At 71.3% G+C, this 55,934-nt stretch carries 52 protein-coding genes, 1 tRNA gene and 3 pseudogenes (2 of these 56 running past the window's edge); 24 read left to right on the top strand and 32 right to left on the bottom strand.

Features of this window, described 5'->3' with window-relative positions:
- Positions 1–67 carry the 5' end (the start) of a transporter substrate-binding domain-containing protein gene (locus ACIF9R_RS05585; RefSeq protein ID WP_399974736.1) on the bottom strand. Its footprint begins 782 nt before the window's first position, so only the first 67 of its 849 coding nucleotides appear in the window; its start codon is at positions 65–67; its stop codon lies off the left edge, out of view.
- A gap of 186 nt (positions 68–253) precedes the next feature.
- On the opposite strand from ACIF9R_RS05585, the gene ACIF9R_RS05580 reads away from it, so the two are divergent.
- The 6 genes and pseudogenes from ACIF9R_RS05580 (at position 254) to thpD (ending at position 5,203) form a co-directional block, all read left to right on the top strand.
- The gene (locus tag ACIF9R_RS05580) at positions 254–1,348 is read left to right on the top strand and encodes a pyridoxal-phosphate-dependent aminotransferase family protein (RefSeq protein WP_399974734.1); all 1,095 of its coding nucleotides are present in this window, start codon (positions 254–256) and stop codon (positions 1,346–1,348) included.
- A 36-nt stretch (positions 1,349–1,384) separates the two neighbouring features.
- A pseudogene (locus ACIF9R_RS05575) lies at positions 1,385–1,643 on the top strand (DUF664 domain-containing protein); the annotation flags it as partial.
- A gap of 340 nt (positions 1,644–1,983) precedes the next feature.
- Positions 1,984–2,490 (top strand): diaminobutyrate acetyltransferase, encoded by a 507-nt coding sequence (gene ectA, locus ACIF9R_RS05570; protein ID WP_399974732.1) that lies wholly within the window; start codon positions 1,984–1,986, stop codon positions 2,488–2,490.
- Between the two features lie 71 nt (positions 2,491–2,561).
- Positions 2,562–3,833: a diaminobutyrate--2-oxoglutarate transaminase gene (gene ectB, locus ACIF9R_RS05565; RefSeq protein WP_399974729.1), complete on the top strand. Its 1,272-nt coding sequence runs from the start codon at positions 2,562–2,564 to the stop codon at positions 3,831–3,833.
- Between the two features lie 35 nt (positions 3,834–3,868).
- Positions 3,869–4,297, top strand: coding sequence for an ectoine synthase (locus tag ACIF9R_RS05560; protein WP_399974726.1), 429 nt, complete (start codon positions 3,869–3,871; stop codon positions 4,295–4,297).
- 6 nt (positions 4,298–4,303) lie between these two features.
- Entirely contained in the window at positions 4,304–5,203 is a 900-nt protein-coding gene (thpD, locus tag ACIF9R_RS05555; RefSeq protein WP_399974723.1) for an ectoine hydroxylase, read from the top strand.
- A gap of 164 nt (positions 5,204–5,367) precedes the next feature.
- Here thpD and ACIF9R_RS05550 read toward each other — a convergent pair whose 3' ends face one another.
- The 4 genes from ACIF9R_RS05550 to ACIF9R_RS05535 form a co-directional block, all read right to left on the bottom strand.
- Entirely contained in the window at positions 5,368–6,426 is a 1,059-nt protein-coding gene (locus tag ACIF9R_RS05550) for an aminotransferase class V-fold PLP-dependent enzyme (RefSeq protein ID WP_399974721.1), read from the bottom strand.
- Between the two features lie 96 nt (positions 6,427–6,522).
- Positions 6,523–7,233 carry a DsbA family oxidoreductase gene (locus ACIF9R_RS05545; protein WP_399974718.1) on the bottom strand — a complete coding sequence of 237 codons (711 nt, stop codon included), beginning with the start codon at positions 7,231–7,233 and terminating at the stop codon, positions 6,523–6,525.
- A gap of 133 nt (positions 7,234–7,366) precedes the next feature.
- Positions 7,367–7,975, bottom strand: coding sequence for a DUF1349 domain-containing protein (locus ACIF9R_RS05540; protein ID WP_399974716.1), 609 nt, complete (start codon positions 7,973–7,975; stop codon positions 7,367–7,369).
- Positions 7,976–8,029: 54 nt separating this feature from the next.
- Positions 8,030–8,626 carry a hypothetical protein gene (locus ACIF9R_RS05535; RefSeq protein ID WP_399974713.1) on the bottom strand — a complete coding sequence of 199 codons (597 nt, stop codon included), beginning with the start codon at positions 8,624–8,626 and terminating at the stop codon, positions 8,030–8,032.
- Between the two features lie 222 nt (positions 8,627–8,848).
- Between ACIF9R_RS05535 and ACIF9R_RS05530 the strand changes: the two genes are divergently transcribed.
- On the top strand, positions 8,849–10,573 hold the full coding sequence (locus ACIF9R_RS05530; RefSeq protein WP_399974710.1) for a sensor histidine kinase: 1,725 nt from the start codon (positions 8,849–8,851) through the stop codon (positions 10,571–10,573).
- Between the two features lie 92 nt (positions 10,574–10,665).
- On the top strand, positions 10,666–11,328 hold the full coding sequence (locus tag ACIF9R_RS05525) for a response regulator (protein ID WP_399974708.1): 663 nt from the start codon (positions 10,666–10,668) through the stop codon (positions 11,326–11,328).
- 6 nt (positions 11,329–11,334) lie between these two features.
- Here ACIF9R_RS05525 and ACIF9R_RS05520 read toward each other — a convergent pair whose 3' ends face one another.
- The gene (locus ACIF9R_RS05520) at positions 11,335–12,864 is read right to left on the bottom strand and encodes an aldehyde dehydrogenase (NADP(+)) (protein WP_399974705.1); all 1,530 of its coding nucleotides are present in this window, start codon (positions 12,862–12,864) and stop codon (positions 11,335–11,337) included.
- A gap of 140 nt (positions 12,865–13,004) precedes the next feature.
- Here ACIF9R_RS05520 and ACIF9R_RS05515 point away from each other — a divergent pair, with 140 nt between their 5' ends.
- Entirely contained in the window at positions 13,005–13,778 is a 774-nt protein-coding gene (locus ACIF9R_RS05515; RefSeq protein ID WP_399974703.1) for an IclR family transcriptional regulator, read from the top strand.
- Positions 13,779–13,781: 3 nt separating this feature from the next.
- On the top strand, positions 13,782–14,255 hold the full coding sequence (locus ACIF9R_RS05510) for a GNAT family N-acetyltransferase (RefSeq protein WP_399974701.1): 474 nt from the start codon (positions 13,782–13,784) through the stop codon (positions 14,253–14,255).
- 279 nt (positions 14,256–14,534) lie between these two features.
- On the opposite strand, the gene ACIF9R_RS05505 is transcribed toward ACIF9R_RS05510, so the two are convergent.
- The gene (locus ACIF9R_RS05505; protein ID WP_399974699.1) at positions 14,535–15,992 is read right to left on the bottom strand and encodes an NCS2 family permease; all 1,458 of its coding nucleotides are present in this window, start codon (positions 15,990–15,992) and stop codon (positions 14,535–14,537) included.
- A gap of 195 nt (positions 15,993–16,187) precedes the next feature.
- Here ACIF9R_RS05505 and ACIF9R_RS05500 point away from each other — a divergent pair, with 195 nt between their 5' ends.
- Both ACIF9R_RS05500 and ACIF9R_RS05495 read left to right on the top strand, forming a co-directional pair.
- Positions 16,188–16,751: a SigE family RNA polymerase sigma factor gene (locus tag ACIF9R_RS05500; RefSeq protein WP_399974696.1), complete on the top strand. Its 564-nt coding sequence runs from the start codon at positions 16,188–16,190 to the stop codon at positions 16,749–16,751.
- Positions 16,748–17,509, top strand: coding sequence for a hypothetical protein (locus tag ACIF9R_RS05495; protein WP_399974693.1), 762 nt, complete (start codon positions 16,748–16,750; stop codon positions 17,507–17,509). The genes ACIF9R_RS05500 and ACIF9R_RS05495 overlap by 4 nt, the downstream gene beginning before the upstream one ends.
- A gap of 30 nt (positions 17,510–17,539) precedes the next feature.
- On the opposite strand, the gene ACIF9R_RS05490 is transcribed toward ACIF9R_RS05495, so the two are convergent.
- The 18 genes and pseudogenes from ACIF9R_RS05490 to ACIF9R_RS05405 all read right to left on the bottom strand — a co-directional run.
- Positions 17,540–18,604 (bottom strand): dienelactone hydrolase family protein, encoded by a 1,065-nt coding sequence (locus ACIF9R_RS05490; protein WP_399974691.1) that lies wholly within the window; start codon positions 18,602–18,604, stop codon positions 17,540–17,542.
- Entirely contained in the window at positions 18,601–19,713 is a 1,113-nt protein-coding gene (locus ACIF9R_RS05485) for a pectinesterase family protein (RefSeq protein ID WP_399974689.1), read from the bottom strand. The genes ACIF9R_RS05490 and ACIF9R_RS05485 overlap by 4 nt, the downstream gene beginning before the upstream one ends.
- Before the next feature lie 77 nt (positions 19,714–19,790).
- Complete coding sequence (locus ACIF9R_RS05480) at positions 19,791–21,125, bottom strand: polysaccharide lyase family 1 protein (protein WP_399974687.1); 1,335 nt, start codon at positions 21,123–21,125, stop codon at positions 19,791–19,793.
- A gap of 39 nt (positions 21,126–21,164) precedes the next feature.
- Entirely contained in the window at positions 21,165–21,959 is a 795-nt protein-coding gene (locus ACIF9R_RS05475) for a rhamnogalacturonan acetylesterase (protein ID WP_399974685.1), read from the bottom strand.
- 121 nt (positions 21,960–22,080) lie between these two features.
- Positions 22,081–23,439: an ABC transporter substrate-binding protein gene (locus ACIF9R_RS05470; protein ID WP_399974682.1), complete on the bottom strand. Its 1,359-nt coding sequence runs from the start codon at positions 23,437–23,439 to the stop codon at positions 22,081–22,083.
- Positions 23,436–24,974, bottom strand: coding sequence for a glycoside hydrolase 43 family protein (locus ACIF9R_RS05465; RefSeq protein ID WP_399974679.1), 1,539 nt, complete (start codon positions 24,972–24,974; stop codon positions 23,436–23,438). Before ACIF9R_RS05465 ends, ACIF9R_RS05470 begins: the two co-directional genes overlap by 4 nt.
- On the bottom strand, positions 24,971–25,816 hold the full coding sequence (locus ACIF9R_RS05460; protein WP_399974677.1) for a PmoA family protein: 846 nt from the start codon (positions 25,814–25,816) through the stop codon (positions 24,971–24,973). Before ACIF9R_RS05460 ends, ACIF9R_RS05465 begins: the two co-directional genes overlap by 4 nt.
- The gene (locus tag ACIF9R_RS05455) at positions 25,813–27,066 is read right to left on the bottom strand and encodes a Gfo/Idh/MocA family protein (protein WP_399974674.1); all 1,254 of its coding nucleotides are present in this window, start codon (positions 27,064–27,066) and stop codon (positions 25,813–25,815) included. The genes ACIF9R_RS05460 and ACIF9R_RS05455 overlap by 4 nt, the downstream gene beginning before the upstream one ends.
- Positions 27,063–27,959 carry a carbohydrate ABC transporter permease gene (locus tag ACIF9R_RS05450; protein ID WP_399974672.1) on the bottom strand — a complete coding sequence of 299 codons (897 nt, stop codon included), beginning with the start codon at positions 27,957–27,959 and terminating at the stop codon, positions 27,063–27,065. Before ACIF9R_RS05450 ends, ACIF9R_RS05455 begins: the two co-directional genes overlap by 4 nt.
- A complete protein-coding gene (locus ACIF9R_RS05445; RefSeq protein WP_399974669.1) occupies positions 27,956–28,888 on the bottom strand; it encodes a carbohydrate ABC transporter permease in 933 nt (310 codons plus the stop codon). Before ACIF9R_RS05445 ends, ACIF9R_RS05450 begins: the two co-directional genes overlap by 4 nt.
- Positions 28,889–28,992: 104 nt before the next feature.
- A complete protein-coding gene (araD, locus tag ACIF9R_RS05440) occupies positions 28,993–30,723 on the bottom strand; it encodes an L-arabinonate dehydratase (RefSeq protein WP_399974666.1) in 1,731 nt (576 codons plus the stop codon).
- Complete coding sequence (locus tag ACIF9R_RS05435) at positions 30,720–31,628, bottom strand: dihydrodipicolinate synthase family protein (RefSeq protein ID WP_399974663.1); 909 nt, start codon at positions 31,626–31,628, stop codon at positions 30,720–30,722. The genes araD and ACIF9R_RS05435 overlap by 4 nt, the downstream gene beginning before the upstream one ends.
- Positions 31,625–32,314: a GntR family transcriptional regulator gene (locus ACIF9R_RS05430; RefSeq protein WP_399974660.1), complete on the bottom strand. Its 690-nt coding sequence runs from the start codon at positions 32,312–32,314 to the stop codon at positions 31,625–31,627. The genes ACIF9R_RS05435 and ACIF9R_RS05430 overlap by 4 nt, the downstream gene beginning before the upstream one ends.
- A gap of 539 nt (positions 32,315–32,853) precedes the next feature.
- Entirely contained in the window at positions 32,854–33,447 is a 594-nt protein-coding gene (locus ACIF9R_RS05425) for a TIGR03086 family metal-binding protein (protein WP_399974657.1), read from the bottom strand.
- A 195-nt stretch (positions 33,448–33,642) separates the two neighbouring features.
- Positions 33,643–33,852 (bottom strand): hypothetical protein, encoded by a 210-nt coding sequence (locus ACIF9R_RS05420; protein ID WP_399974655.1) that lies wholly within the window; start codon positions 33,850–33,852, stop codon positions 33,643–33,645.
- Positions 33,849–34,271: an ATP-binding protein gene (locus ACIF9R_RS05415; protein WP_399974952.1), complete on the bottom strand. Its 423-nt coding sequence runs from the start codon at positions 34,269–34,271 to the stop codon at positions 33,849–33,851. Before ACIF9R_RS05415 ends, ACIF9R_RS05420 begins: the two co-directional genes overlap by 4 nt.
- A gap of 125 nt (positions 34,272–34,396) precedes the next feature.
- A complete protein-coding gene (locus ACIF9R_RS05410; RefSeq protein ID WP_399974652.1) occupies positions 34,397–35,611 on the bottom strand; it encodes a helix-turn-helix domain-containing protein in 1,215 nt (404 codons plus the stop codon).
- A gap of 72 nt (positions 35,612–35,683) precedes the next feature.
- Positions 35,684–35,824, bottom strand: a pseudogene (locus ACIF9R_RS05405) (DDE endonuclease); the annotation flags it as partial.
- A 265-nt stretch (positions 35,825–36,089) separates the two neighbouring features.
- Between ACIF9R_RS05405 and ACIF9R_RS05400 the strand changes: the two are divergent.
- A tRNA-Leu gene (locus tag ACIF9R_RS05400) sits at positions 36,090–36,164 on the top strand.
- A 48-nt stretch (positions 36,165–36,212) separates the two neighbouring features.
- Positions 36,213–36,789 (top strand): annotated as a pseudogene (locus tag ACIF9R_RS05395) (MFS transporter); the annotation flags it as partial.
- Here ACIF9R_RS05395 and ACIF9R_RS05390 read toward each other — a convergent pair.
- Entirely contained in the window at positions 36,726–37,892 is a 1,167-nt protein-coding gene (locus ACIF9R_RS05390) for a hypothetical protein (protein WP_399974649.1), read from the bottom strand. The pseudogene ACIF9R_RS05395 and the gene ACIF9R_RS05390 overlap by 64 nt on opposite strands.
- Entirely contained in the window at positions 37,889–38,830 is a 942-nt protein-coding gene (locus ACIF9R_RS05385) for a 5-dehydro-4-deoxyglucarate dehydratase (RefSeq protein ID WP_399974647.1), read from the bottom strand. The genes ACIF9R_RS05390 and ACIF9R_RS05385 overlap by 4 nt, the downstream gene beginning before the upstream one ends.
- A gap of 253 nt (positions 38,831–39,083) precedes the next feature.
- Here ACIF9R_RS05385 and ACIF9R_RS05380 point away from each other — a divergent pair, with 253 nt between their 5' ends.
- The 8 genes from ACIF9R_RS05380 (at position 39,084) to ACIF9R_RS05345 (ending at position 47,385) form a co-directional block, all read left to right on the top strand.
- Entirely contained in the window at positions 39,084–39,893 is an 810-nt protein-coding gene (locus ACIF9R_RS05380; RefSeq protein WP_399974644.1) for an NAD-dependent epimerase/dehydratase family protein, read from the top strand.
- 311 nt (positions 39,894–40,204) lie between these two features.
- Positions 40,205–40,987 (top strand): DeoR/GlpR family DNA-binding transcription regulator, encoded by a 783-nt coding sequence (locus ACIF9R_RS05375; RefSeq protein WP_399974641.1) that lies wholly within the window; start codon positions 40,205–40,207, stop codon positions 40,985–40,987.
- Positions 40,988–41,158: 171 nt separating this feature from the next.
- A complete protein-coding gene (locus ACIF9R_RS05370; protein ID WP_399974639.1) occupies positions 41,159–42,526 on the top strand; it encodes an ABC transporter substrate-binding protein in 1,368 nt (455 codons plus the stop codon).
- Positions 42,523–43,467 (top strand): carbohydrate ABC transporter permease, encoded by a 945-nt coding sequence (locus ACIF9R_RS05365; protein WP_399974636.1) that lies wholly within the window; start codon positions 42,523–42,525, stop codon positions 43,465–43,467. Before ACIF9R_RS05370 ends, ACIF9R_RS05365 begins: the two co-directional genes overlap by 4 nt.
- A complete protein-coding gene (locus tag ACIF9R_RS05360) occupies positions 43,467–44,354 on the top strand; it encodes a carbohydrate ABC transporter permease (protein ID WP_399974633.1) in 888 nt (295 codons plus the stop codon). The genes ACIF9R_RS05365 and ACIF9R_RS05360 overlap by 1 nt, the downstream gene beginning before the upstream one ends.
- The gene (locus ACIF9R_RS05355; RefSeq protein ID WP_399974631.1) at positions 44,351–45,340 is read left to right on the top strand and encodes a zinc-dependent alcohol dehydrogenase family protein; all 990 of its coding nucleotides are present in this window, start codon (positions 44,351–44,353) and stop codon (positions 45,338–45,340) included. Before ACIF9R_RS05360 ends, ACIF9R_RS05355 begins: the two co-directional genes overlap by 4 nt.
- A 520-nt stretch (positions 45,341–45,860) precedes the next feature.
- Entirely contained in the window at positions 45,861–46,085 is a 225-nt protein-coding gene (locus ACIF9R_RS05350) for a hypothetical protein (RefSeq protein ID WP_399974628.1), read from the top strand.
- 85 nt (positions 46,086–46,170) lie between these two features.
- The gene (locus tag ACIF9R_RS05345) at positions 46,171–47,385 is read left to right on the top strand and encodes a TerD family protein (RefSeq protein WP_399974950.1); all 1,215 of its coding nucleotides are present in this window, start codon (positions 46,171–46,173) and stop codon (positions 47,383–47,385) included.
- A gap of 51 nt (positions 47,386–47,436) precedes the next feature.
- Here the strand turns inward: ACIF9R_RS05345 and ACIF9R_RS05340 are convergent, their stop codons facing one another.
- The 3 genes from ACIF9R_RS05340 to ACIF9R_RS05330 all read right to left on the bottom strand — a co-directional run bounded on the left by ACIF9R_RS05340 (position 47,437) and on the right by ACIF9R_RS05330 (position 52,501).
- Positions 47,437–49,020, bottom strand: coding sequence for a TROVE domain-containing protein (locus ACIF9R_RS05340; RefSeq protein ID WP_399974626.1), 1,584 nt, complete (start codon positions 49,018–49,020; stop codon positions 47,437–47,439).
- A 490-nt stretch (positions 49,021–49,510) separates the two neighbouring features.
- Complete coding sequence (locus ACIF9R_RS05335; protein ID WP_399974623.1) at positions 49,511–50,950, bottom strand: alkaline phosphatase PhoX; 1,440 nt, start codon at positions 50,948–50,950, stop codon at positions 49,511–49,513.
- Between the two features lie 114 nt (positions 50,951–51,064).
- Positions 51,065–52,501, bottom strand: coding sequence for a hypothetical protein (locus ACIF9R_RS05330; RefSeq protein ID WP_399974620.1), 1,437 nt, complete (start codon positions 52,499–52,501; stop codon positions 51,065–51,067).
- A 211-nt stretch (positions 52,502–52,712) separates the two neighbouring features.
- Here ACIF9R_RS05330 and ACIF9R_RS05325 point away from each other — a divergent pair, with 211 nt between their 5' ends.
- Positions 52,713–54,521, top strand: coding sequence for an endonuclease/exonuclease/phosphatase family protein (locus tag ACIF9R_RS05325; RefSeq protein ID WP_399974618.1), 1,809 nt, complete (start codon positions 52,713–52,715; stop codon positions 54,519–54,521).
- A gap of 117 nt (positions 54,522–54,638) precedes the next feature.
- Here ACIF9R_RS05325 and ACIF9R_RS05320 read toward each other — a convergent pair whose 3' ends face one another.
- Both ACIF9R_RS05320 and ACIF9R_RS05315 read right to left on the bottom strand, forming a co-directional pair.
- Entirely contained in the window at positions 54,639–55,250 is a 612-nt protein-coding gene (locus ACIF9R_RS05320; RefSeq protein WP_399974615.1) for a DUF3618 domain-containing protein, read from the bottom strand.
- Positions 55,247–55,663 carry a phage holin family protein gene (locus tag ACIF9R_RS05315; protein WP_399974613.1) on the bottom strand — a complete coding sequence of 139 codons (417 nt, stop codon included), beginning with the start codon at positions 55,661–55,663 and terminating at the stop codon, positions 55,247–55,249. Before ACIF9R_RS05315 ends, ACIF9R_RS05320 begins: the two co-directional genes overlap by 4 nt.
- Before the next feature lie 132 nt (positions 55,664–55,795).
- On the opposite strand from ACIF9R_RS05315, the gene dapA reads away from it, so the two are divergent.
- A protein-coding gene (dapA, locus tag ACIF9R_RS05310; protein ID WP_399974610.1) for a 4-hydroxy-tetrahydrodipicolinate synthase crosses the window boundary here: on the top strand, positions 55,796–55,934 show its beginning. 740 nt of this gene lie beyond the right edge of the window; the window shows 139 of its 879 coding nt (coding positions 1–139); it begins with the start codon at positions 55,796–55,798; the stop codon falls past the right edge of the window.

Genomic DNA, 55,934 nt, shown 5'->3' with positions numbered 1-55,934 from the left:
GCACCAGCCCGGCCGTCGCGGTGGTGGCGGCCAGCATGCGGGTCCGGCGGCCGGGGAGCGTTGTCACGGGAGCCTCCTGATCGAGGAAGGGGGATGTTCGATTATAAGGAAAAGTTTGAGGTCCTCAAACCAAACCGATGGCCGAAGGGCCGCCCGGCCTCGGAACCCTGTGGTCGGACCGCCCCCGGGCGAAGGTCTACCCTCGACTTCGTCGAACGTACCCGCGCAGTCGCGAAGCAGAGAGAGCCCCGCCGTGACCCACCTCCTCCTCGATCTGCCCCCGCTGGGCGCCGCGCACTTCGCCTCGATCGAGGACCGGGTGGCACGGCTGCTGGGTACCCGGCAGGACGTCGTGATCATGCAGGGGGAGGCGCTACTCCCGTTGGAGGGCGCGATCCGTGCGACCGCCGGTCCCGGCACCACCGCGCTGAACGTCATCACCGGCCCCTACGGCCGGACCTTCGGCGACTGGCTGCGGGACTGCGGTGCCACCGTGATCGACCTGACGGTGCCGTTCCACACGGCGGTGACGGCCGCGCAGGTCCGGGACGCCTTCACGGAGCACCCGGAGATCGACTTCGTGTCCCTGGTGCACGCGGAGGCGGCCACCGGGAACACCAACCCGGTCGCGGCGATCGGCGAGGTGGCGCGGGCCCATGGGGCGCTTTTCTACCTGGACGCGGTGGCCTCGATCGGTGCGGAGCCGGTCCTGCCGGACGCGTGGGGCGTGGACCTCTGCGTGATCGGGGCACAGAAGGCGATGGGCGGTCCGGCCGGGGTCTCGGCCGTTTCGGTGAGCGAGCGGGCCTGGGCCCGGATGGCGGCGAACCCGCGGGCGCCGCGCCGCTCCTACCTCTCGCTGCTGGACTGGAAGGAGCGCTGGATCGACGGCGGCCGCACGGCGCTGCCGCATGCTCCCGCACAGCTGGAGATGCTGGCGCTGGAGGCGTGCGTGGAGCGCATCGAGGTGGCGGGCCCGGAAACGGTGATGGCCCGGCACGCGTCGGCCGCGGCGGCGACCCGGGCAGGTGCGCTCGCGCTGGGCGGCGGGCTGGAGCCGTACGTGCGGGACCCGGCGGAGGCGGCGCCCGTCGCCACGACCCTGCGGGCGCCGGGCGGCACCGTGGCCTCGGAGCTGGTGGCCCGTGCGCTGGCCGCCGATCCGGCCGCCCCGCTGGCGGCGGGCGGCGGCGCACTCGCCGGGGAGATGATCCGCGTCAACCACTACGGGCCCGCCTCGAACCCGGGCACGGTACGCGCCTGCCTGACGGCCTTGAGCACGGCCATGAGCGACGCGGACCTGACGGTGAACCTTCCGGCGGCGCTGGAGGCGGCGGAGAAGGCCTGACGATAGGCGCCCACGAGCCGGACCACGGAAGGCCGGGCGCCCGCCGGGCCGTCGGCGCCGACCCTGCTGGGGCTGGTGCAGCATCTCGCCGGGGTCGAGCGGAACTGGTTCCAGCGGGTGGTCGCCGGCCTCGACGTGCCGCCGGTGTTCGAGGAGCGGACCGGGTTCGCCCTCGATCCCGCGCGTGGTCTCGACGCTGCGCCGGGTGCTCATCCACCTCGTCGAGGAGTACGCGCGGCACAACGGACACGCGGATCTGCTGCGCGAGCGCATCGACGGAGTGACTGGGACCTGAATTCCATGGGATTATCGCAAGCCTTCGCACCGAATCCCCTGCGGCATTCTTTCGCTTATTTCTCCATTACTTTCCGAAGCAGCTTCCCGTCTTCTTCTGCCCGCTTTCTTCGATCCTAAACGACACGTTTTTGCGAACTCGAAGCGAGGCGGCACGGGAGTTACACACTTGTGATCGGTTCCACAAGGTGCCCGATTCACACCTTATCAACCCCAATAAATGGAGCATATCGCCCTGCTCTCGCGCGAACCCGCCCGCCCGCGCGATAACACGGATCGAGCTCGCGCGTAACCCCGACGGACGATGCAATTTTGAATTTACCTGGGTAAGTTCAATTCACATGACTGCCGCACAAGCAGACCTGCAAATCGACCGCCCCACCGTGGCGGACGGAGCCGTGCTGTGGCGGATAGCCAAGGACTCGAAGGTCCTCGACCTGAACTCGTCGTACAGCTATCTGCTGTGGTGCCGTGACTTCGCCGCCACATCGGCCGTCGCTCGCGACGAGCGCGGAGAGCCGATCGGCTTCGTCAGCGGATACCTGCGGCCGGACAGCCCGCGCACCCTGCTCGTCTGGCAGGTCGCGGTCGACGCGTCGTACCGCGGCCGCGGACTCGCCGCCGCCCTGCTCGACGGTCTGACCGCCCGGACCGCCGCCGAGCACCGGGTGGACACCGTCGAGACCACCATCACACCGGGCAACACCGCCTCCGAGCGCCTGTTCACCGCGTTCGCGGAGCGCCACGGCGCCCTGCTGGAGCGCGAGGTGCTGTTCGAGGCCGGCCAGTTCCCCGACGGGCCGCACGACCCCGAGGTGCTGTACCGCATCGGGCCGCTCGCGCCCTGAGCGGCCGGCCCGGCCCTCCCCCGATCTTCCGACTCCCTCTGACCTCCCACGCCACCGAGGAGCGATTCGTCGTGACCATCACCCAGCCCGACCTCAGCGTCTTCGAGACCCTCGAGTCCGAGGTACGCAGCTACTGCCGCGGCTGGCCCGCCGTCTTCGACCGTGCGCACGGCAGCCGCATGCACGACGAGGACGGCCACGAGTACCTCGACTTCTTCGCCGGAGCCGGCTCACTCAACTACGGGCACAACAACCCCGTCCTGAAACGGGCACTGATCGACTACCTGGAGCGGGACGGCGTCACGCACGGCCTCGACATGTCGACGACGGCCAAGCGGGCCTTCCTGGAGTCCTTCCAGAACTGGATCCTGCGCCCGCGCGACCTGCCGTACAAGGTCATGTTCCCGGGTCCGACGGGCACCAACGCCGTGGAGTCCGCGCTGAAGCTGGCGCGCAAGGTGAAGGGGCGCGAGGCCATCGTGTCCTTCACCAACGCCTTCCACGGCATGTCCCTGGGCTCGCTCGCCGTGACCGGCAACGCCTTCAAGCGGGCCGGCGCCGGCATCCCGCTGGTGCACGGCACGCCGATGCCGTTCGACAACTACTTCGAGGGCAAGGTCGAGGACTTCCTCTGGTTCGAGCGGCTCCTGGAGGACCAGGGGTCCGGCCTCAACAAGCCCGCCGCCGTGATCGTGGAGACCGTGCAGGGCGAGGGCGGCATCAACGTCGCCCGGCCCGAGTGGCTGCGCGCCCTGGCCGAGCTGTGCGAACGCCAGGACATGCTGCTCATCGTCGACGACATCCAGATGGGCTGCGGCCGTACCGGTGCCTTCTTCTCCTTCGAGGAGGCCGGCATCACCCCCGACATCGTCACCGTGTCCAAGTCGATCAGTGGTTACGGACTGCCGATGGCGCTCACCCTGTTCAAGCCGGAGCTGGACATCTGGGAGCCGGGCGAGCACAACGGCACCTTCCGCGGCAACAACCCCGCCTTCGTCACGGCCACCGCCGCCCTGGAGGCGTACTGGGCCGACGGCTCCGCGATGGAGAAGCAGACCCGCTCGCGCGGCGAGCAGGTCGAACAGGCGCTGATCGCCATCACCGAGGAGAACCCCGCCGACGTCAAGGAGTACCGCGGCCGCGGTCTGGTGTGGGGCCTGGAGTTCCACGACAAGGAGCGCGCGGGCCGGATCGCCGGGCGCGCCTTCGAACTCGGCCTGCTGATCGAGACGTCCGGCCCGGAGAGCGAGGTCGTCAAGCTGCTCCCGGCACTGACCATCACCCCGGACGAGCTGGACGAGGGCCTGAGGATCCTCGCCCGCGCCGCCCGCGAAACCGCCTGAACCACGCATACGAGCCGAGGAGGCATCGCAACACCGTGATCGTCCGTTCGTTCAAGGACCTCGAAGGCACCGACCGGCACGTGAAATCGGCGTCCGGCACATGGGAGAGCAAGCGCATCGTCCTCGCCAAGGAGAAGGTCGGCTTCTCCCTGCACGAGACGATCCTGTACGCGGGTACGGAGACGTCGATGTGGTACGCGAACCACATCGAGGCCGTCGTCTGCACCAAGGGCGACGCCGAACTGACCGACCGCGAGACCGGGGAGACGTACCGCATCACCCCCGGCACCATGTACCTCCTCAACGGCCACGAGCGGCACACGCTCAAGGTCAAGGAGGACTTCCACTGCATCTGTGTCTTCAACCCGCCCGTCACCGGACGGGAGGACCACGACGAGAACGGCGTCTACCCTCCCCCAGAGCCTGAAGCCTGGGGGGACCCCCAGCTCACCGAGGAGGTGTGAGTCACCGTGACCACCACGACCACGAACGTCACCGACCTCTATCCCACCCGCGGCGCCACCGAGGTGGCAACCCCCCGGCAGGACCCGGTCGTCTGGGGCTCCCCGGACACCCCCGGTCCCGTCTCGCCCGCTGACCTGCAGGCCCTGGACCGCGACGGCTTCCTCGCCATCGACCAGCTCATCGGACCGGACGAGGTGGGCGAGTACCGGCGCGAGCTGGAGCGGCTCACCACGGACCCGGCGATCCGCGCGGACGAGCGCTCGATCGTGGAACCGCAGTCCCAGGAGATCCGGTCCGTCTTCGAGGTGCACCGGATCAGCGAGGTCTTCGCGAAGCTGGTGCGCGACGAGCGGGTCGTCGGGCGGGCCCGGCAGATCCTCGGCTCGGACGTCTACGTCCACCAGTCCCGGATCAACGTCAAGCCGGGCTTCGGGGCCAGCGGCTTCTACTGGCACTCCGACTTCGAGACCTGGCACGCCGAGGACGGCCTGCCGAACATGCGCACGATCTCGGTCTCGATCGCGCTCACGGAGAACTACGACACCAACGGCGGTCTCATGATCATGCCGGGGTCGCACAAGACGTTCCTCGGGTGCGCGGGAGCCACGCCGAAGGACAACTACAAGAAGTCCCTGCAGATGCAGGACGCGGGGACGCCGTCCGACGAGGCGCTGACGAAGATGGCGTCGGAGTACGGCATCAAGCTGTTCACCGGCAAGGCCGGCTCGGCGACCTGGTTCGACTGCAACGCCATGCACGGCTCCGGGGACAACATCACGCCGTTCCCGCGCAGCAACGTGTTCTTCGTGTTCAACAGTGTCGAGAACGCGGCGCTCGAGCCGTTCGCGGCGCCGATCCGCCGGCCCGAGTTCATCGGGGCGCGGGACTTCACCCCGGTGCCGTGAGCCGGACCCGGCCGGGGGCCCGGGGGTTGTCCCCCGGACGACACAGCATCGGGGCCCGGGACTTCACTCCCGTGAAGTAGGCGCCACGGCGGTGCGGCGGACGCACCGAGAGACCGCGGGCCGGGCCTCCTCGTGTGGGACAGGGAGGCACCGGCCCGCTGCCGTCATGTCCGGCCGGACAGGGCGTCGAGCAACCGGTCCACGTCGTCGGCCGTGTTGTAGAGGTGGAAGGACGCGCGCAGATGGCCCGCGCGGTTCGACACCTGGATGCCCGCCTCGGCCAGCTCCGGCTGGAGGCGGCCGAGTCCGGGCACGGACACGATCGGCGAACCGGGCGCGGGGACGGGCTCGCGACCGAGCGTGGCGAGGCCCGTGCGGAAGCGGTCGGCGAGGGCCAGGTCGTGGGCGCGGACGGCGTCCACCGAGATCTCCTCGAGCAGTTCGAGGGACGCGCGCAGTCCCGCGTAGGTGAACAGGGCGGGACTGGAGTCGAACCGCCGTGCGGAGCGGGCGAGTTCGGTGACCGGTCCGTAGCAGCTGTCCCAGGGGTGCTCCGCCGCGACCCAGCTCGCCTGTACCGACGGCAGATCGCCGAGGTCCTCGGGGACCACCAGGAAGGCCGCACCGTGCGGGCCGAGCAGCCACTTGTAGACGATCGCGACGGAGTAGTCGAACGCGTCGGCCGTCACCGGCAGCCAGCCGGCCGCCTGGGAGAAGTCGACATAGGTGCGGGCCCCGTGGGTGCGGGCCGCCTCGCGCAGCGCGGGCAGGTCGGCGATCCGGCCGTCGGCGGACTGCGCGGCGCTGACCGCGACGAGCGCGGTGCCGGACCTGACGGATTCGGCGAGCCGTTCCAGCGGTGCGGACCGCACCTTGAGGTCGCCGCGGGTGTGGAAGGGGTTCAGTACGGAGGTGAAGTCGTCCTCCGCGGTGAGGACTTCGGCGCCCGGCGGCAGCGAGGCCGCGATCAGCGCGGTGTACAGGGCGACGGTCGCGCCGGCCGCCACGCGCCGGGCGGGGACGCCCGCCAGCCGCGCGTACGCGGCGCGGCATGCCTCGACATCGGCGAACAGCGGATCCAGCGCACCGCCCTCCGCGCGCAGCCGCACGGCGTCCCGGAGCGCGGCCACGGTACGGGCGGGCAGGAGCGCGCTGCTCGCGGTGTTGAGATGGACGTTCTTCGGGGCGAACTCGGCACGGACGAGGTGGTCGAAGGTTGCCATGGAACCACTCTGCGGCCCCGGGATCCCCCCGTCCATTGCCGAGTTCTGCGCGATGACGCAAAGGGCGGCTTATGCATACGCGCTGACCTGCCCGTTCTACTGCTGTGGCACCGCACATCCGTCCGGGCCACACGCCTGAGCGCCGTCGTCGACCATCTCCAGCGGCGGGCGCTCGCCCCAGGCCCGGGTGAGGGCCTGGGTGAAGACCTCCGCGGGCTGGGCGCCGGAGATGCCGTACTTGCGGTCGAGTACGAAGAACGGCACACCGTTCGCGCCGAGCTCCGCGGCCTCGCGCTCGTCGGCGCGGACCTCGTCGGCGTAGGCCCCGGGGTCGGCGAGGACGTCCCGTACGGCGTCGGTGTCGAGGCCGGCCGCGCCGGCGAGCTCGACGAGCCGCTCGTCGTCGTCGAAGACGGACCGCTCCTCGGCGAAGTTCGCCCGGTAGAGCAGGTCGAGCAGTTCCACCTGGCGGCCGTGCTCGCGGGCGTGGTGCAGCAGGCGGTGCATGTCGAAGGTGCCGCCGTGGTCCCGGCCCCGGGTGCGGTAGGGCAGGCCCTCGGCGGCGGCCTGGGCACCCAGGTTGTCCTCGCCGGCCTCGGCCTGTGCCTGGCTCATGCCGTACTTCCTGGTGAGCATGGTGATCACCGGCTGGATGTCGCCCTTCGCCCGGCCCGGGTCCAGCTCGAAGGAACGGTGCACCACCTCGACCTGCTCGCGGTGCGGGAAGGACGCCAGCGCCTTCTCGAAGCGGGCCTTTCCGACATAGCACCAGGGGCAGGCGATGTCGCTCCAGATCTCGACGCGCATGAGTCGGCTCTCTCCAGGGTGGTAGCGGGTACGGAGGCTCCCTCCGGCAACTGCGTGAACATTCAAACAGCCGCTTTCATTCCTCGCGCGTTCCCCCCGCGTCCTTCCCCTCTCGCACTCCCCCTTCCGTCCCTCAGCTGCCGTCCCGCAGATCGCGCGGCCAGTGCGGCCGGTACGTGATGTGGTCGAAGGTCACCACACAGCCCTCCCCCATCGGCGACTGCGTCATGAAGCCGACCAGGGCGGCACCGGTCTCCTCCTCCCCGCCGAGGGTGAAGAGCCGGACGAAGGTCCAGTGCTCGCCGTCACGGGAGGCGTGGAAGGCGAAGGCGCGGCCGGTGCGGCTCACCCGGAGCCATACCGAACTTCCTTCCACGGTAAAAGAGTTGGCGTCGTCCGAATGGCCCCGGGTGACCACGGTGCAGACGGTGGGCACGTCCGGGGAGTACTCCAGGCAGAGCTTGGCCCAGGCTCGCTCGCCCACGTGGACGTACAGCACCCCGGCGTCGAAGGTGCCGGCGAAGCCGACGGTGACCCGCCCGATCAGCTGGAAGTCGCCCTCGGGAGCGCCCAGGAGACGTGGCGCGTCGGCGGCGGGCTCCAGTGCCTCACCGGTGGGCGGCACGAAACGGTCCTGCCGGGGTCCGGCCCATCCGCTGAGGACGCCGTCCTCGTAGGACCAGGATCCGTCGGGGCCGTAGGTACGCAGAGGGAAGGGAAGTTCGGCGATTTTCAGGTCCATGGCGGCATTGTCCCAGGCGGGCCCCGGCGCCGGGGCCGAAGGACGGCGTCCCGGTCAGCGGGACTGGAGTGCGTCCAGGGCCACCGCCTGGGCGATGGCGAGGCGCAGGTCGAGCGTGGGCGAGGACACCTCGACGACATAGCGGTCGCGCAGCCCGAACTTCTTGTCGACCCTCATCACGGGCCCGCCGTCCGAGGTGAAGTCGAAGTGGTACGGCCACATGAACGGCACGAAGTCGACCGGCACCAGCCCCCAGAGCCGGCGTGCCACCGCCACGAACCGGTTGCGTTCGCGCCCGACGGAGGCGACCGAGCCCGGCTGGTCCATTTCCCACGTCGAGCGCAGCAGGGAGGCACCGAACTTTTTACTGAACGTGCCGACCGGGTTTCCTTCCTCGTCGCGCACGTCGTAGACGGCGGCGAGGTCGATGGCCTGGCGTGCCGAGGCGGTGAACAGGACCCACTTCTTGGACTCGTCGGTGTAGAACGTCATCTGTTCCTTGAGCGACATCCGCTTCTGCTCGGCGAAGGCGAGAACCTTGCCGTCGGTGCCGTTCGGCAGTGTCTCGGTCACGACATAGCGGTTGATCATGAGGGCGGTCTTCTGCCGGACGGTGAAACGGTCGTTCGCGTGCCTTCGTACGGTGTCCACCGCTGCACTCCCAAGTCGTCGGTATCCGGCGCCGTCGCTCACGTTCGCGGCCGGCGGAGCCATCCTCGCCCGGTGTCCCGGTCCGGGGCAGTCTCCGTAAGTCGTCGGCCGCAGCGACCAAAGAGGACAGGGCCGGTGGCGGAGGCCTGTTCTCTTTCGTCGTACGGCACCGCGTCGAAGGGGGGATGCGGGCGCCCGGGGTCGGCGCTCTATGGTCTGCGCGTGGACCTAGCAGAGATACCACCCACCCCTGTGCCGCTGCGCCGCCGGCTCGCCGCCGCCTCTCCCTGGACCCGCAGGCGGATCGTCGGGGAGATCGCGCTCGCCGTGGTGCTCTCCGGGATCGCGGGGCTTCTGTACATGACGGAGACCGGATCCGGCGTCCGGGGCGGTGCCGCGGCGCTGGTCGTCGCCCTCCTGTCGCTCGCCCGCCGCGCGCTGCCGGCGACCGTGCTGATCATGTCGTCGGTCCTGGCCGGGGCGGTCTTCGGCACGTTCCCGCTGCTGATGTACGCGAGCTGGTCGGCGGGCAGCCGCATCAAGCGGCCGTGGCGGGCGCTGGGCGCGTACGCGGCCGGGCTCGTGCTCTATCTGAGCGCCTCCGCCCTGAACACGGGCTCCGAGGACCTCAGGGTGTCGCTGCTGATGGCGGCCGTGCTGAACGGGAGCCCCTTCCTGGTGCTGGCGGTCGTGCCGGGTCTGGCCGCCCGGTACCGCGCGCAGCGCCACAACCTGCTCGACGCCCTGCAGCGACACAACGCCCAACTGGTGCGCGAGCAGGCGATGGTGGCACGGCAGGCCCGGCTGCTGGAACGCCAGCGCATCGCCCAGGACATGCACGACAGTCTCGGCCACCAGCTCGCCCTGATCGCCGTGCACGCCGGGGCCCTGGAGGTGGACCCGGAGCTGAAGGGCCGCCAGCGGGAAGGAGTGGGCATTCTCCGGGAGGCCTCCCGGACGGCGATGCAGGAGCTTCGCGAGGCCGTGGGCATCCTGCGGGACGGTGTGGAGGCGCCCGCGCCGGGACCCGAGGACGACGCCGGGCCTTCGACCGCCCGCGTGGCGGCCTCCGTCGACAGGCTGGTCGAGTCGTCCCGGGCCGCGGGCACGGCGGTGGAGCTGCACCGCTCCGGCACCGAGCGGCCGCTCGCGGCCGCCGCCGACCACGCGGTGTACCGCATCGCCCAGGAGGGCCTGACCAACGCGCACAAGCACGCACCGGGCGCCGCGATCACCGTGTCCCTGCGCTACGAACCGGACAGCCTGGTGGTCGAGGTGGCCAACGGTCCGGTGCCGGCGGGGGCACCGTCAAGGCCGCCCGCGATCAGCGGGGGGCAGGGACTGGCGGGCCTGCGGGAGCGCGCCCGGCTGGTCGGCGGCATGGTGCACACCGGCCCCACCCCCGACGGCGGTTTCCGTCTCGCGGGGGTGCTGCCCTACCAGGACGGCGAGGCCCGGTCCCGTCCGCACGGCGCGACTTCCGTCGCCGCGGACGACGACTTCCGGTGGCAGACCGGTGGGGGTCCGGCGGGCGACGGTGGAGCGGTCAACGGACACCGTTCCGATCCGCAGAAGGAGTTCGCCGCCATCATGAGCAGCAAGAAGAACGTCGCCCTGGGATGTGCCCTCACCGCCGTCGTCCTCGTCACGGGCGTGGTCGCCCTGCTGGTGTGGGGTGTGTCGAAGCTGATGGACGAGGTGGAGGCGGGCGTCATCCCGGCGAGCGTGTACGAGTCGGCCCAAATCGGCGACGCCGAGAAGGACCTCCGGAAGGAATTCCCCAGCGGTGACTCGGCACTGCTCGACGGTGTGGAGAAGGACGGCCCGCCGCTGCCGAAGGACGCGAAGTGCGAGCACTTCGTGGACGACGAGGACGACATCGTCTACCGGTTCTGCTTCCGCGACGGGAAGCTGTCCGCCAAGGAGTCCTACCCGCACGAGGTCTGACCCGGCGGCAGGCGGCCGCACCGCGACGGAATCGGGCATGATGGGCGGGCTCCACCAGACGCCTGTCACACCGATACCGCACAGGAGGCCGCGTGATACGAGTCCTCGTCGCCGACGACGAGCCGCTCATCAGGGCCGGTATCAGGATGATCCTGACCTCGGCGGACGACATCGATGTCGTCGCCGAGGCCCACAACGGCCGGGAAGCGGTGGAGACCGCCCGGAGCACTCCGGTCGACGTGGCCCTGCTGGACATCCAGATGCCCATGATGGACGGACTGACCGCGCTGGCCGAGATCGGCCGGGCCGCGCCGCGGACCCGCGTGCTGATCCTGACCACGTTCGGGGAACGCGAGAACGTCCTGCGGGCGCTCGGCCACGGCAGCGCGGGCTTTCTGCTGAAGGACTCCGCGCCGCAGGAACTGATCCACGCGGTCCGCGCGGCGGCGGCCGGCAACGCCTATCTGTCCCCGGCCGCCACCCGGCACGTGGTGGACTCCCTCGCCTCCCCCGCCGCCACCGTGCGCGGCGAGGAGGCCCGCCGGCGCCTGGCCGGCCTGACGGAACGCGAACGCGAGGTGCTGGCCCTGCTCGGTGAGGGCCTGTCCAACGCCGACGCCGGGGCCCGGCTGCACATGAGCGAGGCCACGGTGAAGACGTACGTCAGCCGCATCCTGACCAAGCTCGACTGCCACAACCGGGTCCAGGCGGCGCTGCTGGCCCGCGACGCGGGCCTGGAGCCGACCGCGGGGTGAGCGGCTTCAGCGCTCCAGGGTGCCGTTGAACCTCCGGGGCAGCCCCAGCGGGTTGTCGTCCCTGAGTTCCGCGGGCAGCAGCGCCTCGGGCGTGGTCTGGTAGACGACCGGCCGCAGCCACCGTTCGACGGCCGTGCCGCCCACGGAGGTGGAGGTGGAGGTCGTCGCCGGGTACGGGCCGCCGTGGTGCTGGGCCGGGGCGACCGCGACACCGGTCGGCCAGCCGTTCACCAGGACGCGTCCGGCAAGTGGCGTGAGTTCCCGCACCAGTTCCGCACCGCGGCCCTCGCCCGCCGTCTCCTCGGCGGACAGGTGCACGGTCGCCGTGAGGTTGCCCGGCAGCCGCGACAGCACACCGCGTACCTCGCTGTCGTCCTCGTAGCGGGCCACCACGGTGACCGGCCCGAAGCACTCCTCCAGGAGCAGGTCGTGCGCCCCGTCCTGGGCCAGCCGGCTCGCGGGGACGGTGAGGAAGCCCGCGCTGACGGTGTGCTCGCCGCCCGCGCCCGGGGTGACCGGGGACTCCACGTCGGGCAGTTGGGCGCGCTCGGCGACTCCGGCGACGAAGTTGTCGCGCATGCGGTGGTCGAGCAGGACACCGGCCTCGGTGTCGCTGACGGCGTCCGTCAGGGACTTGAGCAGTGCGTCACCGGCCGGTCCGGCGGGCGCGAGGACGAGGCCCGGCTTCACACAGAACTGGCCGACGCCCAGCGTCATGGAGCCGGCCAGCCCGGCGCCGATGGCCTCGCCGCGCTCGGCGGCCGCGGCCTCGGTGACGACGACCGGGTTCAGGGAGCCCAGTTCGCCGTGGAAGGGGATGGGGACGGGCCGGGCCGCGGCCGCGTCGAAGAGGGCCCGGCCGCCGCGGACGGAGCCGGTGAAGCCGGCCGCCGAGACCAGCGGGTGCCTGATCAGCTCGATGCCGGCCTCGAAGCCGTGCACCAGACCGAGGACGCCCTCGGGGAGGTCGTGCCGGGCGGCGGCCCGGCGCAGCATCTTGGCGACCAGCTCGGACAGGGCGGGGTGGTCGGGGTGGGCCTTGACGACGACCGGGCAGCCGGCCGCGAGCGCGCTCGCGGTGTCGCCGCCGGCCACGGAGAAGGCGAAGGGGAAGTTGGAGGCGGAGTAGACGGCGACGACGCCCAGCGGAATCTTGTAGCGGCGCAGGTCCGGGACGGGCGGGGTCGCGGTGTCGTCGGGGTGGTCGATGACGACGTCGAGGAAGGCGCCCTCGTCGACGATGCCGGCGAAGGCGCGCAGCTGGTAGCAGGTGCGGGCGAGTTCGCCGGTGAGCCGGGCCGGGCCGAGCGCGGTCTCCGCGTCGGCGACGTCGACGAGCTGGTCGCGGACCGCCTCGAGTTCACCGGCGGCCGTGCGCAGGAAGGCCGCCCGGACGGTGCGGTCCGCCAGCGCACCGCGCGCGGCGTGCGCGGCGCGGACGGCGGCGTCCACCTCCTGGGCTGTGGCCTCCGCCGCAACCTGTTCGCGCTGCTTCCCGGTTCGGGGGTCGACACTCCAGACTGGTGCTGCTGTCACCGGGGTCCCTCCACTTGATCGCCGCGTGCGATGCCGCAGTATGTACGTCATCCATCAGCGGTGTTCGATATACTGAACGCTGTCTCTGTAGATGAATGCACTTCGGAGACTATTTCCGGCGAACGAAGGGGTCAAGGGCGATGTCGGCTGGCGAGACAGGCGGCGGGGCACAGGTCAAGTCCGCGGTGCGGACCGTTGAACTGCTCGAATACTTCGCCGGGCGCCCCGGCATGCACTCCCTGGCGGCGGTCCAGGAGGCCGTCGGCTACCCCAAGTCGAGCCTCTACATGCTGCTGCGCACCCTCGTGGAACTCGGCTGGGTGGAGACGGACGCCACGGGCACGCGGTACGGCATCGGCGTGCGGGCGCTGCTGGTGGGCACGTCGTACATCGACGGCGACGAGGTCGTCGCGGCCGCCCGGCCCACGCTGGACAGGCTCTCGGACGACACCACCGAGACCATCCACCTCGCCCGGCTCGACGGCACCAACGTCGTCTATCTCGCCACCCGCCAGTCCCAGCACTACCTGCGCCCTTTCACCCGGGTCGGCCGCCGGCTGCCCGCGCACTCGACGTCGCTGGGCAAGGCGCTGCTGAGCACGTACACCGACGAGCAGGTGCGCAAGATGCTCCCGGAGACGCTGCCCGCCCTGACCGAGCACACCATCACCGACCGGGAGAAGCTCATCGAGGAGCTGCACCAGGTACGGGAGCAGGGCTTCGCCGTGGACCGCGAGGAGAACACGCTGGGGCTGCGCTGCTTCGGTGTGGCGATCCCGTACCGCACCCCCGCGCGGGACGCGATCAGCTGCTCGGTGCCGGTGGCCCGGCTCACCCCCGCGCACGAGCAGCTGGTCAAGGACGCCCTGTTCGACGCCCGCGACCGGCTGACCCTGGCCACCCGGAGGCTCTGACCCGTGGACATCGCCCTGCGACCGGTGCACCACAGCGATCTGCCGGTCTTCTACCGCCAGTTGAACGACCCGGAGGCGCTGCGCATGGCCGCCTTCACCCCTGCTGACCCGGCCGACCGGGACCGCTTCGACGCCCACTGGGCGCGTATCCTCGGCTCCCCGGAGATCGTGGCGCGCACCGTGCTGGGCGACGGCGACGTGGTGGGCAACGCGGCGGTCTACGGAGAGGCCGGCGAGCGCGAGGTGACGTACTGGGTCGACCGCGCCTACTGGGGCAGGGGCATCGCCACGGCCGCGCTGCGCGCCCTGCTGGCCGAGGTGGACGAACGCCCGCTGTACGCGCGCGTGGCCGCCGACAACGCGGGGTCGCGGCGGGTGCTGGAGCGGTGCGGCTTCGAGGTCGCCGCGCGGGCCACCGCGTACGCGCCCGGTCGGGGGACGGAGATCGAGGAACTCGTCCTCACCCTGGAGGGCTGACCCGGCCCTGCCCCGCGCGGGACGCGGCGGAGGGCCGCCGCCCGGGGCGCGAGGGCCCTCGGTGGACCGCCCCCGTGGAAGGGCCGTGACCGACGTCGTCACGATCTTGACGGACGGTGCCGCGACACACGGCGGGCAGGCGGACGGCCGACGCGCGGCGCCGATCGTCGGGGCCGCGAGGATGTGGCCCCGCGGGGCTGAACCTTTCCCGCCGCCGGGCCGTGTGTACGGACGGGCCGCCCCCCTCCCCCCGGGGGCGGCCCGTCGGCGTGCATGGGGCTACTTGACGCCGAGGAGCTGCTCGATCGGGTCGATGGCGAAGTACACCAGGAACAGCGCCGAGGTCCCCCACAGCAGCCAGTGGACCTCCTTCGCCCGGCCCAGCACCGTCTTGATGACGACATAGCCGACGAAGCCGGCGCCGATGCCGTTGGTGATGGAGTAGGTGAACGGCATCACCGCGATGGTGAGGAACGCCGGAATCGCGATCTCGTAGCGGTCCCACTCGATGTACTTGACCTGGGTCATCATCAGGAAGCCGACGGCGACCAGCGCGGGGGCCGCCGCCTGGAGCGGGACGATCGTCAGCAGCGGGGTCAGGAACAGTGCCAGCCCGAACAGTGAGCCGGTCACCAGGTTGGCGAAGCCGGTGCGGGCGCCCTCGCCCACCCCCGCCGCCGACTCGATGTACGAGGTCGCCGACGAGGAGGAGGCGGCGCCGCCGGCGACGGCCGCGGCGCCGTCGATGAGCAGGACCCGCCCGAGATTCGGCACCTTGCCCTGCTCGTCGAGGAGTCCGGCCTCGGCGCTGACGCCGACGACGGTGCCCATGGTGTCGAAGAAGTCGGACAGGACCAGCGTGAACACCAGCAGCACGACGGTCACGACACCGGCCTGTCCGAACGCGCCGAACAGGCTGAACTCGCCGAGGAGTCCGAAGTCGGGGGCGTCGACCACCCGCTCGGGCCACTCGGGAGTGGTCAGCCCCCAGGTCCGCACATCGGCGAGCGAGTTGATGACGACGGCCACCAGGGTCATGGTGACGATGCTGATGAGGATCGCGCCGCGCACCTTGCGGGCGAGCAGTCCGACGGTGAGCAGGACGCCCAGGCAGAACACCAGGATCGGCCAGCCGGTCAGGGTGCCGGTGCTGCCCAGCTGGACCGGCACGGTGGTGCCCGCGACGTCCGGGACGCGGCTGACGAACCCGGCGTCGACGAAGCCGATCAGGGCGATGAACAGGCCGATGCCGACGCTGATCGCCTGTTTCAGCGGCTGCGGGATGGCGTGCATGACGGCCTCGCGCAGCCCGGTGACCACCAGGACGCAGATGAGCAGGCCCTCCAGCACGATCAGGCCCATCGCGTCGTCCCAGCTCATCAGCGGGGCGATCTGGAACGCGACGACGGCGTTCAGGCCGAGTCCGGCGGCGAGGGCGAGCGGCAGATTGCCGCCGACGCCCATGACGATCGTCATCACGGCCGCCACCAGGGCGGTGGCGGTGGTGAGTTGGACGGGGTCCAACTGGTCGCCGAACTTGTCCTTCGCGCTGCCCAGGATGAGGGGGTTGAGGACAAGGATGTACGCCATGGTGAAGAAGGTGGCGAAGCCGCCGCGTATCTCCCGGCCGAACGTGGAGCCGCGTTCGGTGATCCGGAAGAAGCGGTCGAAGCCGTTCACCGGGGGTGGTCCGGCTGCCGCTGCCGGCCGGTCGGCCTTCTTCTGCGCCTCGGACATACGACTGCTCCTTGATGCCGGAAAGATCGGTGGGCGATTGCTGGCTGGATTGTGCCCGCGTCGTACCTCGTTCAGGTGTGGTTCGTGTGACGGATTCGTATCCCGGTGGACCGGACGCCGTTCGACGCTCCGCACAGAGACGCGAGAAGCACTGCTACGCTCCCCCACCTCACGCCGTGCGAGGGGAGGTCACTCGTGGGCACCGTCGTCGACGACGACGCCTCCGTGGAGTTCCACGCCTTCTTCGAACGTCACTACGACGAACTGGCCCGGCTGGCCCGGCTGCTGACGGGTGAGGCGGACCTCGCCGACGATCTGGCCGCGGACGCGCTGCTGGCGCTGTGGCACCGCTGGGACCGGGTCCGCGCGGCCGACCATCCGGTCGCGTACGCCCGGGGGGTGGTGGCGAATCTGGCCCGCACCCGGATCCGCAGCGCGGTGCGCGAGCGGCGTCGGGTCGCGCTGTTCTGGTCGCCGCGCGAGGAACGGACCGAGAACCCCGATGTGGCGGGAGTGGTGGATGTGCAGGAGGCACTGCGCCGGCTGCCGTTCCGCAAACGGGCGTGTGTGGTGCTGCGGCACGCCTTCGATCTGTCGGAGCGGGACACCGCGCTGGCCCTGGGCATCTCGGTGGGTACGGTGAAGAGCCAGACCTCGAAGGGGATGACCGAACTGCAGCGGCTGCTGGGCGCCCGCGGGGTGCCGGCGGCGATGGCGGCGACCGTGCCCTCCGACGACGCGGCGGGAGGGGACCGATGACGCGGCGGGATCCGCAGGAGGAGCTGCGCGCCCGGCTGCGCGGGGCGGCCGGGGCGCACCGGCCGGACCGGGGGCGCATCCTGGCCCGCGTGGAGCGCGGCATGGCCGGCCCCGCCCGTCCGGAGCGCGGGGCCGCGCCCGTGCCGGTGTCCGGCTGGCTGCGGGTGGCGGGCGCGACGGCCGCGGTGGCCGGTGTGCTGGCGGTGGGCGGTTACGCGGTCGCGTCCGCGGTGCGGGGCGAGGAGCCTCCCCGGCAGCGGCAGGTGGCCGTCTCGCCGGCGTCCACGCCGTCCCCGGGGGCGACCAGCGGCGTGCCGGAGCCCGCGGCCGGGGTCGCGAACGGTCCCCTGTGGTCGGACGGCTCGGTGGATCCGCACAGCAACGCGTTCTGGGCGCAGAGCGAGGTGACGCTCAGGACGAAGGAGCCCTTGACCGCGCTCACGGTGGAGCTGCGGATCGAGCAGACCGGCGGGGTGTCCTCCACCGGCGCCTGGCGCTCCCTGCCCGAGGGCGACTTCGACCTCGCGGTGGACGAGCGGGACGGCTTCCTCGTCTACACCTGGAACCTGAGGGCGGGCCGCACGGTCCCGGCGGGCACCTGGGTGTTCGCGGGCCAGTACCACCACGAACGCGGCGGCCGGGACGCCGGCGGCGACACCTACACGGTGCGGGCCGGCACCGGGTCCCCACAGCGCTCCGTCGGCGGCGGGTTCGCCGCACGGGACGACACGGACGCGGCGGACGACGACGGTGCGTAGACCGCGGGCACCGTACGCTCCCCGTCCGTCTCAGAGCACGGAGTCCAGCCAGGCGTACACCTCGTCCTGCATCACGGAGTCGAAGACGTGGCCGTGTCCCGGCCAGGTCCTCAGCCGCAGCCGCTCCCCGGCGCCGCAGGCACGCCAGACGGCGCGCAGCTTGTCGTGGGCGACCCGTACCCCGTCGGCGGGGAACAGGGCGTCGAGCCCGCTGTGGAAGAACAGCATCGGCTTCGGCGCGGCGATGCTCGCCACATCGGGGATGTCCAGGTGGCGGGCGAGCCCGGGGTGGAGCATGTGGAACGCCGACTGCCCGCGCAGGGTGTTGTTGCCGGGCACCATCATCTCCTTGAGCCCGGTCATCCAGCACACGCTCGCCGCCGCCGCGATGTGGTCACTGAGCGCGGCCACCTGCCAGGCGCGGTAGCCGCCCATGGAGAAGCCGACGGCGGCGACCCGGCGGGCGTCCACCCGGTCGAGCCCCGCCAGGAAGGCCGCGGCCCGCTGGTCCTCGCGGGCGTGGAGTCCGGCGAGGGAGGAGCCGAGGTGGTAGAGGTCGCTCGCCAGCGCCTGCTGCTGCTCGTAGGCCAGCGGCCCCCGCTCGCCCCAGCCGAGTGCGTCCGGGCAGAGCACGACATGGCCGCGCCGGGCGAGTTCGTCACCGGTGAAGCGCCCGTCGAAGTACCGCCCGGCCCACTCCTCGGCGGAGGCGAGCCGGATGTCGTCGTACCAGGGCCGGACGCACTTCTCCTTGCCGATGTCGAAACGGGAGCCGTGGTCGTGCAGCAGCAGTACGGCCGGGAAGGGGCCGGTGCCGTGCGGGGTGAGCAGGACGCCGCGGGCCCGGGTGTGCCGGGTGAGCGAGAGCGTCACCGACTCCCGGTGGTAGCCGTCCCCGTCGGGTCCCGTCGTGTACTCGGGTGCGTACGGGATGCCGGACTGCGGTGGGACGACGAGCAGTTCCTCGACCTTGGCCCGGGCCGCCCGGCGCCACCGCGCGATGTCGCGTACGGGTGAGGTGCCCCAGGCGAGCGGGAACGTGAGGTCGTCCTTGAGCGCCTGGTGCAGTCCGGGCGGCCCGGGTACGGAGGTCATCCGCGGGGCCGCCGGCCGCCGAGGTAGGTGCCGGGGGTGTGCGCGGCGGCCTCGGCGCGGGTGAGCTGGGGCCGGTTGCCGGGCACCGTGATCACCGCGCCGGGTCCGCTGTTGCGGTACTCCGCGAACCGCTGCTCCTGCCAGGGGTGGCCACTGGACATGTTCGTGTACGGCGCGACCGCGTCGATGCCGGCGCCGAGCCGGGTGTCCCGGACGGTGAGCATGGGGCGGGCCGTGGGGTCGGAGCTGGGCACCCAGGGGCGGGCCAGCTTGTAGGAGCCGTCGGGGGCCTCACTGCTGATCCTGCTCCGGGTGACCAGGTAGCCGTGCGGGTTGGCGCCGGCGGTGGAGGGCGCGAAGACGAAGCCGTACGGGGCGGCCGTCAGGTCGGGGCGGATCAGGGTGCGGAAGTGGCAGTGCTCGAAGACGGCGGTGGCCCGGCCGAAGACGAAGTCGACGTCGCCCTCGACATAGCAGTGGGCGAAGTACTGGCGGGCGAAGGTGTCCAGCGAGATCGAGTCGGCGTACAGGGTGTCCTGGTGGCCGAGGAACCGGCAGTGGACGAAGGCGCTGCGGTCGCCCTGCACCTTGAGGGCGACGGCCTGGGTGCCGCTGGTGCCGGGGAGGTCGGTGCGCAGCCAGTCGTTGGCGAAGGTGATCCAGCGGGCGGTGAAGCCGTCGGGGCGCAGGGTGGTGGTGGCCGAGCCGGAGGTGCCGAGGGTGCCGGAGCCGTCCGGTCGGGGGGTGCCGGCCGCGTTGTGGTAGACGATCACCACGTCGGCGGGGTCCTCGGAGGCGCCGAGCCAGGTCATGCCGGTGCGGTCGGCGTCGACGGAGACGGTCTCGCGGTAGACGCCCGGCGCGATGACCAGGGTGCGTCCGGTGCCGGTCGCGGCGGTGACGGCGGCCTGGACTCCGGTGAAGTCACCGGCGCCGCGGGGGTGGACGTACAGGGTCCGGGGGGTGAGCCGGGCGGACGGTGAGCCGTACCGGCCGAACGGGCCGCGGGGCCGGTGACCCGCCTGGGCGGGGACGGCGGACAGGGCGAGCGCGGTGCCGGCCGCGGCGCCGGTGAGCAGGACATTCCTTCGGGACAGGGGCGAGGGCATGCGGGTACTCCTTGGGTGGCGGGCCGGTGCGGGCCGCAGTGGGGGCGGACCGCACCGGCCGGCTGTGCGGGGCGGGGTCAGCCGATCCGGCCGGCGCCCGCGCCGAGCTTGACCAGGACCGGCACCGCCCAGGCCGGGTGGACCGCGGTGCGCAGGGTGGGCGTCCAGCCGGCGCCGGACCTCAGGGGTGTGCCGGGGAGTTCCGCGTTGTGCGCGGCGATCAGGTCGACAGGCGTGCCATTGACGAGGTTGTGCCGGGCGGTGAGCGGCGAGTCGTTCCAGCGCTTGAGGATCTTGGCCGGGCTGATGCCCTTCGCCAGGGTGAACGCGTTGTGCTCGGCGACGAGTTGGGACTCCTTGCCGATGCCGAAGCTGTAGGAGTAGCCGTCCTCGGCCACGAAGTGGTTGTTGTACACGTCGACCTGTCCGAAGCGGACGCGCGGCGCGCGCTCGACCAGTCCCGAGAACAGGTTGTGGTGGAAGGTCGCCCTGAGCTTGCCCCGGTCGCCCGCGGCGGTGGACTCGCTGTCGCTGTTGCCGATGAGGATCGTCTTGTCGTGCTCGGTGAAGACGTTCCAGGAGGCGGTGACGTAGTCGGCGCCCTTGACGATGTCCAGCTCGCCGTCGTGCTGCTGGTAGAGCATGCCGAAGTAGGTGGGGGCCGCGCTGTCGGGGTGCTCGCCGTCGGTGAAGGTGTTGTGGTCCAGCCAGACATGGGTGGAGCCGTACACGACGGTGGTGTCGTACTCGGAGTTCCAGTTGCCCTGGCTGCCGTCGGTCGGGTCCCACTGCGGGAAGCAGTCGATCGGGCTCTCGAGGGTGAGGTTGCGGACGATGACGTTGTCCACGCCCTTGATCTGCAGGCTGGCGCCCTTGATGCCGGCGTTCCGGCCGACGCCGATGATCGTGGTGTGGGAGGGGACGTTCGCCTTGATGGCGGCGTCCTGGCCGGCGGCGGACGCCCTGCGCAGCCCTTCCGGACTGTCGTCGGGCTCGGCGGTCAGGTCCTGCTCCAGGCCCCAGGTCTCCGGCGCGTACTTCTCCAGGTAGGCGCCGAAGTCGTACCCGGGCGCGGCGAACGCCTCGCAGCCCTCGGAGACCGCGTCGATGGTTCCCTTCACCTTGATGATCCTGGGTGCGCCCGCGTCGTCCGCCAGGGCGGCCTTGAACTCCGCCCAGTCGGTCACGGTGTAGACGTGCTCGCGGTCGGCGGCGGCGCCTCCGGTGGTGCCGGTGCCGTGGGAGGCCCAGCCGTCGCCCGCGCCCAGCGTCTGCCGGGCGGCGTCACGGTGGTGGTGCGACGGGGAGTGGGCCTGGGCGCCGGTGCCGGTCAGCGCCAGCACGAGGGCGGTGCAGCCGGCCAGCGAGGCGGCTCTCACTGTGGCATGCCCATGCCATTCAGATCTGTTCATGGTGCGGCTCTCCTTTTTCCCGTGCTGTTTCAGGGGGTGTTACGCGACAGGCTCCGGCCAGGTGATCCACGTCTCGGGGATCGCCTCGTCCAGCCGTCGCACATCGCGCGGCGCGAGCACCCGGGTACGCAGCAGCTCCCGGGCCACCAGCCGCGCCACGGCGATGGCGCCCGGCGGATTGAAGTGCGTGTTGTCCTGCTCGGTCGCCGTCCAGTTGAAGTACTTCTTGGTCTCCTCGGCCCCGAGCTCCTGCCACAGCGCCAGCGACAGCGCCTGGACATCGAGCAGCGGAACCCGCTCCCGCCGCGCCAGGGCCCGCATCGCCGCCGGGTACTCCCCGTGGCTGGGCACGGCCCGCCCGTCCGCGTCGAACCGCCGCCGCTCCACGGCGGTGGCCAGCACGGGCCGGGCACCCCGCTCCCGCGCCCCGTCGACGTACCTGTGCAGATACTCCTGGTACGTCGTCCAGGGCTCGGTGTACCGGCTGGGATCGGCGCTCTTCTCGTCGTTGTGCGCGAACTGGACGAGGAGGAGGTCACCGGGCCGGATCGAGGAGAGGATCCGCTCCAGCCGCCCCTCCTCGACAAAGCTCTTGGAACTCCGCCCGTTCACCGCGTGATGGGCGACTTCGACACGCCGCCCGAGCAAGAAGGGCAACGCCATCCCCCACCCGGTCTCGGGCGCGGCATCGGCGTACTTCTGAGCGGCGGTGGAATCACCGGCGATGTAGAGCGTGCGGTGCCGGCGTCCGCCGGCCTGAGCGGTGCCGGCTGCGGCGAGCACCGCGGGAAGTGAGGCAACGGCAGCGGAGACTTGTCTTCGGTTGAGCGACACGCCGATCACCCTTTCGGCTGCGGTGAGGGTGGAAACCTGGGGGCGCGGGGAACTGCGCGATCAACCACGGACGGCCCGCAGCCCGACAACCACGGGCCGTCCCACGGCGATACCGCCCAGATCACCCCATCTGCTCATCCCACTCGGCCTGCGCAGCGTTCAGCTTCTCGGCCAACCCGTCCAGGAAGGACTTCGCGCTCATGTCCCCCAGCAGCACCTTCTGGAAGCTCGGCTCGCTCTCCGCCTTGGAAATCGTGTTCCAGTCCGGCAGGTAGTACGGCAGCTGCACGATGCTCGTCGACCCGTCGCTCAACGCGGCCGCCGCCAGCTTCGTGGGCTCCGCCTCGGAGATCCACCCGTCCTTCGCGGCATCCAGGTGGGCCGGCACCTGGCCCGCCGACTCGTTGAACTTCGAGTTGGACTGCGCCGAGGCGGCGAACTCGATGAACTTCCAGGCGGCTTCCTTGTTCTTGGAGCTCTTGAACATGCCGATGCCGTCCACCGGGTTGGAGACCTGGACCCGCTTGCCGTCGGGTCCGGTGGGCTGCGGAATGCCCCGGAATGTGTCGGCACCGAGCGCCTTCACATGGTCCTGGTACGAGCCCAGGTTGTGGTTCAGCATGCCGATCTCACCGGAGTCCCACTGCGCGACCATCTTGGTGAAGTCGTTGTTGAGGTCGGCGGCGGGGGTGACCTTCTTGAACAGGCCCGCGTACTTCTCCAGGGCCTGGACGTTCTTCGGGTCGTTGACGGTGGTCTTCTTGCCGGTGGAGTCCCAGAACGAGGTGATGCCGGACTGGCCGTACATCGCGTCCAGGGCCTGGGCGATGGAACCGGCACCACCGCGGATGGTGTAGCCGAACTTGTTGCCGGCCTTGTCGGTGAGCTTCTCCGCGGCCGTGTAGAACCGGTCCCAGGTGGTCGGCTCCGCAAGGCCCGCCTTCTTGAACAGGTCGGTGCGGTAGTAGAGGACGCCGTTGTTGGCCGAGGTCGGGACGGAGTACAGCTTGTCGTCGCCGCCGCCGGCCGCCCGCAGCGACTCGACCATGTCCTTGTTGAGCTTGCCGCTCAGGGACGACGCGTCCAGCCGGTCGTCCAGCGGGGTGAGCGCCCCCTGGGCGGCGAAGCCCGCGAGCATCGAGGCGCCGATGCCGCCGACGTCCGGCAGACCGCCGCCCTGGATGGCGGTGTCGACCTTGGACTGGTACTCGGTGGAGGCGATGCCGACGTACTGGACGTCGATGTCGGGGTTGGCCTTCTCGAAGTCGGCGATGATCTCCTTCCAGATCTCCGTGCGGACACCGCCGTTGTTGTCCCAGAAGACGATCTTGCCCTTGCCGCTGCCTTCGGCGCCGTCGCCCCCGCCGCTGCCGTCGTCACCGCAGGCGGTCGCGGTCAGGGCGAGCATGGCCCCCAGGGCGACGGCGGCCGACGTGCGGCGACCTCTGCCGGTGCTGTTTCCGAGAATGCTGATCTTCATTGGTCGGCTCTCTTCTTCTGGATACTGATCCTGAACTGCGTGAACGTGGCGGTGCCGGCGTGTCCCTGCCCGGAGGGCGCCAGGGCGACCAGGCCGAGCAGGGCACCGACCCAGCGCCATGGCGTGGCGGCGAAGATCTGACCGGAGGGACGGAAGCCGTCTCCGGTGTCGTACGAGAAGCGGCAGCGCGCACCGGCCCCGATGTCGATGCGCAGCCGCGCCCGGCCGCCGGGAGCGGGGCACGGACGATCGGCGTCCCGTTCCTTCTCGGCGACCGTTTCGGCGAACCGGTGCACCAGGTGCACCGCGCCGTCCGGCTCCCGCTGGAGGCCGATCCAGCGGTAGGCGTCCCCGAGGACCGCGAGCCCGGCGCGGGCTCCGGGCTCCTCACTGTCGAGCCGGAGCCCCACCTCGACGGTGCACGGGGTGCCGGGCAGCCGCTGGGTGAGGACGTTGGGCAATCGGCGCAGGTCGTGCGCTTCGGCGGAACGGACACAGGTCAGCCGCAGGCCGTCGGCGGAGTGCTGGGTGGCCCAGCCGTCCCGGGGGTTGGCGGCCCACTGCCACTGGCGGCCGTGGCGTCCGCCGGGGAAGTCGTCGTCGGTGGCGGGCGCGGCGGGCGGCTGCGCCGGAAGGTCCGGGCGGCGGTGCACGGCGACGGGAGCGCCGTCGTCCCCCAGCACCGGCCAGCCCTCCCCGTCCCAGCGCATCGGCTGAAGGTGCACGACCCGGCCGTACGCGCCACGCTGCTGGAAGTGCAGGAACCAGTCCTCGCCGGACGGGGTGCGCACCCAGCCGCCCTGGTGGGGTCCGTTGACGTCGGTGTCCTTCTGCTCGAGGACCACCTTCTCCTCGTACGGGCCGAAGAACCCGCGGGAGCGGAAGGCGCCCTGCCAGCCGGTCTCCACTCCCCCGGCGGGGGCGAGAATCCAGAACCAGCCGTCGTGCCGGTAGAGCTTGGGCCCTTCCAGGGTGAACCAGCCGGGGATGCGGTCACCGTCGACGATCACCTTTCCCTCGTCGAGGAGTTCGGTGCCGTGGGGGTGCATCCGGTGACCGGTGATGCGGTTCTTGACGCCGGCCCGGGACTTGGCCCAGCCGTGCGCGAGATAGGCCTCGCCGGTCTCCTCGTCCCACAGGGGGCAGGGGTCGATGAGGCCCTTGCCCGCCTTCACCAGCAGCGGCCGGCTCCAGGGGCCCCGGATCTCAGGGGCGTTGACCTGGAAGATGCCCTGGTCGGGGTCACCCCAGAAGATCCAGAAGCGGTCGTCGTGGTGGCGCAGGGCGGGGGCCCAGACCCCGCAGTCGTGCCGGGGGGTGGTGAACTCGGCTTCGGGTTCCAGGCGTTCGAGCGCGTGGCCGACGAGGGTCCAGTTGACCAGGTCGCGGGAGTGCAGGAGGGGCAGTCCGGGGACGCGGCCGAAGCTGGAGGCGGTCAGGTAGAAGTCGTCGCCGACCCGGATCACGTCCGGATCGGACCAGTCGGCGTCGAGGACCGGGTTGCGGTAGGTGAGGTCCGTCCGTTCGGCGCTCATGCGCTCACCGCCTTGCGGACCAGGGCGGCGGCCTCGTCCCGGTCCGGGCGGCCGTCGGCGACGACGGTGACGATCCGGCGGACCACGGTCTCGCCGGGTGGGAGGGGCAGTCGCGCATCGTGGGCGAGGGAGGAGCCGACGCCGGGGTATTCGGCCGTGCGCACGAACCACGGGTCCTGCCGGGTCGGCGCGGTGACCCCGGCGAAGATCAGGGTCCAGGTGGATCCGGCGAGGGCCAGCCAGTCGGCCCTGCGGCCGTGCACCTCGTTCTCGCCGTCGGCGTGGGCGGTGAAGACGTCCGGTGCCGTCTCCTCCTTGCGGGCCCGCCAGAAGAAGCCGCCGTAGGCGGCGCCGGGGCGGCCGTTGGTGGCGGGACTGCCGAGCGAGAGCGGCGCCTTGGTGACGTTGGTGAGGGAGAAGGTGAGGTCCAGCGCCCAGGCGGTAGCGGTGAGTGCGGTGGCGGCGACGGTACGGCGCTCGCGCAGCAGCTCGCCGGGGGCCGCCACCCAGCGCAGCTCCTCGACGAAGCCGTCGGGGTCGCGCAGCTGGTAGGCGGCGTGTCGCTGGGAGCCGTGGTTGTCGAGCTCCGTCGGGCCCCGGTCGCGCACATACGTGCGTCCGCCCCAGAAGTTGAACCCCTCGACGTCGGGAACGGCGACACCGACGCCGAGGTGGTGTGCGTGGTCGGCCGGGCTCAGCTCGGTGACGGCGGTGCCGGCCAGGGTGGTGACGGGGTGCAGATAGGGGCGCGGGGAGAGCCTGGGGGGCAGTTCGGGCCGGGTGACGTACCGGCCGACGGGCCGGCCCGCGACGCGCAGGACCACATGGTCGTTGCCGGTCATCGGGTGCTCACCTCTTTCGGCAGATGGTGGGTGGGCAGGGCCCAGGGGGCGCCCAGCTCGGAGTAGAGGGACAGGGTGTCGGCGGCGGCCGCGACCAGGCCGTCGATGCCGGGCACGACCCGGCGGTCCTCGCCGGGGACGCGATGCCAGGCACCGGGCGGCAGCGGGGCCGGGTCGGGGGCCTTCCGGATCGCCTCGACGACCTGCATGAAGGCGCCGGTCTCGTCCGGGGTGACCAGCAGGGGGGTGCCGTCGGTGAGGTGGGCGGCGAGGTTCTCCAGCAGGTCGGTGCGGCCGAAGCGCATCTCCTCGGGGCCGTGGTCCGCGCGCTGGAGCAGGACGCGGTCCTGCTTGTACCAGAAGGTGATCCGGCCCCGCGTGCCGTGCACCATGACGTACGGCTCGTCCGCCCGCTCGGCGCACAGCGTCGCGGCGACGGTGACCGAACCGCCCCGGGCGGTGGTGATCCGTACGCAGGAGGTGTCGTCGGACTCGATGTCGTGGGCGTGCAGCAGCTCGGTCTCGATGCCGGCGACGTCCTCGGCGCGGGTGCTCTCCCCCAGCGCGAGGGCGGTGGCGACGGCGTGCGCCAGGGGGTTGGTGAGCGCCCCGTCGATCACGTCGGCTCCGTTCAGCCGGCGCCGGCCCGCCCAGGGTGCCCGCCGGAAGTACGCCTCGGGCCGCACCCAGGCACCGGCCCCGCCGACGCCCACCACGCGGCCGACGGCGCCCTCGGCCACCAACTCACGGATCGCGGGGACGGCGCCCGAGCCCAGCGACTGGAAGCCGATCTGGCAGGCGACCCCGGCCGCGGCGACCCCGTCGGCCATCCGGCGGAACTCGGCGTACGACGGCGCAGGCGGCTTCTCCAGCAGGAGGTGCACACCCCGCCGGGCGGCGGTCAGCGCGAGGTCGGTGTGGGTGGGGATCGGGGTGCAGATCACCGCGATCCGTGCGCCGGTGGAGTCGAGCAGCGCACCGAAGTCGGCAGACTGTTCGGGGAGTTCCCCGCCGAACTCGTCCTCGGTGAGCGGGTCGAGCTCGCAGATGCCGACGAGCCGTACGACTCCCCTCTCCTGGAGCCGGCGGATGTTCTCGACGTGCCAGCGGCCGTGGCCCCGGGCACCGGCGAGGACGACGGGGAGGGGCGGTCGGGCCCCCGGGCCGGTCGCGGTCCCCGGGCCGGTCGCCGTCCCCGGGCCGTTCGCCGTCCCCGGGCTGGTCGCCGTCCCCGGGCTGGTCGCGGTCATCCCTTCACCGCCCCCGCGCTGAATCCGGTGATCAGCCACTTCTGGATGAAGGCGAACACGATCACCACGGGGACGGCCGCGATGATGCCGCCCGCGGCGAGCGCGCCGAGGTCGACGCTGTCCGCGCTCATCAGGGTGTTGAGGCCGACCGGGATGGTCTGCTTCTCCTGGTTGTTGAGGAACATCAGGGCGAACAGGAAGTGGTTCCAGGAGTGGACGAAGGCGAAGGAGCCGACGGCGATCAGGCCCGGCCGCAGGAGGGGCAGGACGACCACCCGGAAGGCGCGCAGCCGGCCGCAGCCGTCGACCCAGGCGGCCTCCTCCAGCGAGTACGGCACGTTCTTGATGAAGTTGCTGATCAGGATCATCGACAGCGGCAGCTGGAAGACCGTCTCGGCGATGATGACGCTGACCAGGGAGTTGATCATCCGCAGTTCGGCGAAGATCTCGAACAGCGGGACCAGGAGCAGCGCGCCGGGCACGAACTGGGAGCAGAGCAGGGCCAGCATGAACGCCCGCTTGACCTTGAAGTCGAACCGGGCGAGCGCGTAGCCGCCGGCCAGCGCGACCAGGGTCGTCATGAACAGGGTGGCGACGCCGACCAGCACACTGTTGGAGAAGAAGGTGGCGAAGCCGCGGTCCGTCCAGACCTTCTCGAAGTGGGCGGTGGTCATCGGCCAGGGCACCAGCGAGGTCGAGCCGGCCGGGCGCAGCGCGAAGAGCAGGATCCAGTAGAAGGGGATGAGGGTGAAGACGAGGTAGATGCCCAGGGGCAGGTAGATCTGCCAGCGGGGTGCCTCGTCCCAGGCCCGGCGCCGCTTCGGCGGACGCGGCGGTTCGGGGGCGGTCCGCGCGGGCGCGGGGGCGGCCACGGTGGCCTCCTTGGTGATCACTTCTCGCCTCCGAACTTGCTCAGTCGCAGGTAGACCATCGAGCAGAAGAGCAGGATCACGAACGCGACCGTCGTCAGGGCCGACGCGTAGCCGAAGTCATGGGCGTCGACGGAGGTGTTGGCGATGTAGAGCGGCAGCGTCGTGGTCTCGCCCGCGGGTCCGCCGCCGGTCAGGGTGTAGAGCAGGTCGACGTTGTTGAACTCCCACACCGCGCGCAGCAGCGTGGACAGGATGATGGCGTCCTTCAGGTGCGGCAGCGTGATGTGGACGAACTGCTTGAAGCGGCTCGCCCCGTCGACCTCGGCGGCCTCGTAGAGGTCCTTGGAGACGGACTGGAGGTCGGCGAGGATGAGGATCGCGAAGAAGGGGACACCGCGCCACAGGTCGGCGACGACCGCCGCGGGGAAGACGGTGGAGGTGTCCGACAGCCAGCTGACGCCGTACTCGCCGATCCCCATGTCCGCGAGGTAACGGGTGATACCGGTCTGGGAGTTGTAGAGCAGCACCCAGATCGCGGAGGTCAGCACGCCGGAGACGGCCCAGGGCGAGAAGACCAGGGCCCGGCCGAGGGCCCGGCCGACGAAGGTCTGGTTGACGATGAGGGCGAGGGCCAGGCCGAACAGCAGTTGCAGGCCCACCTCGACGACGACCCACTTGGCGCTGAAGACGAGGGTGTCCCAGAACAGCGGGTCCTCGGTGAAGATGTGGGTGAAGTTGTCGAAGCCCGCGAAGCCGTTCCGCCAGGGCTTGGTGGGGTTGTACTCCTGCAGGCTGTAGTAGAAGACGCTGAGGACCGGGTACGCGATGAACCCCAGCATGAGCAGGGCGGCCGGCGCGATCAGCAGGTAGGGCAGCCTGCGGGGCGTGGCGGAGGCACGGCGCCGCCTCGGTGGCGTGGGCGGTTTCGCCACGGCTGCGGCTTGGGCCATGACTGTTCTCCGTTTCTCGGTACGTCGTACTGTGTGGCGTGTGGCGCGTGAGCGGTGCAAGCGCTTTCTACGAGGGTGTGCGGGACCCGCCCGGTACGGAGGGATCAGCCCGCGTAGGGGTCCTGGACCGTGCCGGGGCGGGCGAGGAACTCGAAGTCGCAGCCGGTGTCGGCCTGGGTGATCTGGTCGTTGTAGAGCGCGCCGTAGCCGCGCTCGTAGCGCTCGGGCGGCGGTGTCCACCGGGCACGGCGCCGCTGGAGCTCCTCGTCGTCGACGTTGAGCCGGAGCTCGCGGTTGCCGACGTCGAGGGTGATCGAGTCCCCGGTCCGCACCAGGGCCAGCGGGCCGCCGACATGCGATTCGGGGGCCACGTGCAGCACACAGGTGCCGTAACTGGTCCCGCTCATCCGGGCGTCGGAGATCCGCACCATGTCCCGCACGCCCTGCTTGAGCAGGTGGTCGGGCAGCGGCAGCATCCCGTACTCGGGCATGCCAGGACCGCCCTTGGGGCCGGCGCCCCGCAGGACCAGGACACTGTCCGCGGTGATGTTCAGCGCCGGGTCGTTGATGGTCCGCTGCATCTCCCGGTAGTCGTCGAAGACGACGGCGGAACCGGTGTGCTTCAGCAGGTGCGGTTCGGCGGCGATGTGCTTGATGACGGCGCCGTCCGGGCAGAGGTTGCCGCGCAGGACGGCTACCCCGCCCTCGTCCGCGACCGGGTTGTCGCGGGGCCGGATGACGTCGTCGTTGTGCACCTGCGCGCCGGCGATCTGCTCGCGCAGGGTGTCGTGGCAGACGGTGGGCCGCTCCAGGTGGAGCAGGTCGGGTATCCGGGAGAGGAACCCGGGCAGTCCGCCCGCGAAGTGGAAGTCCTCCATCAGATACGTCTGTCCGCCGGGACGGACGTTGGCCAGCACCGGGACGGTGCGGGCGATGCGGTCGAAGTCGTCGAGGGTGAGCCTGACGCCGGCGCGTCCGGCCATGGCGATCAGATGGATGACGGCGTTGGTGGAGCCGCCGAGTCCGAGGACCGTCGTCACCGCGTCCTCGAAGGCCTCCGCCGTGAGGATGTCGCTCAGCTTGCGGTCCTTGTGGACCAGTTCGACGATGGTCAGGCCCGCCCTGGCGGCCATCCGGTCGTGCCCGGAGTCGACGGCCGGGATGCTGGAGGCACCCGGGACCGTGACACCGAGCGCCTCGGCGGCGGCGGTCAGCGTGGAGGCCGTCCCCATCGTCATGCAGTGGCCGGGCGAACGGGCCAGGCCGCTCTCCAGTTCCTGCATCTCGCAGTCGCCGATGACACCGGCCCGCTTGTCGTCCCAGTACTTCCACATGTCGGTGCCGGAGCCCAGGGTCTCGCCCCGCCAGTGCCCGGGCAGCATGGGCCCGGCGGGCACGAACACCGCCGGCAGATCGGCGCTGGCCGCGCCCATCAGCAGGGCGGGCGTGGACTTGTCGCAGCCGCCCATCAGCACGGCCCCGTCGACCGGGTACGACCGCAGCAGCTCCTCGGTCTCCATGGCGAGGAGGTTGCGGTAGAGCATGGGGGTCGGCTTCTGGAAGGTCTCGCTCAGGGTGGAGACCGGAAACTCCAGGGGGAAGCCCCCCGCCTGCCAGACCCCCCGCTTGACGGCCTGCGCACGGTCGCGCAGGTGGACATGGCAGGGGTTGATGTCGGACCAGGTGTTCAGGATCGCGATGACGGGCTTGCCCAGGTGCTCCTCGGGCAGATAGCCGAGCTGGCGGGTGCGGGCGCGGTGGCTGAAGGAGCGCAGTCCGTCGGTGCCGTACCACTGGTGGCTGCGGAGCTGCTCGGGGGACTTCCTCAGGTTCATATCTCCCACCCCGCGGCGATGGCGGCGACCTCGGCGCGCTCGCTCTCCGGCAGCGGTCTGCTCGGCGGGCGGACCTCACGGCGGCACAGTCCGAGGGAGGCCAGGGCCTCCTTGACGACGGTGACGTTGTTGGCGGACCCGTTGGCGGCGCGCAGTTCCTCGAAACGGCGGATCTGCTCCCACACCTTCATCGCGGTCGCGTAGTCGCCGGAGCGCAGCGCTTCCAGCATGTTCAGCGAGACGGACGGGGCGACGTTGACCAGGCCCGAGGTGAAGCCGGTGGCGCCGGCCGAGAAGTAGGAGGGGGCGTAGGGCTCGGCGAGCCCCGCGACCCACACGAACCGTTCCTGTCCCGCGTCCCGGGAGAACGCGGCGAACTTCGCGGCGTCCGGCACGGCGTACTTCACGCCGATGACGTTGGGGCAGGTGTCGGCGAGTTCGGCGAGGCGGGCGCCGGTGAGCTGCGCGTTGCGGATGTAGGGGACGACCCCCAGGTCGGGCACGGCCTCGGCGATGGCGCGGTGGTAGTCGACCCAGCCGCTCTGGGAGACGTAGGGGTGGACGGGCTGGTGCACCATCACCATCTGCGCTCCGAGGTCCCGTGCATGCCGCGCGGAGTCGACGGCGGTCGGCACGTCGTGGCCCACCCCCACCAGGATCACCGAGCGGCCGCCCGCCTCCTCCATGGTCAACTCGGTGACCCGGCGGCGCTCTTCGGGGGTCAGGGCGTAGAACTCGCCGGTGTTGCCGTTGGGGGTGAGGGTGGTGATGCCACCGTCGAGGAGGCGGCGCAGCAGGGCCCGGTAGGTGACCGGGTCGATGGAGCCGTCCTCGGCGAACGGGGTCACCGGGATCGCCACCACGTCGGCCAGGGCCGCCCGCTGGGACTCGAACGTCGTTGTCATGCCTGACCGTCCTCTTTCTGGGCTTCCGGGGCCACGAATTCCCCGTCGAACTCCGCTCCGGGGAAGGCCCGCCGCACGAACGACGCGATGTGCGCGTGCAGGGCGCGCGCCGCGCCGTCCGCGTCCCCGTCGAGGGCGAGCCGCAGGATCTCCCGGTGCTCGCCGGCCTCCCGCTCCCAGGAGGGGTCGGCGGCCCAGGCGACGGCGGAGACCAGGGCGGCCTGGTCACGCACCTCGTCGAGCATCCGGCCGAGCAGCGGATTGCCGCACGGCACGTACAGGGCACGGTGGAACGCGCGGTTGGCGAGGGACCGTTCGGCGGTGTCCCCGGCCTCGTCGGCCCGGGTCAGCGCGTCGCGCGCGGCGTCCAGGGAGGCCCCGCGGCGCACGGCGCGCCGCAGTGCCTCGGGTTCGAGGAGCAGCCGCACGTCGTAGACCTCGCGGGCCATGTCCGCGTCGACCATGCGCACCGTGACGCCCTTGTACTGGCTCATCACGACCAGACCCGTGCCGGCCAGGGTCTTGAGCGCCTCCCGCACCGGGGTCTTGGACACCCCGAACTGTGCGGCGAGGTCGGTCTCGACCAGGGCCTGGCCCGGCGTGAACCGGCCGGTGAGGATGCGGCGTTTGATCTCCTCCAGCACGAACTGCGTGCGTGAGGGGATCGGGGTGGGCACAGAGGTCATGCGCGCCTCTCGGATCTCGCGTGGGATCGCGTATCGGATCTCGCGTATCGCGTCTCATATATGACGTACGAAGTACGACGCGGATGACCGTAGGAGGGCGCGGAGAGCTTCGTCAATGCTTCTGACAAAGGAATCGAGCGATGGAAGAAAGCGCTTGCTGGCGTCTCGGGCGGTGTGCGCGCGAGGCGACCGGGTGGCGTCGGCGGACTTGGACGTCAGGGAACCACTTCGCTGCCGCAATGCGTGCCGGGGCGCCCAGGAAGGTGGCGAGCCGACGGGGGCATGGGCCGGAGGCCAGAGGGGCGGCGGAGCGCGCCGCCCGTACACGAGGAGCGACACACGGGCACCACCGGATCGGCGACGGCGCAGCGCCCAGCCGGGCGACGCCGGGGCTGGGAGAGGGCGACGGACGCGCGGAGACAAGGTCCACAGAGCGCCGACCCTCTCCGGATCAGTGTGCTACCGCAACTTCGCGAACGGCTGCACGGCGCTCCCCGGCCCGCACGCCCGTGTGCGCGGGCCACCGCGTCCCGCATGGTTCACGCGGACCGGCTCCAGCCCGGGTCCCGGCCGCTCAGGCCGATCGTCCGGTTTAGGAGCGGGGCGTCCTGCGGGACAGGGACCACGGGGCCGAAGATGCCGTCGCCCCGTTCGGCCTCATCTGCCGCGACCTGGAGGAAGGCGTGCGAGACCTCCAGCGCGGCGGGGTCGGGCGCGTACGGCTGACCGGTGGCGCGGGCCAGGTCCCAGCCGTGGACCACCAGCTCGTCGACGGCGACCGCGCCGGCGACCTCGCCCGGCAGGTCCAGTCCCCCCGCGCGGGTCATGCCGGTCCAGGCGGCCGGGTCCCGCCAGACCCCGGCGAGCTCGTCGAGCACCTCGGGCAGTTCCTCGCGCCAGCCGGGCCCGATGTCCGGCAGGGTGGCGTCCGGGCTGGTGTCGGTGGTGACGCCCAGGTCCTTCCGCCCTGCGTCACGGAAGGCGACGGCCAGTCCGAGGAGATGGCCCAGCATGTGGCGTACGGCGTACTGCGGACAGGGCGTCGCGTCCGCCAGTTGTGCGTCGGTGACGGCCCCGGCGAGGCGCGCCACGATCAGGGTCTGCGGTCCGAGGTCGAGCGGGGTGTCTGTCATGACCTGCTCCTCTTGACGGTGCTCATAGGAGAGGGACCGTCCCGGACGGCGAAACTCATCGGCGAAACTCATCGCCGGCCTGCCCGCCACCCCCGCGTCCCTCCGTGGTCGACACCAAGAGAACGCGCATGCGTACCACCGCCGAGCTGCCGTCCGGTGAACTCCAGCGAGCCAGGACTGCCGTCGATGCGAGCCTCAGACGTCGCGGTCGCGCAGCCTCTCCTCCCGGGTTCTGATCACCCGCAGCCGCTCCGGCTGCCGCGAGGTCCACCGGACCGACCCGTACTCCGGCCGTAGCACCCACGTCGCGCCGCCGAGCACGTCCGCGACGATCCCGCGTCGGCCGGCGTCCTCGTCGTGGATCAGATCGCCCACCCATGCGCGCCGCTTCCCTTCGCCGGTCATCCGCGTCCCTTCCCATGCAGCTCCGCCCACACCCGCTTCCCCCACGGCAGCGGCTCAGCGCCCCAGTGCGTCGCCAGCGCCGCCACCAGAGCGAGCCCCCGCCCGCCTTCGTCCTCGGGGCCCGGCGCCTTGCTCACCAAAGGGTCCTTCGAGAAGTCCACGACGCCGATGCGTACGTAAGTCGCGTCGGGCCTCTCGACAACCACCCGGATGGAGTCCCGCCGGGCATGCTGGATCGCGTTCGACACCAGTTCGGAGACGATGAGGGCAGCCTCCTCGGCCAAGTCGTCCAGGCTCCACGCGGCACACGCGGCGCGGACCAGGCGCCGGGCGGGCGCAGCACTCTCGGGCCGACGCGGCAGGGTCTCGCTGTACCCGGGGTGTCCGGTCCTCCGAGCCAGCGTTGTAGGTTGCGGCATGTCGGTCTGCTCTCTCAGATCGGCCAAGCCCCGGAGCCGGTTGCACGACCGCCGGGGCACTGTCCTCTCATGCAAGCGACATGCCGGGAACGCTGACAGGGACGCAACGCCCCACTTTCACCACGCTATTCGCCGAGCCCCAGAAACTCTGCCAACGGGCGCAGCCCCGGCGGACGGTTGGGGAGTGTCCAGAGGTCACGCACGATGGCCACGGCCAATGTGTGGTGCTGCATCCACGTCGGCGCCACACGGCGCAAGGACTCCAGGGTCTTCACCGCTCCGGCCGCGTCCCCCATGTCCGTGTGGGCTCGTGCTACGTCCAGCAGGAGCCACGTCCGCCAGGACGGCGGCGTGTCCTTGCTCAGCCGCATCCCCTTGGCCAACACCAGAGCGTCCTGCGGGTGCCCGTACTGCACTGCGAGTCGAACGCGTTCAATGCGGACCGACGACGGGCTGAAGACGCTGACCATGCGGTTGTCTCCGCCATCGGGCAACTTGGCGACACGGACGGCTTCCTTCTCCGCCCATTCCATCATCGCCGCTGCGCGCTCGTAGTCGCCGCTCCGTGCTGCCGACGTGGCAGCACTCATGGTCAACGCACCCCACACCTTCAAGCCGTCGGCCGTGTCGGTATGCCCCGCGTTCGCCAGGCCTTCGGCGGCCCGGAGCGCGATGCTCAACGCGTCTTCCAGGCGCCCCTGCCGCTGGTACGTCCACGCCGTGGAGTTGACGATCATCGGCACAAGCAACGGGTCGGAGGACTGCACCGCAGCGTCTATCGCGCGCTCCAAACTGATGAGAGCGAGATCCGTCTTTCCCATCCGCACAGCGACGTGTCCTGCGAGCTGGAGGGCTTTGCTCACTGCGGCGAAGCCGGCCTGGCGGTCGTCTTCGTTGCCCGAGGCCGTGGCGGCACGCGCATCCGCGATCAAGTCCGGCAACGCCTTCATCACCGTGTCGAACTCGGCGGAGTGGTACTGCGTCCAGCCGTCCGCAATCTGCTCCCGCAGCCGGTCCAATGAGAAGTCGGGCCCTGGCGGCGCGGGCTCCGGTCCGAAGAGCGCCGGCATGATGGCGCGGCGCACCGACACGAAACGCGGTCCATCGTTCTCCCCTGTCGAGGAGACCGCAGGTGGGTCGCCCAGAAGCGTGGTCAGCTCCACGCCGAGACCGTTCGCCAGCGCGTGCAGCGTGGGGAGGCGTGCCGAGTGCTTTCGCCCCTGTTCGAGATGGCGGATCACATCGACGGAGACTTCGGAGCGCTCGGCCAGCTCTTCTTGCGTCAAAGAGGCCAGACGGCGCAAGCGGCGCAGGGTCTTCCCCAGGTCTTCGTTTGCCACGCTGCCACGGTACGCACTCCTTGGTGCACACCAGCACTTGGATCATCTACTGACCTTCAAAGCGTGTCGTCGTCATGGCGGTTCGAGCAGACCGGTGCCGGCGAGGCAGCCGTCGACGACGTCGTGCTGGTACTGGAGTTGGCGTAAGCCGCGTCGGACGGCGATGATCAGGTCGTCGGAGTCGGTGAAGGCTCGGTTGGCGGTGGTGGTACGCCACGCCGCGCCACCGCTGCACGAATCTGCTCCCGCTGGACAGTTCCCGTCCCACGCCGATCTCCCGGGCACTGTCAGCGGCCCGAGCACCGGTCGAACGGGGTGTAGCGAGGCTGAAGTCCTGGCGGATCTTCCGCCGGGCCCGCTGCAGCCCGAACCACCTGGCGTCAATCTCCGCCGTCTTCGCCCTGGAGCGGCAACGCCGAAAAACCTCACTGCATATTCTCTGTTGATCAACGTGGACGGGGATATGATCACCAGCAAGGCGGGGTCGTAGCACAGAGGTAGTGCGCCGCGACAGCATCTCGGAGGACGTCGGTTCGAATCCGACCGCCCCGCCCCCTCCATAGCAGCGTGCGCCGGCCGCGCCCGTGGCCGGTGACGACTACTTGGCCACCCTCCCGCCTACGCCGGGGTGCTGTACGCGGTGCAGGGCGCGGGGTCGGTCCTCGTGGGTCTGTTCTCCGGTCCGGCCCTGCGCCGACTCGGCGCACGGCATTTCGCCGCGTGCGGCATCGCCGTACTCGCCGTCGCGGTGGCTCTGCGCGCGGTGCCGGACGACCCGTCGGCATGGGCGTGCAGCGCGGCGATCGGCGCGGGCCTGCCCGCCGTGCTCGTCGCCACGCTGACCGCCGTGCAGCACGAGACCCCGGGCCCGCTGCTGGGGCGAGTCACCGCCACCGCCAACACCCTGGTGTACACGCCGACGTGCTCGGCCTGGCGGCTGGAGCCGCCCTGGTCGAACTGTTCGACCTCCGGCTGCTGCTGACCACGGTCGGCCTCGGCCTGGCGGCGACGGCGACGACGCTGCTCCGGGGCTCGTCCGCCGCCGGCCCCGTCTGACCCGTCGTCCGCCCACCGCGCCCGTGCCCCGGTGCGAGTGTCGGCGGTCGTGCCGGGGTCAGAGCTCGGCCAGCGCCGAGCGCACCGCCTCCAGGTCCGCGTCCGACGCCAACCCCGCGTGATACAGCCGCAGTTCCGTGGCGCCGAGGCGGTGGGCCGCCGCGGCGTCCGCCGCGAGGGTGTCGGGGCTGCCGCCCATGCCGGAGACCACGGTGAAGTTGGCGGCGAGGACGGTGTCCGGGGCGGCCTCCCTGGCGAAGGGGGTCAGCGAGCCGGGTCCGGAGGTGCAGGGCACGACCACGCCGTCGGCGACGGAGAGGATGTGGGCCGGGTCGACGCCCGCGTTGGCGCCGCAGTGGTAGGACACCGGGTCGGCGTGCAGGAGGATCTGGAAGCCTTCGGGCGCGGCCTGGCGTACGGCCGCGACCGCCGCCTCCTGGAGCGTGCGGGCCGTCTCGTCGCGCCACGCGCGGGTGACGTCCGCCGGGGTCTCGCCGAGGAGTTTGCCGACGCCCGCCCAGCCTCCGTCGGAGGGCGCCCCCTGCCACACCGGCTCCAGCGCGGTGCGTACGGAGGCGGCGAGCACGTCGGGGTCCAGGCCGCGGGCTCCGTAGCCGTCGCGGCAGGCCGGGCAGAAGCACAGGGACATCAGGTACTGCCCGGCGTCCCCGAGGCCGACGCCCGCGGTCTTGTCGTGGGCGTGCAGATGGGCCAGCCCGTACCAGCCGAGGGACTCCAGTTCGGTGCCGCGCGCGCCGGGGCGTACCGCCGCCTCGGCGGCCAGGTCGGTCAGGTAGGCGCGGGTGGCGGGCTGGGCGACGCACGGCGCCCAGGGGTAGCGGTCTCCGTAGGCGTTGACCACCGAGGTCGACGGATGCTCGGCGCCGAGGCGGGAGTTGTGGGCGAGCACCACCCAGGTGTGCACCTCCAGGCCCGCGTCCGTGAGCGCGGTCGCGGCCTCGCCGAAGGCGTCGCCGGGTGCCCAGTCGCCGGCCGCGTAGGGGCGCAGGGCGCGGCCGGACCAGCGGTCCTCGCCCGCCGGGTAGAGCACGGCGGCGTGTTCCGCGGTCACGACGCGGTGGCGCGGGTGGCGGGGGGTCAGCGCGCGGGTGGAGTGGTAGGCGGAGGCCAGCGTCACCTGTGCGGTGCCGAGCGCGGCGATCCGCGCGGGTGCCTCCGGGTCCCCGTTGACGTCCCAGGGGTAGACGAACGCCGACGCCTTCACTGGCCCTCCTCGAGCAGCGCGAGTCCCCGCTCGATCAGTTGAGCGAGCTGCTTGACATGATCCCCCGCGGGTTCGTGCAGCGGCGGCCGCACCTCCCCCACGTCCAGGCCGCGCAGCCGTACGCCGGCCTTGACGAGGGAGACGGCGTAGCCGTGGCCCTTGGCGCGCAGTTCGACGAACGGCCGGTAGAAGCCGTCGATCAGGCGGTTCACCGTGGCCTCGTCACCGGTACGGAAGGCGGTGTGGCAGGCGAGGGCGATCTCGGGCACGAAGCAGAACACCGCGGACGAGTACAGGGTGATGCCGAGCCCTCGGTAGGCGGACTGGGTGAGTTCGGCGGTGGGCAGCCCGTTGAAGTAGAGGAAGTCCCCGGGAGCCGCCGTGCGGACGGCGCTGACGGTCCGCTGCATCAGGTCGAGGTCGCCGTGGCCGTCCTTGAGGCCGATGATCCCGTCGGTGCGGGCCAGCCCCGCGACGGCCTCCGGGGTGAAGACGGCGTTGTCGCGCTGGTAGACGATCACGGGCAGCCTGGTTGCCGCGGCGATCTCCCGGTAGTGCCGCAGCAGTCCCTCCTGGCCCGCCTTGACCAGGTACGGGGGCATGGCGAGCAGCCCGTCGGCCCCGGCGCGCTCGGCGAGCCGGGCCCAGCGGACCGCGAGCGCGGTGCCGTAGCCGGCGCCCGCGACGACCGGTACGCGCCCCTCGGCGGCCTCCACGGCGGCCCGTACGCAGCTCTCGAACTCCTCCGGCGTCAGCGCGTGGAACTCACCGGTCCCGCACGCGGCGAACACCGCGGCGGCCCCGGCCTCCACGCCGCGCCGCACATGGAGTCGGTAGGTGTCGAGATCGACGGCGCCGTCCGGCCCGTACGCGGTGACCGGGAAGAACAACGGCCCGCTGGGGACTTCGAGTCGGGCGGCGAGAGGGGCTGACGTCACAAGCTCTCCCTGGTCCATATTCTTGATTCACGTCCATATCCCTGAACGACCCCCACGCTAAGGCGCCCCGGGGACACCGGTCAAGCACCGTGTCGCGCCGCACACCAGCCAATTCAGACGTTCGACGGGACGTCGCACGGGAGTCGCGGGATACTTGACGAGCCACGCCCGACCTCCTTAGCTTGTCCATGAATATGAATGCCGTGCGCTCATATGTACGGGCGACCCGGCCGGCACCGCAAGGAGACCGAGGATGCCCGCTCCCCGTACCGTTCTGCTCACCGGCGCCGCCGGCGGCCTCGGCACCCTGATGCGGGACCTGCTCCCCGCGTACGGCTACACGCTGCGCCTGCTCGACCTGCGCCCCGTCGACGGCGAGCCCGACGCGATCGTCGTGGACCTCGCCGACCGGGACGCCGTGCGCGAGGCGGTCCGCGGAGTCGACGCGATCGTCCACCTCGCCGGCATCTCGCTCGAAGCGTCCTTCGACAAGATCCTCAAGGCCAACATCGAGGGCACCTACCACCTGTACGAGGCGGCCCGCGAGGAGGGAGTGGGGCGCGTCGTCTTCGCCTCCTCCAACCACGCCGTCGGCTACACCCCGCGTCCGCAGGGCGACGACCCCCTCATCCCGGTCGACACCCCGCGCCGCCCGGACACCTTCTACGGCCTGTCCAAGTGCTTCGGCGAGGATCTCGCCCAGCTCTACTGGGACAAGCACGGCCTGGAGACCGTCTCCGTGCGCATCGGCTCCTGTTTCCCCGAGCCGACCAGCGTCCGCATGCTGTCGGTGTGGATGAGCCCCGCCGACGGCGCCCGCCTCTTCCACGCGGCGCTGACCGCCGAGAATGTCGGGCACACCGTGGTCCACGGCTCCTCCGCCAACACCCGGCTGTGGTGGGACCTCACCTCCGCGCGGGCGCTCGGCTACGAACCGCGGGACGACTCCGAGCCGTACGCCGAGAAGCTGATCGCCGAGCAGGGCGAGCTGGATCCGGACAATCCGGCGCACGCCTGCCTCGGCGGCCCCTTCGTCACCGACCCGCCCATCTGGCCGTACTGACCGGCCGACCGGGCCGGAACACGACCCTCGCGGGAGCGGGCGGGCACCGAACGGGCCCGCCCGCTCCCGCGTTCGGGCATCCGCACTGCCCGATCTCACGTCGCGGCCCGCGCTCACGCAGGTCGAAGACGGGCAACCATCACGCCGAACGGGCACAAGCGGGCAGCATCGGATCCGCAACAGACCTGTTCAGCGTGCGAGCACCGCTGTACAACTTCCCCCATGGACGCCACCGGGCCCGAACGGGCATCGCCGCTCGGGTGGCCGGAGGCGATCAGGCACGGAAGTCCGTACGGAAGCGGGTGTCGGCGATGACGACGGCCAGAGCGGCGAAGAGCGCCGAGGAACGCCAGCGCGAGATCGTTCGCGTCGCGCGGGCCACCGGTTCGGTCGAGGTGACCGCCCTCGCCACCGAACTGGGCGTGGCCAGGGAAACCGTCCGGCGGGACCTGCGGGTGCTGGAGGACCACGGCCTGCTCCGCCGCACCCACGGCGGCGCCAGCCCGGTGGAGAGCGCCGGCTTCGAGACGACGCTCGCCTTCCGCGCCACCAGCCACGTCCCCGAGAAGCGCAGGATCGCGGCCGCCGCGGCCGCGTTGCTCGGGGACGCCGAGACGGTCTTCATCGACGAGGGGTTCACCCCGCAGCTCATCGCCGAGTCCCTGCCCCGCGACCGGCCACTGACCGTGGTCACCGCCAGCCTGCCGGCCGCCGGTGCCCTGGCCGGGGCCGAGAACGTCTCCGTCCTGCTGCTCGGCGGCCGGGTCCGGGCCGGCACGCTGGCCACCGTCGACCACTGGACCACGAAGATGCTGGCCGGGTTCGTCATCGACCTGGCGTACATCGGCGCCAACGGCGTCTCCCGCGAACACGGCCTGACCACCCCCGACCCCGCGGTGAGCGAGGTGAAGGCGCAGGCCATCCGGTCGGCCCGGCGCACCGTCTTCGCGGGGGTGCACACCAAGTTCGGCGCGGTGAGCTTCTGCCGCTTCGCCGAGATCGGCGAGCTGGAGGCGATCGTCACCAGCACCCTGCTCCCCGCGGCCGAGGCCCACCGCCACTCCCTGCTCGGGCCCCAGGTCATCCGCGTCTGACCGCCGGGCCACCGCCGCACGCCCACGTCCCCGAACCACCTGTCCGAACCGCCGTTCCCGTACCACCCGTTCCCGCGCCACCACGTCCCCGCACCACCGGGCCGGCCGCCCACCGCGGGCCCGCACCACCTCATCACTCCCGTTTTGCCCCCATACATCCAGGAGTCCCTCATGCGCACCGAGAGCCGCCGCATACCTCGTACCGTCTTCGCCATCGCCACGTCAGCGGCGCTGATCACTCCGCTCGCCGCCTGTTCGGGGGCCGGCGGATCCGGCTCGTCCGACGGCCGTTCCCTCAACGTCCTGATGGTGAACAACCCGCAGATGGTCGAGCTGCAGAAGCTCACCGCCGACCACTTCACCAAGGACACCGGCATCAAGGTGAACTTCACGGTGCTGCCGGAGAACGACGTCAGAGACAAGATCAGCCAGGACTTCGCCAACCAGGCAGGCCAGTACGACGTCGCGACACTCAGCAACTACGAGATCCCGATCTACGCCAAGAACGGCTGGCTGCACTCCCTGGACTCGTACGTCGAGAGCGACACCGCCTTCGACCAGGACGACATCCTGCCGCCGATGACCAAGGCCCTCACCGCGGAGGACGGCAAGCTCTACGGCGAACCGTTCTACGGCGAGTCCTCCTTCCTGATGTACCGCAAGGACGTCTTCGAGAAGGAAGGGCTGACCATGCCCGAGAAGCCCACCTGGACGCAGGTCGCCGACCTCGCCGCGAAGGTGGACGCCGCGGACGGCGGGATGAAGGGCATCTGCCTGCGCGGCCTGCCCGGCTGGGGCGAGGTCATGGCCCCGCTGACCACGGTGGTGAACACCTTCGGCGGCACCTGGTTCGACGAGGACTGGACGGCCCGCCTGGACTCCAAGGAGTTCAAGGAGGCCACCCGGTTCTATGTCGACCTGGTCCGCGAACACGGTGAGGCCGGCGCGGCCCAGTCCGGCTACGCCGAGTGCCTGAACAACATGACCCAGGGCAAGACCGCCATGTGGTACGACGCCACGGCCGGCGCCGGCTCCCTGGAGGCGGACGGCTCCCCGGTCAAGGGCAAGATCGGCTACGTGCCCGCCCCGGTCGAGAAGACCGAGAGCTCGGGCTGGCTCTACACCTGGGCCTGGGGCATCCAGAAGGCGTCCGACAACGGTGACGACGCCTGGAAGTTCATCTCCTGGGCCTCCGGCAAGGAGTACGAGAAGCTCGTCGGCGAGAAGATCGGCTGGGCGAACGTGCCGGCCGGCAAGCGCACCTCGACCTACGACATCCCGGACTACCGCGAACAGGCCGCCGCCTTCGCGGACGTCACCCGGGACGCCATCGCGAGCGCCAAGCCCGAGGACCCGGGCGTGCAGCCCCGGCCCGCCCCGGGCATCCAGTTCGTCGGCATCCCCGAGTTCACCGACCTCGGCACCAAGGTCTCCCAGGAGATCAGCTCCGCCATCGCCGGACGCCAGTCGGTCGACAGCGCCCTGACCAAGGCCCAGAAGCTGGCCGAGGCGGTCGCCGAGAAGTACGAGGCATCATGACCCTGACGACGACGGACCGGACCGCCGCCGCCCCTCCGCGGCCGGCGGCCCCCCGGCCGAACCGCATGCGCGCCTGGGCCACCCGCGCCCCGCTGCTGCCCGCGCTGATCTTCATGATCGTCGTGACGCAACTGCCCTTCGTGGCCACCCTGGTGATCTCGTTCCTCGACTGGAACGCGCTCTACCCCGACGACCGCGGCTTCGCCGGCTTCTCCAACTACGGCGAGGTACTGAGCGATCCCGCCCTGCGCAAGTCGATCTGGACGACCATCCTGCTGACCGTCACCGTGGTGCTGGTCAGCCTGCTCCTCGGTCTTCTGCTCGCGCTGCTCCTCGACCGCCGCTTCCGCGGCCGCGCGGCGGTGCGCACCATGCTCATCGCCCCGTTCCTGCTGGTGCCGGTCGCCGCCGCGCTGCTGTGGAAACACGTCCTGTTCAACCCCGAGTACGGCCTGTTCAACGGACTGCTGCACGCGATCGGCGGGGACGGGGCGGCGCAGCCCGACTGGATCTCCGAGATGCCGCTGATGGCGGTGGAGGCCTCGCTGATCTGGCAGTGGACGCCGTTCATGATGCTGATCCTGCTCGCCGGACTGCAGAGCCGCGACTCCCAGCTCATCGAGGCCGCCCGGATGGACGGCGCGAGCGACTGGCAGGTGTTCGTCCACATCACGCTGCCGCATCTGCGCCGCTATCTCGAACTGGGCATGCTGCTCGGCTCGATCTACATCGTGCAGAACTTCGACGCGGTGTTCACCATCACCTCCGGAGGACTGGGCACCGCCAACCTGCCGTACACGATCTACCAGACCTTCTACCAGGCGCACGAGAACGGTCTCGCGTCCGCGGCCGGCGTCGTCGTCGTGATCGGCTCGATCATCCTGGCGACCTTCGCGCTGCGCGTCGTGTCGTCGCTGTTCCGTGAGGAGGTGTCCCGCTGATGGCCGCCGTCGCCACCACCACCGCCACCACCGCGACCACCCCGGGCCGACGGTCCCGGCCGGGCGGCCGGCTCCGGGCGAGCGCCCTGGGCGTCGTCGCCTGGCTGGCCGGTCTCGTGTTCGTGGCACCCCTGCTGTGGATGGTCCTCACCTCCTTCCACTCCGAAGCGGACGCGGCCACCAACCCGCCCTCGGTGACCGCCCCACTGACCCTGGACGGCTACCGCGAGTTCTTCGGCCTGACCGGCGGTGCCACCCCTTGGCCCGCGATGATCAACTCCATGACCGCCTCGGTGGTCTCCACGCTGCTGACGCTGCTCCTGGCCGTGCCCGCCGCGTACGCGCTGTCCATCCGGCCGGTGCGGAAGTGGACCGATGTCCTGTTCTTCTTCCTCTCCACCAAGATGCTGCCGCTGGTGGCCGGTCTGCTGCCGATCTACCTCTTCGCGAAGAACACGGGCCTGCTCGACAACATCTGGGCGCTCGTCATCCTCTACACGGCGATGAACCTGCCGATCGCGGTGTGGATGATGCAGTCCTTCCTCTCCGAGGTTCCGGTCGCGATCATCGAGGCGGCCCAGATCGACGGCGCGAGGCTGCCGACGGTCCTGGGGCGCGTGGTCGCCCCCATCGCCCTGCCCGGCATCGCCGCGACGGCGCTGATCTGCTTCATCTTCAGCTGGAACGAACTGCTGTTCGCCCGGGTCCTGACGGGCGTGGTCGCCGAGACCGCCCCCGTCTTCCTGACCGGCTTCATCACCAGCCAGGGCCTGTTCCTGGCCAAGGTGTGCGCCGCGTCGCTCGTCATCTCCCTGCCGGTACTCGCCGCGGGGTTCGCCGCCCAGGACAAACTCGTCCAGGGCCTGTCGTTGGGAGCCGTCAAATGAGGGCCGCCGTCATCGAGTCCGTGGGCAAGGCCGTTGTCGCCGAGGTCCCGGACCCGACGCCAGGACCCCGCGACGTCGTCGTCGAGGTCGCGGCCTGCGGACTGTGCGGCACCGATCTGCACATCCTCCAGGGCGAGTTCGCCCCCACGCTGCCGATCGTGCCGGGCCACGAGTTCGCCGGCGAGGTCGTCGGCATCGGCGCCCGGGTCACCGAGGTGGCGCTCGGCGACCAGGTGGCGGTGGACCCCTCCCTCTACTGCCACGAGTGCCGCTACTGCCGCACCGGCCACAGCAACCTCTGCGAACGCTGGGCGGCGATCGGCGTCACCACGGCCGGGGGTGCCGCCCAGTACGCGGTGGCGCCGGTGGCGAACTGCGTGAAACTCCCCGAACACGTCCGCACGCAGGACGCGGCCCTGGTCGAGCCGCTGTCCTGCGCGGTGCGCGGCTATGACGTCCTCCAGTCGCGCCTCGGCGCGCATGTCCTCATCTACGGCTCCGGGACCATGGGGCTGATGATGCTGGAACTCGCCAAGCGGACGGGCGCGGCGAGCGTGGACATGGTGGACCTGAATCCGACGCGGCTGGAGACGGCGCGGCGACTGGGGGTCTCCGCGTCGGCGGCCACCCCGGACGAGCTGGACCGCCCCCGGGGCTGGGACCTCGTCATCGACGCGACGGGGAACGCGGCGGCGATCCAGGACGGGCTGGAGCGGGTGGCGAAGGCGGGCACCTTCCTGCAGTTCGGTGTCGCCGACTACGCGACGCGCGTACAGATCGACCCCTACCGGATCTACAACCAGGAGATCACCATCACGGGCTCCATGGCCGTACTGCACAGCTACGAACGCGCGGCGGAACTGTTCGCGAACGGCATCCTGGACCCGGACGTCTTCATCAGCGACCGCCTCCCGCTGGACCAGTACCCCCAGGCCCTGGACCAGTTCGCGGCGGGCGTGGGCCGGAAGATCGTGGTGGTTCCTTAGACGGTCCCGAGGGCGCTTCGCCCTCTCTCGGGACGTCGGGGGCTCCTCATGTCCCCTGGACGACGGTAGCCTGCGGACATCCGGTCGAGGGGGGCGACTGCGTTGGACAATGGTGTGGTCACATGTCGGTGCGGACATCTGTGGACGGTCCATGAGGAGGGCCGCTGCCACCCCGAGGGCGTTTCCTGCACCTGCCAGGGCTTCCATCCGGACTACTGGCGTCCCAACGTGACCCGTACCTGCCGCGGGTGCGGCCACGAGAGATCCGAGCACGGATTGGCGTGCAGGGCGACCGTCGGCCAGGAGACCGTGACCGAACGGCACTTCGGCTTCGAGGGCGACACCTGGACCACGGAGGAGAAGATCAGCGTGCGCTGCGCCTGCCAGGCCTTCTGTTGATCCCGGAGTGGGCGGCACGGTCCGGGGACCAGGGACGAAGCCCCTGAGGGAGGGACGGGGACGCTCGGCGGAACCGAAAAACCGCTGGGTCGCCCCGTCCCCGCCCCGTACCCTCACCGGCATGCCCCGACCGAGCGGCTTCGCCTACGAGGCCCACACCTCCGGCACCGTCCACATCACCCATCACCACCGCCCCGCGACCACCCTGCACGGCGACCGGGCCGCCCGCTTCCTCGGCGAGGTCACCACCGCCCCCGACCCCCAGCTCGTCATGGCCCGCTGGACGGGGAACTACAAGCGCGGCAACGAACGAACCGCCCGGAACCACCCCCGCAACCGCCGCTGAGCCTGGCCGGCAACCGATTGCTCCATATGGGCCACAGGTAAGGGAACGGCAAAACGGTCCCGCTCGTTCACCCGGCATGACAGCTATGACCCCCGGCTCGAACATCCCCCTTCCCACCGCCCGCGTGACGGTGGACGTCGCCGCTCCGGTGCGGCTCGACGTATCGGGCCTGCTGCTCACCGCCGACGGCAAGGTGCGCTCCGACGACGACTTCATCTTCTACAACCAGCCCGCCGGCCCCGGTGTGACCTACCGCTCGGGCGGCGGCTCCGCCCCCGACGCGATCACGGTCGACACCACCGCCGTGCCCCCGGGCATCGAGAAGATCGTCGTCACCGCGAGCCCGGACGCCGCGGGGCAGACCTTCCAGGGCATCGAGCCGACGGCCACCCTCCGCGACGCGGACGGCGGCGCCGTCCTGGCGACGTTCACGCCCCCGGGTCTCGGCACCGAGACGGCACTGGTGGTCGTCGAGATCTACCTGCGCAACGGAGCCTGGAAGGCCCGCGCCGTCGGCCAGGGCTACGCCAACGGCCTCGCCGGTATCGCCACCGACTTCGGCGTCACGGTCGAGGAACCGGCCGCTCCGGCGCAGCCGGCAGCCGCGCCCGCCCAGCCCGTGGCCCCGCCCGTCCAGCCGCCCGTCCCGCAGGCACCCCCCGTGCCGGCCGCCCCCGCCGCACCGCCGGCCCCGCCCGCCGCCGCCCCCGCCGCCGGCACCGGGAAGATCAACCTCGACAAGGGCCGGGTCAGCCTCCAGAAGAACCAGACCGTCTCCCTGATGAAGGGCGGCCGCCCGCTGCTCTCCCAGGTCACGATGGGTCTCGGCTGGGAGCCGGCCTACCGCGGCAAGGACATCGATCTGGACGCCTCGGTCATCGCCTTCGGCCCGCAGCGCAACCACATCGACAGCTGCTACTTCGGCAAGCTCCAGATCGTGGGCGGCGCGATCCGTCACTCCGGCGACAACCTCACCGGTGAGGGCGGCGGGGACGACGAGACCATCACCGTCGACCTCGGCCGGCTCCCCATGGAGGTCAGCGGCCTGGTCTTCACGGTGAACTCCTTCTCCGGCCAGAAGTTCACCGAGGTCGCCAAGGCCTACTGCCGCCTCCTGGACGGCACCACGGGCGAGGAACTGGTCCGCTTCGACCTCACGGGTGCCGAGCCGCAGACGGGCGTGATGATGGCGAAGCTCATCCGCCAGTTCTCCGGCGAATGGGAGATGACCGCGATGGGCGAGTTCGTGAAGGGGCGCACGGTCCGCGGCATGGTGAAGCCGGCCGCCCAGGCGCTGTAGCCACGGGTACGGAACACCGGGCGCCCCTCCCCCGTGGCGCCCGGTGTTCCGTCACGCCGCCCACGGCCAGTCGGCGTCCCGCCCGGCCTCGAGCAGGGGAACCATCCGGAAGGCGGCGTCCGACAGACCCCCGAAGGTGTGCCGGTTCGCCGTGCCCGACGGGCCGTGGCCCGCGCGGTGGCCGGCGAGGTTCCAGGTGTAGACCGGAACGTCCGCGGGCACCTGCTCGGTCGGGTCGCCGTGGTGGCTGTGGGCGTACTGCTCGTCGGTGACGATCAGCACCCGGTCCTGCCCCTTGTAGTGCCGGCGCACCGCCCCGGTGGTGTCGGTCCCGCCGAGGTCACCGAACCGGTCGAGGATCTTCAGCACCGACTGGCCCCGGCGGAACCGCACCGGCCTGCTGGTCGAGCCGAACTCGACGAGGTCCGCCTTCGCCGCCCGCAGCGCGAGCGCCGTACCGAAGACCGCGGCCGCGTCGGCGCGGGTGAGCTCGGAACGGTCCGACATCCGCGAGTAGAACATCGACCCCGAGCGGTCCACGAGCACCAGCGTCCGGCCCGGCAGGGCGGGTACGTTGGCCAGCGAGTGACCGAGCGCCCGCTCCAGCGGGTACGACCAGCGCAGCGACGGGGCGTGCTGGTACGCGGCGAGGTAGCGGAAGGGGAACTGCCGCGACCGCGCGACCTCCGCCGGGTCGGCGATGCGGGCGGCGACCGTCGCGGCCACCTCGTCGGACACCCCCGCCTCGTCGAAGTTCCGCAGGTTGCGGACCAGTGCCATCGGTCCCATGGACGGGATCATCGCCTCCCAGGCCGCCTTGTCCAGCGGCCCCCGCAGCCACCCCGCCAGCGACTCCCAGGTGATGCCGGCCGCGGCGAGCCGCTCGGCACCGTCGGGCGCCGTGACGACCGCGCGTCGCTCCTCGACCGGCAGCGCCATCAGTTCGCGGTGCGCGGTGAGGACACGGTTCGAGGCGGGCGGCACCGCGGTGTCCGGGTGGTGCCGGCGGTCGAGCGCGTACTGGAACAGCTCGCCCTGCCACGGCTTGTCCGGGTCGGGGGCCGCGTGCACCAGGTTCAGGATGTCGCCGAAGCGGTAGCCCTTGGACGCGGTGTCGTACTTCAGCAGCGCCCTGGCCCCGTAGAGGCGGCGTACGGCGTCGGCGACACCGCGCTTGACGGGCTTCGGGATGTTCCGGCCGTACGTCGCCGTCCAGTAGGCGAGCAGTTCACCGGGCTCGTCGGGCCGCCGCAGTACGGAGTCCACGACCTGCCGGTTGGACGGACCGTCGGTCGCGCCGGCGTCCAGGCGGGCCTTGACGTACTCGGCGGCGCCGACGAGCGAGGCGGTCCGCAGGTTGCCTTCGCCGCGCAGCCAGCCGAGCAGGCCCGCCGTCCAGGACGGGTCGGTCACGGCGAGTTCGCGTACGAGCTTCGCGAACCGGTCGTCACGGCGGTCGCCGCTCTCGTAGAAGGTCCGCTGCGTCACGAAGTTGGACACCGAGAGGAGAAAGAGTTCCGAGCGTGCATCCCGCTCGCGGCCCCGGCCGCCCTCGAAGGTACGCAGCACTCGGCCGGTGGACGTCACTCGCGATGTCGGCTGCGGCGTGGCCGCCCGGGTGTTGAAACGTGCCATGGTGAATTCCCCCGAATTCATGTCGGTTTTCGGAGGGAGGCACGGCAAAGGAGGGCGCCCGAGAAACGAGTCGGCGACGGGACACGTCAGGCGCGTCTTCCGTTTCCGCCACATCGGCCCCGGGCCGACGACGGGATTCGAACCCGCAACAAACCTGATCCCGGAAGTACCCGCTGCCTGCGCACCGGGCACCCACCCCATGCCGCGCCTCCCGAGATCAAGTCGGCGGCGGCCTGGATTCATTGGAGTGAAGTAGCCGTCGCCCGCGCACCGGGAGGTGCGTGACGTCGTGTGTCCAGAGATCGAAGTCGGCGGAACCGACAAGGTGCTCTCGCCCCTGAGCTACACCGGCGTGTGGTGCCGGTGACGGGACTCGAACCCGTGACCGCCCCATGATGAGTGGAAGTAGGTCCTGCCTTCGCACCTGGACGTGCATCACTGTAGGAGGACTCCCGCGGGCCGGGCCAACGATTTGTTTCCGCCCGCGGGTTCAGCGTCGCGGCTGCCGCTTCCACGGCCCCGTGATGGCGACCATGATTCCCGGTTCCTGGATGTTGGCGTACAGGGTCCTGCCGTCCGGGGAGAAGGTCACTCCGGTGAATTCGCTGTACTCCGGCTCCTCCTCGGTACCGATGTTGAGCTCGTTACGGGCGATGGGATAGGTGCGTCCGCTGTCGGTGGCTCCGAACAGGTGCTGTGCGCCCTCGCCGTCCTCGGCGACGACGAGGCCGCCGAACGGGGAGACGGTGATGTTGTCCGGGCCGTCGAAGGCGCCGTCCCTCACCGGGTCCCGGTCGGCGCCGAGCAGCACCTTGAGCGTGAGGGTGCGGCGCCCGGGGTGGTAGAACCAGACCTGACCGTCGTGCCGCACCGGGCTCTCCCCGCGGGCGTAGGAGGAGACGATGTACGCCCCGCCGTCGCCCCACCACATGCCCTCCAGTTTCCGGCCGCGGGTGACTTCGCCCGGCCCGAACTGCTCGCGGACCGGCACCTCGCGCGCGTCGCGGTCGGGCACGTCCACCCAGTCGACCCCGTACACGGTGCCGGTCCTGGTGGCGCGGGAGAGGTCGTCGACGAACCGGCCACCGGAGTCGTAGCACTTGGGCGCCTGGAGGACGCCGGCATCGTCGGCGAGGGTCCGGAACTTCCGGGGGCCGTGGCGGAAGTCCCGCGGCGGGGTCCAGCGGTAGAAGAGGCCGTTGGGGCCGTCGGCGTCCTCGGTGAGGTAGGCGTGGCCGCGCCGGGGGTCGATGACGACGGCCTCGTGGTCGTAGCGCCCGAAGAACTTCAGCGGCTTGGGTCGGCGGTTGGCGCGCCGGTCGGCGGGGTCGACCTCGAAGACATAGCCGTGGTCCCTGGTCATACCGTTCTCGCCGGCCCGGTCGGAGTTCTCCTCGCAGGTGAGCCAGGTGTCCCAGGGGGTGCTGCCGCCCGCGCAATTGTTGGCCGTTCCGGCGATGCCCACCCATTCGGCGACGGCGCCGTCGGGGCGCACCTCGACGATCGTGCAGCCGCCGGGTGCGGCCGGGTCGTAGACCAGGCCGTCGGTGAGCGGTACCGGGAACTCGGCCTCGTCGCGCGGGCCGTCCATCTCGTGGTTGACGACCAGGAGGGTGCTGCCGCGGGGGCCGGGGAAGGCGGCCGTTCCGTCGTGCTCGGCGGGGGTGAACTCGCCGGACTCCAGACGGGTCCTGCCGCAGTGGGTGAGGACGCGGTAGGTGAAGCCCGCGGGCAGGGCGAGGAGCCCTTCCGGGTCGGGCAGGAGCGGCCCGTAGCCGACGCCCCCGGGCCGGCCGTCGGCTGCCTCCGTGCTGTCGGCCGAGGCGAGCGCGTGGGGGGCGGAGGCGAGGACGCCTGTGGCGCCCGCCAGCGCGACCCCCGCCCCGGTGAGGGCGGAGGTTCTGGTGAAGTCCCTGCGGGTGAGCGGCATGCCGGCTCCAGGTGGCGGTGGACTGACCGTGGACAGTGCGCCCGTCACGATCCCGTCCCCACCTGAACGCCGGCTGAACGGCGGGGGTCACGGCACGTCCCGCTCCCGTGAAGCTCAGCCCCCGTGCTGGGACCGGGCCTTGAACGCGGCCTTGCGTGCCTCCTTCGCCACCTTCTTGTCGGGGTGCAGTCGCCCCATGGCCTCCAGTACGTCCGCCGTGGCCGGGTGGTCCACCCGCCAGGCGGTGTCGAAGAAGCCGCTGTGCTGCCGCGCCAGCCCTTCCACCAGGGAACGCAGTTCCTCGGAATTGCCTTCCGCGGCGAGCTGGGCGGCCACCGTGTCGATGGTCAGCCAGAAGATGAGGGCCTCGGACGGCGGCGGCACATCGGCCGCCCCGTGCTCGGCCAGCCACACCCGCGCCAGTCCGCCCAGTTCGGGATCGTCGAGGACGTCCCTCAGCGCGGGTTCGGCCGAGGCGCCGACGAGGGACAGTGCCTGCTGACACCGCAGCCTTCGCAGTGGCGCGCCCTCGTCGGTGCCGCGGGCCGCTGCCAGCAACTCCCGTGCCGACGCCAGGGGTTCGCGCCGGGCGAGCCAGTGTTCGGTCTCCGCGTGGGCGGCCTCCGGCGGGAAGACGGCCGTGCCGTCGAGCAGCGCGTCGGCGCCCTTGTCCGCGAGGTCCCCGACCGCGGGCGCCTCGAATCCGGCGTCCAGCAGCCGGGCGCGCAGTCCGTAGAGGCCGAGCGGGGTGAGCCGCACCATGCCGTAGCGGGAGACGTCGGTGTCGTCCTCCGGGGCGGCGGGCTCCTCGTCGGCGTCGGTCATCAATGCCTCGTCGACCGGCTGGTACTCCACGACTCCCACCGGCTCGAGCATGCGGAACTGGTCGTCCAGCCGCATCATCGCGTCGGAGATCTGTTCCAGGACGTCGTTGGTGGGCTCGGGCATGTCGTCGGGCACGATCACCGACGCGGCCAGCGCGGGCAGGGGCACGGGTGCCCCGCCGGGCCCCTCCGCGCCGACCGTCAGCAGGTAGAGGTTGCCGAGCACTCCGTCCAGGAAGTCGGCCTCGGCGTCGGGGTCCCAGTCCAGCGCGTCGAGATCGAGCTCCCCGGGGCCCTCGCCCTCGGTGAGGGCGTCGACGAGTCCGCCCAGGTCCGGGACGCTCGCGTCGCCGATCACGGTTTCCAGGGCGGTGAGCCACACCTCCAGCACATCCTGCGGCGATCCCCCGGTGAGCAGCGCCAGTTCGGCGCCCGCGGCGACCGTCCCCTCCTCCTCGTCGACGACGTCGACGAGCCCGGTGTCGAGGGCGACGCGCCAGGCCTCACTGGCGTGGGCCGCGGCGTCGTCCCCGGTCAGCCCGAGCTCCGCGGCGGCCGCCGGCAACTGCTCCTCGACGAGTCCGCCGCCCGCGTCCACGCGGGTCGCGGACCCGGCCCAGCGGGCGAGCCGGACGGCACGGGACAGCACCGGGGTGGACAGGGCGTCGCGCGCCAGCTCCGGTTCGGGGCGCAGCCGCGCCGGCGGCAGGGTGGAGCTGTCTGACATCGGCTGTTTCTCCTAGGACCATGAACGACTCAGCCGCTCAGCCTAGACGGATTTCCACCCATGCCGCCCGCTTCATCTCACCTTCAGTGACCGTACATGGCTGAAACCTTGACAAGTGGCTTGGTCAGGCTGGAGATTGACGCGCGTAGACAGGGAGTGACCCACGCTCCACCCTCGTCCCGGCGTAGATCACGTTCCCGGAGGGAATCCGTTGCCCAGCAAGTCGTCCGCGCGTCTCGCCGCGCTCACCGTCGCCGCCGTGTGCACCGCGGCATCCACCGTCGTCCTCACCTCGCCCGCGCACGCGGACTCCGTGCGCATCCATGACATCCAGGGTGACACCCGCATATCGCCGTACGCGGGCCAAGCGGTCACCGATGTGACCGGAATCGTCACCGGCGTCCGCACCTACGGCTCGTCCCGGGGCTTCTGGATCCAGGATCCCGCTCCGGACGCCGACCCGGCCACCAGCGAGGGCGTCTTCGTCTTCACGGGGTCGACCCCGAAGGGTGTCGCGGTCGGCGACGCCGTCACCGTCTCCGGCACGGTGACGGAGTACGTTCCCGGCGGTACGTCCTCCGGCAACCAGTCCCTGACGGAGATCACCCGCCCGGCCTTCACGGTCGTCTCCAGCGGCAACGCGGTTCCGGCCGCCACGCCGATCACCGCGAGATCCGTACCGGCCGCCTACACCCCCGTCCCGGACGGCTCGGTCAACGACCTCCGCCTGCACCCCGCCCGGTACGCGCTCGACCTCTACGAGTCACTGGAGGGCATGAACGTCCAGGTCTCCGACACCCGGGTGGTGGGCGCCACCGACCCGTACACGGAACTCTGGGTCACGGTGAAGCCCTGGGAGCACCGCAACCTCCGCGGCGGCACGGTCTACGGCTCGTACGGCTCGCAGAACACGGGCCGGCTGCAGATCCAGTCGCTGGGCAGGGCGGCCGACTTCCCCGACGCAAACGTCGGCGACACCCTCGCCGGGAGGACCGCGGGCCCGCTGGACTACAACCAGTACGGCGGCTACACCCTGGTGGCCGGCGAGCTCGGCACCCTGAGGTCCGGGGACCTGCGGCGCGAGACGACCCGCGCACAGCACGGCTCCGAACTGGCGATCGCCACCTACAACGTCGAGAACCTCGACCCCTCCGACGACACCTTCGGCGCCCACGCCGCCGCGATCGTGAACCACCTGAGGTCCCCCGACATCGTGTCCCTGGAGGAGATCCAGGACAACAACGGCCCCACCGACGACGGCACGGTCGCCGCGGACCGGACGATGGCCCTGCTCATCGACGCCATCGAGGCGGCGGGCGGTCCGCGCTACGACTGGCGTTCCGTCGACCCGGCCGACAAGGAGGACGGCGGCCAGCCGGGCGGCAACATCCGCCAGGCGTTCCTCTTCAACCCGGCCCGGGTCTCCTTCACCGACCGCCCGGGCGGCGACGCGACCACCCCCACCGATGTCGTGAAGGTCCGGGGCAGGGCCGCGCTGACCCTCTCCCCGGGCCGGGTCGACCCCGCCTCGGAGGCCTTCGCGGACAGCCGCAAGCCGCTGGCGGGCGAGTTCACGTTCCGGGGCCGCACCGTCATCGTCGTCGCCAACCACTTCGCCTCGAAGGGCGGCGACCAGAGCCTGACCTCCCAGTACCAGCCCCCGTCCCGCGGCTCGGAGACCCAGCGCCATCTCCAGGCGCAGGCGGTCCACGACTTCACCGCGAAGGTCCTCAAGGCGCAGAAGAACGCCCACGTCGTGGCCCTCGGCGACATCAACGACTTCGAGTTCTCACGGACCACCGACATCCTCGAGGGCCGCGGCGTCCTCTGGTCGGCGATCAAGTCCCTGCCGAAGTCGGAGCGTTACTCCTATGTCTACCAGGGCAACAGCCAGGTCCTGGACCAGATCCTGATCACGCCGTCGATCCGCCGCTTCAGCTACGACAGCGTGCACATCAACGCGGAGTTCCACGACCAGATCAGCGACCACGACCCGCAGATCCTGCGCTTCCGCCCGTAGGGGAACGCGTCCGCCCACGGCGAGCGGGGTGCGGTCCGGGGCGAGGGCGTTCGCCCGCCCCGGACCAGGGACGGTTATCGCCCGTCGGCCCCGCGCCACCCCTTCTCGCCGTGGCCGCTATGAGCACCCCCACCTGGCCGAACGCCGCGCCGCGGGCACACGACTCCGGACCCAGGACGGGATCCTCCACCCCGCCCCACGCCGCGCCGCGGGCACACGGCCCCGAACCGAGGACGGAATCCTCCACCCCACCTCGTGTCCCGCCACAGGCAGACGACCCCGAACCGAGGACGGCAACCTCCACCCCACCCCACGCCGCGCCGCGGGCATACGACCCCGAACCGAGGACGAAATCCTCCACCCCACCTCGTGTCCCGCCGCAGGCCCATGGCGCCGCACCATCACCGCGCCCACCGCCGTGGCGACCACCGCACCCGCGACGATCACCGGCTTGCGGTTCCGTTTGCCGGCCTCCCCGGCCTGCGCGGCGCTGCTGCGCATCTGCACGGTCATCGCCCCGGCACGGTCCCGCAGGTCCTCGACCCGTGCCCTCGCCCGCCCCTTGACGTCCATCTTTCCGGCCAACTCCTCGACGGTGTCGCCGAGTTCGTGCCGGGTCTGCTCGATCTGCCGACGCAGCTCGTCGGGCCCTTTCACGCCCCGTCCCGTCGCGGCGGCCTCCGCGGCCGCGTCGACATGGGACCCCGCGTGCCTCACATCGTGCGTCATCGGTGCGCCCTTCCCTTGATCTCCTCCATGTCGGCCTTCACGCTGCCGAGCGTCTTCTCCGGCTTGGGCGGCGTGGCCCGGCGCAGCTGCCCGCGGCCGGCAAGAGCCAGTACCCCGGCGATGAGGAACAGCACGCCCGTGACGATCAGCGCCGCGGCCCACAGGGGCAGCACCAGGTCCAGCGCAGCGACACCCGTACCGGCCAGCGCCAGCAGCCCGGCGTAGCCGAACGCGCCCGCCGCCCCCAGCATCCCGCCGCCCTTTCCGGCACGGCGGCCCTTCTCCGCCAGTTCTTCCTTGGCGAGTGCCACTTCCTGCCGTGCGAGCCGTGAGATCTGCTCGGTGGCCTGCCCGACGAGCTCACCCACACTGTGCTCGTCGCGAACCGGCCGTCGCTCGATGGTTCCGGTCACGATGCGCCTCCTCTCGGGTCGGGAAAACCCGAGTACCCCCGCGCACCCCGCGCTATCCATTAAGCAATGCTTACGGATACTCGTCATGACATGTAAGTGGAACTTCACTACCCGGCGGCCGACACTACCCCCATGACCCCTTTCGGCCGCACCCTCTGCGCGATGATCACCCCCTTCACCCCCGCCGGCGCACTCGACCTGGACGGCGCCCAGCGCCTGGCCGACCACCTGGTCACCCGGGGCTGCGACGGCCTGGTCCTCTCCGGCACCA

It is taken from the genome of Streptomyces sp. NPDC086080, from assembly GCF_044540255.1.
GTDB lineage: Bacteria > Actinomycetota > Actinomycetes > Streptomycetales > Streptomycetaceae > Streptomyces.
Note: the sequence above shows the minus strand (reverse complement) of the source record. Positions and strands in the feature narration are given on the sequence as shown.

Excerpts from the sequence above, each read along its gene's own strand:
- ACIF9R_RS05320 (WP_399974615.1), bottom strand. The coding sequence starts at position 55,250 with ATGACGCACGATGTGAGGCACGCGGGGTCCCATGTCGACGCGGCCGCG.
- ACIF9R_RS05420 (WP_399974655.1), bottom strand. The coding sequence starts at position 33,852 with ATGACCGGCGAAGGGAAGCGGCGCGCATGGGTGGGCGATCTGATCCAC.
- ACIF9R_RS05460 (WP_399974677.1), bottom strand. The coding sequence starts at position 25,816 with ATGACCGGCAACGACCATGTGGTCCTGCGCGTCGCGGGCCGGCCCGTC.
- ACIF9R_RS05330 (WP_399974620.1), bottom strand. The coding sequence starts at position 52,501 with ATGTCAGACAGCTCCACCCTGCCGCCGGCGCGGCTGCGCCCCGAACCG.
- ACIF9R_RS05545 (WP_399974718.1), bottom strand. The coding sequence starts at position 7,233 with ATGCGCGTCGAGATCTGGAGCGACATCGCCTGCCCCTGGTGCTATGTC.
- ACIF9R_RS05415 (WP_399974952.1), bottom strand. The coding sequence starts at position 34,271 with ATGCCGCAACCTACAACGCTGGCTCGGAGGACCGGACACCCCGGGTAC.
- ACIF9R_RS05435 (WP_399974663.1), bottom strand. The coding sequence starts at position 31,628 with ATGACAACGACGTTCGAGTCCCAGCGGGCGGCCCTGGCCGACGTGGTG.
- ACIF9R_RS05355 (WP_399974631.1), top strand. The coding sequence starts at position 44,351 with ATGAGGGCCGCCGTCATCGAGTCCGTGGGCAAGGCCGTTGTCGCCGAG.
- ACIF9R_RS05340 (WP_399974626.1), bottom strand. The coding sequence starts at position 49,020 with ATGGCACGTTTCAACACCCGGGCGGCCACGCCGCAGCCGACATCGCGA.
- ACIF9R_RS05445 (WP_399974669.1), bottom strand. The coding sequence starts at position 28,888 with ATGGCCCAAGCCGCAGCCGTGGCGAAACCGCCCACGCCACCGAGGCGG.
- ACIF9R_RS05360 (WP_399974633.1), top strand. The coding sequence starts at position 43,467 with ATGGCCGCCGTCGCCACCACCACCGCCACCACCGCGACCACCCCGGGC.
- ACIF9R_RS05375 (WP_399974641.1), top strand. The coding sequence starts at position 40,205 with ATGACGACGGCCAGAGCGGCGAAGAGCGCCGAGGAACGCCAGCGCGAG.
- ACIF9R_RS05335 (WP_399974623.1), bottom strand. The coding sequence starts at position 50,950 with ATGCCGCTCACCCGCAGGGACTTCACCAGAACCTCCGCCCTCACCGGG.
- ACIF9R_RS05505 (WP_399974699.1), bottom strand. The coding sequence starts at position 15,992 with ATGTCCGAGGCGCAGAAGAAGGCCGACCGGCCGGCAGCGGCAGCCGGA.
- ACIF9R_RS05540 (WP_399974716.1), bottom strand. The coding sequence starts at position 7,975 with ATGGACCTGAAAATCGCCGAACTTCCCTTCCCTCTGCGTACCTACGGC.
- ACIF9R_RS05370 (WP_399974639.1), top strand. The coding sequence starts at position 41,159 with ATGCGCACCGAGAGCCGCCGCATACCTCGTACCGTCTTCGCCATCGCC.
- ACIF9R_RS05465 (WP_399974679.1), bottom strand. The coding sequence starts at position 24,974 with ATGAGCGCCGAACGGACGGACCTCACCTACCGCAACCCGGTCCTCGAC.
- ACIF9R_RS05430 (WP_399974660.1), bottom strand. The coding sequence starts at position 32,314 with ATGACCTCTGTGCCCACCCCGATCCCCTCACGCACGCAGTTCGTGCTG.
- ACIF9R_RS05480 (WP_399974687.1), bottom strand. The coding sequence starts at position 21,125 with ATGAACAGATCTGAATGGCATGGGCATGCCACAGTGAGAGCCGCCTCG.
- ACIF9R_RS05455 (WP_399974674.1), bottom strand. The coding sequence starts at position 27,066 with ATGACCGCGACCAGCCCGGGGACGGCGACCAGCCCGGGGACGGCGAAC.
- ACIF9R_RS05550 (WP_399974721.1), bottom strand. The coding sequence starts at position 6,426 with ATGGCAACCTTCGACCACCTCGTCCGTGCCGAGTTCGCCCCGAAGAAC.
- ACIF9R_RS05490 (WP_399974691.1), bottom strand. The coding sequence starts at position 18,604 with ATGACCTCCGTACCCGGGCCGCCCGGACTGCACCAGGCGCTCAAGGAC.
- ACIF9R_RS05345 (WP_399974950.1), top strand. The coding sequence starts at position 46,171 with ATGACCCCCGGCTCGAACATCCCCCTTCCCACCGCCCGCGTGACGGTG.
- ACIF9R_RS05485 (WP_399974689.1), bottom strand. The coding sequence starts at position 19,713 with ATGCCCTCGCCCCTGTCCCGAAGGAATGTCCTGCTCACCGGCGCCGCG.
- ACIF9R_RS05470 (WP_399974682.1), bottom strand. The coding sequence starts at position 23,439 with ATGAAGATCAGCATTCTCGGAAACAGCACCGGCAGAGGTCGCCGCACG.
- ACIF9R_RS05495 (WP_399974693.1), top strand. The coding sequence starts at position 16,748 with ATGACGCGGCGGGATCCGCAGGAGGAGCTGCGCGCCCGGCTGCGCGGG.
- ACIF9R_RS05350 (WP_399974628.1), top strand. The coding sequence starts at position 45,861 with ATGCCCCGACCGAGCGGCTTCGCCTACGAGGCCCACACCTCCGGCACC.
- araD (WP_399974666.1), bottom strand. The coding sequence starts at position 30,723 with ATGAACCTGAGGAAGTCCCCCGAGCAGCTCCGCAGCCACCAGTGGTAC.
- ACIF9R_RS05425 (WP_399974657.1), bottom strand. The coding sequence starts at position 33,447 with ATGACAGACACCCCGCTCGACCTCGGACCGCAGACCCTGATCGTGGCG.
- ectA (WP_399974732.1), top strand. The coding sequence starts at position 1,984 with ATGACTGCCGCACAAGCAGACCTGCAAATCGACCGCCCCACCGTGGCG.
- ACIF9R_RS05380 (WP_399974644.1), top strand. The coding sequence starts at position 39,084 with ATGCCCGCTCCCCGTACCGTTCTGCTCACCGGCGCCGCCGGCGGCCTC.
- ACIF9R_RS05515 (WP_399974703.1), top strand. The coding sequence starts at position 13,005 with ATGTCGGCTGGCGAGACAGGCGGCGGGGCACAGGTCAAGTCCGCGGTG.
- ACIF9R_RS05365 (WP_399974636.1), top strand. The coding sequence starts at position 42,523 with ATGACCCTGACGACGACGGACCGGACCGCCGCCGCCCCTCCGCGGCCG.